Genomic DNA, 56259 nt, shown 5'->3' with positions numbered 1-56259 from the left:
GCAGCATCGGCCGCAGCCAGGGCGAATTCGACCACGGCGCCGGCGAGCTTTCGGATGCCGCTTCAGCACTCGACTGGGTTCAGAGCCTGCATCCCGATTCGAAGACCTGCTGGGTGGCAGGCTATTCCTTCGGCGCCTGGATCGGCATGCAGCTCCTCATGCGCCGTCCGGAAATCGAAGGCTTCATGTCGATCGCGCCGCAGCCGAACACCTACGACTTCTCGTTCCTGGCGCCCTGCCCGTCCTCCGGCCTGATCATCAACGGCGAAGCCGACAAGGTCGCACCCGAGAAGGATGTTAACGGTCTGGTCGAGAAGCTGAAGACGCAGAAAGGTATTCTGATCACCCACCGCACGGTGCCGAATGCCAATCACTTCTTCAACGGCCAGGTCGACACGCTGATGGCCGAATGCGAGGATTACCTCGACCGGCGCCTCAACGGCGAACTGGTGCCGGAGCCAGCTGCGAAGCGCATTCGCTGACAATCAAATATCAGTGGCGCCGAGCTCGAATGTCGGCGCCACGAAACCGTCGATCAGCCGGGGCGCTATCTGTCGCATTCCGATCTTCTTCAGCACGTGCTGCGAGGCGAAGTTTTCCGGATGCGTGAAAGCGATGAAGCGCCCGGCGAACCCCTCGGCGAAGAACCACTTGGCAAGCGCGCTCGCTACCTCCGTCGCATAGCCCTTTCCCCATTCCTCCTCGCGAAGCGCATAGCCAAGTTCGAATTCGTTCTCGTCGCGATCATGCATTGAAATTCCGGCGCGGCCGATGAAGCGTCTGTCACCTCTGCTCAGCAGCTTGTATTTCGTCGTACCGTCCCGCGCTTGTTCCTTGATCCAGTTCGCAAGCCGTTCCTCACACTTTTCCATATCCCAGGGTGCGCCGCCTGACATATAGCGCGTCGTGCCTACCGTTGAATGCAGCGCCATGATAAGCCCTGCATCCGCTGCGTCCCACATTACCAGCCGCAGCCGCGGTGTTTCCAGAATGATCTCTTCCGTCATCGTGACCTCGCAAGAATGCCGCCGCTGACGGGCTGTCGAACGCCGGTCGTGCCGGGAAAGGTGAGCGGCAGTGCCTCCAGCGACCGCACCGCGAGATAGGCCCAAGCTTCGGCCTCCATGGCATCGCCGTTGAAGCCAGCGTCCTCGGCGGAGATCACCGTGGATTTCTGCTGCGCAGCGAGATCGGCAAGGTCCCGCATGATTGTGTGGTTCAGCCGCCCGCCGCCGCAGATGACATAAAGGGCCGGTGTCACCGGTAGGTGACCGGTCGATTTGATGATCGAGGCCGCAGCGACATAAGCAAGCGTGCGGGCACCGTCGGCAAGTTCGGCGTCCTTGCCGTTCGGCGGCAGAAAGTCGTTGCGGTCGAGCGACCGACGTTTCCCGGCCGTAAAGAACGGACTGTTCAGGTATCGGTCGGCTAGTTTGGCGACGATCTTGCCTTCCGACGCGATCATGCCGCCCTGATCGAACGGTATTCCGGCGTGGGTCTCGACCCATTGATCGATCAAGCTGTTTCCCGGCCCGCTGTCGTAGGCGGCGATTGCGCTTTCGGCGCCGATATAGGTCAGGTTCGAAATGCCGCCAATATTGACGAAGCAGACCGGCAGTTTGGTGCCTCGAACAGTCCCCGCCAGCGCTGCGTGATAGGCCGGCACGAGCGGCGCGCCCTGACCGCCGTGCAACATGTCGTTGGCGCGCATGTCGTAGACGACCGCAATGCCGGTTTCCCTCGCAAGCAGTGGCCCGTCGCCGAGCTGGACGGTCAACGCTTCGTCCGGCCGGTGCAGCACGGTCTGGCCGTGGAACCCTACGACGTCGATCGAGCTGCGATCCAGACCGTGACGATTGAGAAATTCCGCAACGGCAGATGCATGACGTATCGTCAGTTCGCGCTCGATCGCCGCAAGCTCGCCGGGGCGCTCTTCGCGCCTGCGGATGGATTTTGCCTGTTCGAGCGCAAGCTTCAGCCTGTCGCGAAAGGCCGGATCGTAAGGCATACCCAGGAACAGCCCGCGTTCCACGTGGGCTTCACCGTCCGTGCGAACCAGGGCGACATCGATCCCGTCCATCGACGTACCGCTCATCAGGCCGATCGCGGTTCTTATTTTTCCCATCCATCCTCCAAAACATTCCGAACGGAATAGTGCACTTTCGGCAAAACAGTGCTAAACGCGCCGCGGCACTTCAACAAGTATCAATCCGACACCCCGAAGAGACGAAGTCATGTCCGAGTTCAAATCCGATTTCCTGCGCACATTAAAAGAGCGCGGCTTCATTCATCAGATCTCCGATGAATCGGGCCTCGACGAATTGTTCGCCAAGGAAACCGTGACGGCCTATGTGGGCTACGACGCTACGGCGACCAGCCTTCACATCGGCAACTTGATCTCCGCGACCATGCTCTACTGGCTGCAGGAAACCGGCCATCGGCCGATTGCACTGATGGGTGGCGGCACCTCGATGGTCGGCGACCCCTCGTTCCGCGACGAGCAACGCAAGCTCCTTACGCCCGAGGCGATCGCGACCAACATCGAAGGCATTAAGAAAATCTTCTCGCGTATCCTGCGTTTCGGCGAAGGCAAGACTGATGCGACGATGGTCAACAATGCCGATTGGCTGATGAAGCTGAACTATGTCGAGTTCCTGCGCGATGTCGGCCGCCACTTTTCGGTCAATCGCATGCTCTCCTTCGACAGCGTAAAGCTGCGTCTCGACCGCGAGCAGTCGCTCTCTTTCCTCGAATTCAACTACATGATCATGCAGGGCTACGACTTCGTCGAGCTCAGCCGCCGCTATGGCTGCCGCCTGCAGATGGGCGGATCGGATCAGTGGGGCAATATCATCAACGGCGTGGACCTCGGTCACCGCATGGGGACGCCGCAGCTATACGCTTTGACAACACCGCTGCTGACGACGAGTTCCGGCGCAAAAATGGGCAAGTCTGCCTCCGGTGCCGTCTGGCTCAACGAGGATGTCTTCAGCCCCTACGACTTTTGGCAGTACTGGCGCAACACGGAAGATGCCGACGTCGGCCGCTTCCTGAAGATCTTCACACGTCTGCCGCTTTCCGAAATCGCCAAACTGGAGACCCTCGGCGGATCGGAAATCAATGAAGCGAAGAAGATACTTGCGACCGAGGCGACCGCGATCGTCCACGGACGCGAGAATGCAGAGAGCGCAGCCCAAACCGCACGTACGACCTTCGAGGAAGGTCGCGTTGCCGAGAACCTTCCTTCCGTAGATGTTCCCGCCTCCGAACTCGACGCCGGCATCGGCTTGCTTTCGCTGATGGTCCGCGCCGGCCTTGCCGCCTCCAACGGCGAAGCCCGCCGTCATGTGCAAGGCGGTGCGGTGCGCATCAACGACCAGGCGGTCAGCGACGAGCGCCGGCTGATCGGCAGCGGCGAGATCACCGCCGATGGCGTCATCAAGCTCTCGCTCGGTAAGAAGAAGCACATCCTGGTCCGCCGCGCCGCCTGACCGGCACGCTATCGAACCTAAAGGAAGCCGGCCCCCGCGCCGGCTTTTTTATTGGAACTCGAAGATGTTACGGAAAACGCCTGGCGCGATAATCGACAGCGGATTGATCTGCATGGCCGGATGGTCGAATTTGCCCGTCAGCTTGAATGTGATGCCGATCAGGCCGCGGTCCGAACCGTTCCCGAGAATGATGCCGATGACCGGCAGTTCCGCAAACAGCCGATTCAAGCCATAGGCCGGCATGAAGGTGCCGGTCATATCCATGTTGCCGCGCTGATCGCGGATCACGCCCTGGAACGTGGCCCCGATCTGATCGCCGCGCACCACGCCGTTTTCGACACCGATCACGCCGCCGCGCGAGACGATGCGCGCGAAGCCGCGCTGGAAGCGCTGCGCCGACGTGTCGATGTTGCGTTTGACGGCGGAATTGAGACTGCGCTGATCCTCGCCGACCGGCGTTGAAACGATCGAGTGCAGGCGTTGTTCGTTGATGATGGCGAAGCGGCGTATGTCGACGGAGCCATCCCAATCACCGCCGTTCCCAAGCCTGACCGACATGTTGAGCAAGCCGCCCTGCATGTGTTGGTAGAAATCTGCAAAGCGCGAGACGGCACCGGCGTCGCCGCTGGTGATGTTCAGGACACGGCCTTCTCTAGTCTGGCTGACAACCGCCTCACCGCTGCCGGTGACGCCGGAGAAATTCAGTGCCTGCAGCCGGTCACCGCGCGAGATGTAAGTGGCCTCCAGATTGCGGATCTTTTCATCGTTGAAGCCGACGACGCTGCTGAGCTTCGCACGAACGGAGACGTTGGAGCTGCCGCCGTCTTCGTCGCTATTGCCCTGCCCGTTCTTCAATCTCGCAAGAATCGGGCGCACATCAGCCGTGTCCCCCGATAGCGAAACGTCGAAATTGCCCCTGTTACGCCTGATCGATAACGCGAAGTCGTCAAGCGACGAAAGTCGCACGCGGTCGAAATCGGCGGATGCCAGATCGCCCTTGTTGAGGACAAGCGAGCCGCTGGCACCGAAGCCGTCGCCCTCCAGGCGGAAACTCCTGATTTGCGTGTTCTCGGGCGGCCCCGATACTTCGAATTCCGCCGTTGCGCCGATCCCGCTTCCCTTCGCCCAGCCGATCCAGGGCAGCTGCAGCGACGCCTTGTCGAGATCGATCCGAACGTTCTGGCGTTCCTCATCGATTTTCGTCAGCTGCATTGTCAGGCTGCCGTCGATGATCCCGGATAGGCCAGGAAGCACCTTTGCGCGCTGAGCGTTGTTCAGCGTCGCCGTGATGATGCGCTGCGGCTTGATACCGGACGATTTGTCCGTCGGTTCGACGAGTTCGATTTCGGCGACTACGCCGTCGATCTGGCCTTCAGCATCGAGCGTCACCTGCCGTGGATCGGCGTCGAGCGTGCCGTTCAGATTATTGATCATCCGGCCCGACACCGGCTTGCCGATATCGACACCACTGAGCTGCATCGCCGCCTTCCATTCCGGCGGCGGAGGATTCTGCGATCTCAGAAGGCCGAGCCGCGCCTCGACGTCGGCGGTGATCTTGCCCTTGAGGTCCCCGGCCATGAGGCCGGCGCGCTGCAGGACCTGGACCGGTTTATAAGTCAGGAGTTCGCCCACCGCATCGGCATCGCCGGAGATCGCGAGCTTCATCTCCGCCATCAGCGGTTTTTCGTAAGTTGAGGGCAGCACGAAGGTGCCCTCTCCGAGGCTGACAGAACGGCCTGACGCGAAATAGGAGGTGCCGCTCTTGATCGAAATGACCGCCCGCTGGCCGGTCAGGTCGAAATGGGCGGATGTATCGCGAATCGGCGGAATATCACCCGCCACGTTCATGCGTGCATTAGCGATATCGAAATTGATACGGATCTGCTCGTCGCCGAGCCTCAGCCCCTTGCCGACGGCCTCATCCAGTTTGCCGGACGGGATGAATACGGAAATCGACGCATTGGCGACCGTACCGCCGAAGAGATTTCCAAGTACCCAATCGCGCGCCCTGGGCGCCATCCAGAACGGCCAGAGCTGCTTGATCGCAGCCGTCTGAAGCTGCTGCGATTGTCCGGCGAAACTGATTTCCGGTGATTTGTCGCCAAAATTGACATGAAGCGATCCGAACAGCTGCCCCAGAGGACTGGAAACCGTCATGCCCGTGAACTGCAGCTCCCGCGGGGCGACGAGATAGCGGCCCATCGCCTGGAGATCGAAAGCCAGCGGCTGTTCGCCCGACCCCACTGGAGCAGCCGTGCCGCCGCTGATCAGGAGATCGATGCCAAAGCCCTTACCAGCCGCCGGATCGAGCTTGTCGAGGTCGATGATGGCGCCGTTGAACGGAACGGAGGTGTTGCCGAATTGCGCTTGCGATCTTGCGATCTCAAGCGTCTGTTTCGTGAAGTCGTAGCCGAGATTGATGCGGCCGCCGTTCAGCTGCTGCTCGTCTCCATCGAGATAGATCAACCCCGGCGCAATATCTGCCCTGGCAGCGAGGGACGGCGCGACATCGCCAGCGCCGCGTACGGCGGAAACGCCAACGTCCGCAAAACTGTTCACGCCCTGCCGGATTTCCCCAAGCACGTTTCGCTTCAGAGTAAATGGCGTCAGATCGGCATGGGTGAGCTTCGCCGTAAATCGTGAGGCTTTCCCGGCGCTCTTTTCAGCAAGCACGTCCAGCATCGCCACTTCGCCATTGATCGCCACCTCGCCCGTCAAATGCATCGAAGACGGCCCCGAATGCGCGAAGACCAGATTGTCGACCACCATCGAAAGCGGACCGTTGACGGTGTCTGCGAGCTTGATGTCGATGCCGGAGAGACGGACAGTATCCGTTCCCCCACGTTCGACAAAGTCGTCCAGGATATCGAGATGGGAAAACGCCGCTTCCATCGCCTGCGGAATTGCGTCGATGCGAAGCTTGCTTAAGTCCACCGAGCCACCGGATGACAGAAGCGCCGTGTCGAGCGCAATATCCTCGGCTTCGATCGCCGTCACGGCCACACGTCCACGAAAGAGCGCAAACGGATCGAGCGCCATGCGCATCGCGCCGGTCGTCGACAGATGCTGCCCGCTTTGCTGATCGATGATATTGACGTTACGGGCTTCAAGCGCGAGCTGCGCACCGGATGTGAAACGGATGACGGTCGACCCTACCTCTGCCCGATAGCGGGGACCTATCGCCGAATTCAACGCGGTCTGCGCCTGGCGCGACAGCGTCGTGTCGAACATGCCGCTTTCGATAGTGAAAATGATCGCCGCCAGAACAAAGAGGATAGCGGCAACGCAACCAGCCGTCACATTTGCCGCACGCCGGACGCGTGAGCGCGGCGGCGGCGGGCAATGCACGATGATCGGGTCTTCGGCCTGTGCGGAGGGAAGCTCATGCAGTGCGACGATATCTTTCTTGCAAAACGTAATTTTTTCGCCGCGAATCGCCGCCATGCGCTTTGGATAACCCCTGAGTTAGAATCTGACCGCCCCGGTCTGGCTGGACGAATTGAGCTTCAATATATATCCGCCGATCACAGTGTCATCCATAAACTCGGCGAAAGAAAGGTTACCACACATGGCGGTTCTCGGCATCGGCGCCACGGCCCCGGATTTCAATCTTCCCCGCGACGGCGGCGGACGGGTATCGCTTTCCGATTTCCGCGGAAAGTCGCTGGTTCTGTTCTTCTATCCGAAGGACGATACGACCGGCTGCACGGCGGAATCGCTGGCCTTCACCGCTCTGGCCGACGACTTCGACGCCGCCGGGGCGGCGGTCATCGGCATGTCACCCGATTCGGTCAAATGCCACGAACGCTTCATCAAGAAGCACAGCCTTTCGGTCGCGCTCGCGTCGGACGAAGAGAAGACGACCCTGCAGGCCTACGGCGTCTGGAAGGAAAAGAGCATGTACGGCCGCAATTTCATGGGCGTCGAGCGCACGACCTTCCTGATCCGCACTGATGGCACGGTCGCGATGATCTGGCAGAAGGTCAAGGTGCCCGGCCATGCTGAAGACGTTCTGAAGGCCGTCAGGAACCTCAGCGCATGAACGCGCTTTCGATGACATCGCTGCGTGGCGGCGCGATCGACGCCATCTGCTCCGCCGATCTCGATCGCAAGACAGCCCTCGCACAGGAAGCGGCGACCCGCTGGTTCGCACGAAGGGTTTCCCTGCGTTCGCCGCGTGATGCGCCGCTGCCGGAGAGGCCCGGCCGGCCGGAAAAGCCGGCATTGGTGCCCCCGACACAGGTCGAGAGACGCTCGCTGCACACCGTCAACGGCCGTATCGCGCTGCTTCACGCGATCGCGCATATCGAGCTCAATGCCGTCGATTTAGCGCTCGATATCGTTGCGCGTTTTGCAACCGAAGCGGTTCCGAATTCGTTCTTCGACGGATGGATGCAGGTTGCCTTCGAGGAAGCGAAGCACTTTCGCCTCGTCCGCGAGCGCCTGCGGGATCTCGGCGCCGACTATGGCGACATGCCCGCCCATGACGGCCTATGGCAGGCCGCGCACGCGACAAGGAACGACCTCACGGCACGGCTTGCCGTCGTCCCACTGATTCTCGAAGCCCGCGGCCTGGACGTCACGCCGTCCTTGCAGGCGAAGATGCGCGAAACCGGCGATCTCGCAAGTGCAGCGGTGCTCGATGTCATCTACAACGATGAAAAGGGCCATGTGGCAGTTGGCGCCAAGTGGTTCCGCTTCCTCTGCGCCCGCGGACGCCGCGACCCAGCGCAGACCTTTAAGGACCTGGTGCGCGCAAACTTCCGGGGGCCGCTGAAGCCGCCGTTCAACGATCTGGCGCGCGCGGAAGCCGGGCTCACGCCTTCTTTCTATCGTTCGTTGACTTCAACTAGCAATTTGTAACCTATACATGCATTAACGAGCCAGCTTGGGTATTTGTTAACCATAACGATGTGTAATCACTCCTGATCGAAGCACGGGCGCATCAATTGGGAGATTCTCCGTGACGCACGCACAGCATAATCGCGTATTCGGCAAGCGTTCGCAGGAACATATCCTCATTCTCGCCAGCGGCGACAAAGTCCGGCACGTAACCATAAAGCCGTGGATGGCAGCGCTTGCCTTCTGCTTTACCGGCGTCTTGGTGATCGGCTATCTGCTTGCAACCTCCTACCTCGTCCTTCGCGACGACCTGATCGGCGCCACCATGGCGCGCCAGGCCCGCATGCAGCATGATTATGAAGATCGCATCGCGGCTCTGCGTGCGCAGGTCGACCGGGTCACCTCGCGTCAGCTGCTCGACCAGCAGCTGGTGGAGGACAAGGTTGACAAGCTCATGGAGCAGCAGATGGCGCTGACCTCGCGCCATGGCAAGCTCGGCTCCCTCCTCGACCGTGCCGAAAATTCCGGGCTGACGGGGAAGGATGAGACCGTGGTGCCGGTCCAATCCTTCGAACCCGCGACGAGGGATAAACGTGCATCCCTTTCAGGGGGTGCCGAGGCCATAGGCAAGCTGCTGGCAGGCACCGGCGAACCGGCCGGCGCGGCGCCCGGCAATTCCGCACTCGCCTATGTACCAGCACCCGAAACCATCGGCGATCGTGCCGACCGACTGTTCTCGAAGGTCACGCTTTCGCTGAAAGGCGTGGAAGAAGATCAGCGCGCCCGTCTCGAACAATTGACGGCGGATGCAGGCAATGCCGCCAACAGTATCGAGAAAGTCCTGACCCGCTTCAGGATTGCTGTGCCGGAACAGGCTGCCGTCAAGTCCGCGGATGACAGCGCCGTAGGCGGCCCGTATGTCGAGCCGGAAAACGGCGACGATTTCAACAATTCCCTCGCGCAGCTCGATGCCGCCTTGACGCGCCTTGAAGCCGTTCGCAGCACGGCCGAAACCCTCCCGTTCCGCAATCCGGCGATCGGCAAGGAAATCACCAGCCCCTTCGGCAATCGGCGCGATCCCTTCCTCGGCCGCCTCGCCTTCCATTCCGGCGTTGATTTCCGCTTTGCCCCGGGTGAGAGAGTGCGTCCTACAGCCCCGGGCACGGTCGTCAATGCGGGCTGGACAGGCGGCTACGGCAACATGGTCGAGATTGATCACGGCAACGGCGTTTCCACCCGTTACGGCCATATGTCGCAGATCCTGGTGAGGGCCGGCGATACGGTCGGCCGGTCGGATGTGATCGGCCTTGCCGGTAGCACCGGCCGCTCGACGGGTACGCATCTGCATTACGAGGTACGCCAGAACGGCCGCGCGGTCGATCCTGTGTATTTCATGAATGCCGGTCTTAAACTTGCCACTTACATCAAATAATCAACTGCAGTAACGACAGTTTTACCTATACGAGCGCCGCAGGGCCCGTATTCCTTGACTTGCAAGCCGTTTGGGATTATGTCGCGCTGCATTGCGGCATGCAATCCTGCCGACTCAACAGAGTATGGCCGAACCTGAACGGAAATAGTTTCCCCCTTGACGACATTTGCTGATCTTGGCCTGAGCCAAAAAGTGCTTTCCGCCGTTACCGACGCCGGCTACACGATCCCCACTCCTATCCAGGCAGGAGCAATTCCGTTCGCCCTGCAGCGCCGTGACATTTGCGGGATCGCGCAGACCGGTACGGGCAAGACGGCATCCTTCGTGCTGCCGATGTTGTCACTCTTGGAAAAGGGCCGTGCCCGTGCCCGCATGCCGCGGACGCTCATCCTCGAGCCGACGCGCGAACTCGCCGCGCAGGTCGCTGAAAACTTCGAGAAGTACGGAAAGAACCATCGCCTGAACGTGGCGCTGCTGATCGGCGGGGTATCCTTCGAAGACCAGGACCGCAAGCTCGAGCGTGGCGCAGACGTCCTCATCTGCACACCCGGCCGCCTGCTCGACCATTTCGAGCGCGGCAAGCTCCTGATGAGTGCCGTCGAAATCTTCGTCATCGACGAGGCAGATCGCATGCTCGACATGGGCTTCATCCCCGATATCGAGCGTATCGCCAAACTCATCCCCTTCACGCGCCAGACGCTGTTCTTCTCGGCGACCATGCCGCCGGAAATCCAGAAGCTCGCCGACCGGTTCCTGCAGAATCCGGAACGCATCGAAGTCGCAAAGCCGGCCTCCGCCGCCGCGAACATCACGCAGCGCTTCGTCGCCTCCCACGGCAAGGATTACGAGAAGCGCGCCGCCCTGCGAGAGCTCGTCCGTGCGCAGGAAGAGTTGAAGAACGCGATCATTTTCTGCAACCGCAAGAAGGACGTGGCCGACCTCTTTCGTTCCCTGGAACGCCATGGCTTCTCCGTCGGTGCGCTCCACGGGGACATGGACCAGCGTTCGCGCACGAATATGCTTCAGAGCTTCCGTGACGGGCAGCTGCAACTGCTCGTCGCCTCCGACGTCGCCGCCCGCGGTCTCGACATTCCTGACGTCAGCCACGTCTTCAACTTCGATGTTCCGATCCATGCCGAGGATTACGTGCACCGCATCGGCCGCACTGGCCGCGCGGGCCGTTCCGGCGCTGCCTTCACCATCGTCACCAGCCGTGACCAGAAACATGCCGACGCGATCGAAAAGCTGATCGGCGAGAAGGTCGAATGGCTGAGTGGCGATCTTTCCGCTCTTCCGCCTCCGGAACCGGGCCGCGAAGACGATCGCCCGCGCCGCGCGGGTAGCCGGGATCGCGACAAGGGCGGCCGTGGCCGCCCTAAGGAACGCCGGGTTCATAAAAATGATGTCGGCGCCGAGGATAATGCCGTCGAAGCCATCGAAGCAGCAGCACCAGCAAAGGCCGAAAGCGTGAAGCACGAGCGCAAAACAGAAAACAAGCCGCAGAACAGCGCGCGCAACTCTAGGCCCTACCCGGCAAACGACGACAGTCGTGACCGCCGCCGCTATCGCGACCACGACGACGGCCCGACGCCCGTCGGTTTCGGCGACGACATTCCCGCTTTCATGCTGATCGCGGCAAACGCCAAGATCTGATCGTCCGATGGGCAAGCCTGGCATCGATTTTCCGGGTCTCGGCGTCGGCATGGTGATTTTGCGCGACCGCAAGATCTTGCTTTACAGGCGCATTGGTGCGCCCGAAGCCGGTCACTGGAGCATCGTCGGCGGCAAAGTCGACCATATGGAGCCAACAGCCGAAGCCGCGCGCCGCGAAGCCGAGGAAGAAACCGGATTGACGATTGCTCGAACCGAACTTCTCGGTCACGCGGAAGTGATTTCAGGCCCTGACGCGCAGCATTGGGTCTCGTTTCTCTATATCGCTCGACAGGTCGAAGGCGATCCTCAGCTGACGGAGCCGGAAAAACTCTCGGATTTCGGTTGGTTCACGCGATCCGAACTGCCGACTCCGCTCTCCGACTTCGCCAAGGCCGCAATCGGTTATCTGGACAGCGAAGACTTCCGCTGATTATTCGGCTCTGAGCGACGCCTCGTAGGCAAGCCGGACCCATTTCGCCATTTCATCCGGATCGTCATAGGCGGCTTCCGGGATCGACCAGTAGGGCATTTTAACCGGATTGCCTTTCTTGCCCTCATAGACCCATTGGCTGGAGCCCGCTGCGGCAAATTCCGGCGAGCTCTCGCCGTCCGCCTTGAGCAGCACCTCGCCGCCGACTTCGACGGCGACGATGCGGCCGAGGTGATAGATGCCCTTGCCGCCGAACATGCGCTTGATCGTCACGGGACCGAGCCCCTGAAACATTTCCTCTATACCAGCCGCGTCCATTTCTATCCTTTCAGTATGCCGCCTGCCGCGGCAATCGCCTCCGGTGTATCCACGTCGAGATGCGCGCTCTCGCCGATGTCGACATCGACGACCGGTAGCCCTGCCGTCTCGATGATGTGGCGCGCACCGACATCGCCTTCGAGCGCAAGCACTGGATGATACAGTGATCGTGGCAGAATGACGGGATTTCCGCGCTTGCCTCCGGAGACCGCCCGAACGATCGCCCGGCCTTCGGCCTGCTCGAATGCGCTGATCAAATGATCGAGGTCCGCCGTCGAGACCCCCGGCATATCCGCAAGCATGACGAGGACGCCGTCTGCGCCGCCCGCATGGGCATTCGCGAAGCCGGCCGCGAGAGAGCTTGCCATGCCGGAAGCATAATCAGCGTTGAAGACCAGCTGCACGCTCAAGCCATCAAGTGCGACTTCAATCTCGGCACGGCGATGACCCGTCACGACCGTGACTGACGAAGCCCTGCTGGCAACAGCAATCGATGCCGAGCGGCGCACCAGCGGCATGCCGTCGAATTCGGCCAGCAGCTTGTGCCGGCCGCCCTCGCCCATGCGGCGCGCCCGGCCGGCGGCAAGCAGGACGATCGCAACGGAAGCATCCGCACGTTTCCTGGCAGGCACGTCGCGCGGCTGTGGCCGCGATTGTATCTCCATCAGCAGGCCTCCGACGCCCATTCCGGTGACGTCGCGCGCGCGCGGTTCCTCGCCGGCCAGGATGCGGTCGAGAACCCAGTCGAAGCCGTTTTCCTTCGGGCTGCGGGCACAGCCCGGAGCGCCGACGACATAAGTTTCGCCGATGCGGCCAAGGACCATCAGATTTCCCGGATCGACCGGCATGCCGACACTTAGGATGCGCCCGCCCGCGTCGCGTATCGCTTCCGGAATGACATCCGCCGCGTCGATGACCGCCGAGGCGCCGAAAACGACGACGAGCTTCGGCGCGTCCTCCGGAATCGCCATGACATCCTTGATCGAGGCCGCAAGCGCCTTAGCCTCATGGGGCACGCGCCGCTCCCGCGACAGCCGGTTGCCGGAAGCGGCCAGTCGCCGCTCCAGGATGCGCGCCGTCTTGTCCATCACCGACACCTTCAACGAGGGCAGCTCCGTGGCAATCAGCGAAACGGCGTGATCGGCAAACGGTTTCACCTGAAATGGTGCGGTCGCGCGGAGCTCGGCGCAGGCAGTATCGATCTTCGCACCTGGAACCGCCAGCGGAATAACCTTGAAGGTCGCCACCATGTCGCCCGCGCTGACATGCGTATGGTCTGCAAGACAGGCGAGCGTGATCGCAGGATCGATGCGGTTCAGCCGATCGACAGCTTCCCGGTTAGCCACAAAAAGCCCGTCCGTCGAGGCATAGATGTTCACGCGGCCAGTCGCTGCCTCCGAAAAGCGGAGATGATCCGGAGCGATCGCCTCACCCAGCCGCGCGGCGGCTTCGTCCTCGCCGAGGTCGCCGTCCTCGAGGCGCGCCGCAACAATCTTCTCCACTCCCGATTTCTTCAGCCACACAACGTCCGCAGCATCAACCACATGTCCTTTCGGCAGCGTCCCGTCCGCCATCTTAATCGAATGGGCGAGCACGAGCCCTTCCGCACCGTTGACACCGAATTCGCCAAAGATCATGCCTTGTCGCCTTTCGGAGACGTGATGTCGCGCGAGCGCAGTGCCTGGATGATCTGCCCAAGAACCGCGACGGCGATCTCCGCCGGGCTGGAGGCGCCGATATCAAGCCCGATCGGGCCCTTGATCCGGGCCAGCTCGCCGTCGGAAAAACCTTCCTTCTTCAGCCGATCGAGACGCGAGCCGTGGGTCTTGCGGCTGCCGAGCGCGCCGATATAGAAGCAGCCGGTCCGAAGCGCCTCGGCAATCGGGAAGTCGTCGATCTTCGGATCGTGCGTGACCGCGACGACGGCCGTGTAGGCATCGAGTGGACGGTCCTTCAGGACATCGATCGGCCAATCAGCCGTCAGGTCTGTCCCGGCGAAACGCTCCGGCGTTGCAAAGGCAGTCCGCGGATCGATGATGCGGACGTCGAAGCCGGCAAGCGCCGCCATCTGCGCCAGGACCTGGCTGATATGCACTGCCCCGATGATGACGATATGCGCCGGCGGCAGATGCACGTTGAGAAAGTATCTGCCGCCATCGATCTCGCAAGTGGCGGACTTGCCAGAGCGGAATGCCGCCGCCACCGCATCACCGAGCGCGCCATCGACAGGCCCGCCTTCGAGGATCACACGATCCGTTCCACGCTCCAGGTCCGTAACCAGCATCACGGCCTTGCGCGCCCGGCGGGCGGCGTTCAGGCGCTCCAGATTGGCAATGTCCATCAGCCGAGCCTTTCGACAAAGACGCGGATGCGGCCGCCGCAGGATAGCCCGACGCGCCAGGCAGTCTCGTCGGCAACCCCGAATTCCAGCATCTTCGCCTTGCCGTCGCCGATCACGTCCATCGCCTCGGCGATGACCGCACCTTCGACGCAGCCGCCGGAGACCGAGCCCTCGAAATTGCCGTCGCCATCGATCACCAGATGGCTGCCAGCGGGGCGCGGAGCCGAACCCCAGGTTTCGATGACGGTCGCGATCGCCACGTCGCGGCCGCTCTTCTTCCATTCCTCCGCCGCCATCAGCGGATCGAGGCGGAAAGACGTCTCGCTCATGCCATGCCTTTCATTTTCTCGAGATAACGCCGCCGATCGTGTGTCGGCGATCTGCCTGCGCCGAGCGCCACAGCAAGGTCGCTCAAGGAGGATAGATTGTGAACCGGACGGAATTCGTCAACATGCGGCAGCATGGCGCGAACGCCGCGAGCCCGCGGCTCGAAGCCATCGAAGCGCAGAAGCGGGTTCAGCCAGATCAGCCGCCGGCAGGATCGGTGTAGCCGGTCCATCTCTTCGGCCAGCAACTCGATGCCTTCCCGCTCCAACCCGTCGGTGATCAGCAGCACCAGGGCTCCCTGGCCGAGGACGCGGCGCGCCCACAACCGGTTGAATTCCTTCAGCGTTTCGCCGATGCGTGTGCCGCCGGACCAGTCCTTCACGGCGCTAGCACATTCGTCCAAGGCTTGGTCCGCATCCTTGTGGCGCATCTGCCGCGTGACGTTGGTGAGCCGCGTTCCAAAAAGGAATGTGTGAACGCGGCGCCTGCTTTCCGTCAGCACATGCAGGAAATGCAGGAAGATGCGGGTGTACTGGCTCATCGAGCCCGAAATATCCGCAAGCACCACCAAGGGTGGCTGGATTTCCTTCTGTTCGCGATAGCGCGGCAGGATCAGCGAGCCGCCGGTGCGCAGCGCCGAGCGCATCGTCGCCCGCGGATCGACCTGCCGGTGAACATGCGATTGCCTGAAGCGCCGCGTCGGCACGCTGTCGAGCGGCAGTTGCAGCCGGGCGAGTTCTTTTCTCGCCAACGCAATTTCCGCCGTCGACATCTGCGCGAAATCCATCCGGCGAAAGACTTCGTTGCCGGATGTGGTGAACCGCGCATCGATTTCGATATCCGGCTCATCGCGAGCTGGTCTATTGTCGCGCCGGTCGCCGAGAAGCGCATCGCTGGCACGCGTCTCACCCACCTTCGCCTTTTCTTTTTCGCGATTGTCGGGGGCACGCGGCGACATCATCGCAATCATCTTCTCCACCAGATCGCGGGAGCGCCAGAAAAGTCTGAAGGTTTCGTCGAAAACAGGCTTGTCCTCGTGACGTTTGACGAAGACTGCAAAGAGCGCCGCGTGGAACTCCTCGCGCGAACCCATGCCGATTGCCTCGACCGCTTCGATGGCATCGACAATGGAACCCGGACCGATCTTGAGACCGGCCTTGCGAAGCGTCCGGGCAAAGAAAACGATATTGTCGGCAAAGCGCCCCTCGCCCTGCGGCAACGGCGGAACCGCGATACTGTCGTGCGGGGCTTGCGTTTCCATCTCTAGCCTGCGGCTCTCAACTCGTCTTTGACCTCGTTCAGCACCTGCACGCCCTCGCCGCCTTGGATGCGCGCAATGTCGTCCTGATATTTCAAAAGTGTGCCGATCGTGTCGGAAATGGTTTCCGGATCAAGCGCCAGACGGTCAAGTTCGGTGAGCGCCGTCGCCCAGTCGATCGTCTCGGCCACCCCGGGATTCTTGAAGAGATCGAGCGTGCGCAGCTTCTGCACATAGGCGACGATCTGCTGCGACAGCGCCTCGTTGCAGCCCGGCACCTTCCGGTGGATGATTTCGAGTTCCTGCTCGGCTTCCGGATAATCAACCCAGTGATAGAGGCAGCGGCGCTTCAACGCATCGTGTACCTCGCGCGTCCGGTTGGTCGTGATGATGACGATCGGCGGCTCGGCGGCCTTGATGGTCCCGAGTTCGGGGATGGTCACCTGGAAATCCGAGAGTACTTCCAGCAGGAAAGCTTCGAAAGCTTCGTCGGTGCGATCGAGCTCGTCGATCAGGAAGACCGGCGCGCGACCGTCTGCGGACGAAAGTGCCTGCAACACCGGGCGGCGGATAAGGTAGCGCTCGGAAAAGATATCGGATTCGATGCGGCTGCGATCCGTCAACCCGGAAGCTTCCGCAAGCCGGATCTCCAGCATCTGCGCCGGATAGTTCCACTCGTAGACGGCGGATGCGATATCGAGGCCTTCGTAGCATTGCAGCCGGATCAGCGGCCGGTCGAGCGCTTTCGAAAGCACCTTTGCGATCTCCGTCTTCCCGACGCCGGCCTCTCCTTCGAGAAACAGCGGCCGTTTCATCTTCAGGGCGAGAAAGAGCACCGTCGCCAGCGACCGGCCCGCGAGATAATCCTCGCCTGCCAGCATGGCGATCGTCTCGTCGATAGACGCGGGCTGCTGCGGATGATCGGGCATATCTCCTCCCTTTTAGGGAGTTATAGCGCGTGGTAGTCCCGGTTCATATAGAGCAGAGCCGGCTTTGTTTCGTTGAAACGCACGGCCACGACCTCGCCGAAGATGATGTGGTGAGTCGACATCTCCTTGATCTCCATGACCTTGCAATCGAAGGAGGCGAGGGAATCCCAGAGCACGGGCGCGCCGGTGACCAACTTCTCGAACCTGCCGCTCGCAAATCGTTCGTCGTTGCTCATCGGCGCGCGTCCCGAAAAGGCGTCGGCGAGCGCCTGGTGATGCGCGCCAAGCGTATTCAGCGCAAAAATCCCGCTCTGAAAAAAAATGTCGTTCTTCGGGTTGCTGTTGTTCAGGCAGACGAGCACGCAGGCAGGATCGTCGGATACCGAGCAGGCAGCGGTGATCGTCACGCCGCGGCGTGTCTCGCCAAGCACCGTTGTCACAAGCTGCACATGACCGCCGAAACGGCTCATGGCATCGCGATAAAGCTGCGGATCGATCGGCTGCCTGTTCAACAAATGCGGTCTCCTGCGGCCGCGCCGCCTATTCTCGTGCCGCTAATATGGATGCCATCGGTTACCTTTTCTACAATGAAGCCGACGAAATGCGGCGCATTCGGCCTGTTTTTCTTTGACGATTGCCGCCGGGCAGCTAAAAGGGCATGGAGGGCGACAGGGAAACGGCGATTTTCATGAATATTCTGCGTGGCATAGCGGCTTTTTCGATGCTGTTTCTGGCAGCCGCCGCAAGCCATGCCACGGGTGTTACGATCGGCGTTGTCGCTCCCCAGGGAGGCAGCCTGCAGCAGCTCGGCGCGCAGGTTTTCGCCGGGGCGAGCTATCAGATCACCAAGGATGGCAACACTGTCGTCGCGATCAATGAGCCCTGCGAGGAAAACAGTAGTGCCGCGATTGCCGATGCGCTGGTGAACGCCAAGGTGCAGGTCGCGATCGGTTTTCTCTGCAGCGAGACGCTGGAAAGCGTACTGCCCAAGCTCAAGGATGCGAACATCCCGGCGATCACCGTCTCGGTGCGCGCCCGCATTCTGATGGAGGATGCATTGAAAAACGGCTGGCCGCTGTTTCGCCTGGCGCCAGCCGATGGCGCCGAAGCCGCACGCATCATCGAAGCGATCCTCAACGACTGGGAGGCAGCCCCGATAGCCCTCATAGAGGACGGCACCATCCATGGCCGCGAACTGACCGAGGCCGTCCGGAATGCGCTTGAGGAAAAAGGGCTGAAGCCCGTCTTTACGGATACCTATCGGCCGGGTCAAGACCAGCAGATCGCCCTCGTCCGCCGCCTGAGGAAGGCCGGTGCCACCAAGGTTTTCATCGGCGGCGACCGCGCCGACGTCGCTGTCATCGCTCGAGACGCCGCAGCGGAGAAGATTCCGCTCGATATTCTGGGCGGAGATGCCATGCGGGCGGCAAATCAGCCGCTGCCGCTTCCAGACGGCGTGCGTGCGGTCACCATGCCGGAATTCGACACGTTGCGGCCCGCACAAGCCGCAGCGGCAGCATTGCGGGCGCAAGGCATCGAGCCTGAAGGCTATGTCCTGCCGGCAGTCGCAGCAGCAGCCATCGCGCAGCAGGCGGCAACGACTGCCACGGCGGAAGGAGAGACGGTGGCGGAAAAACTCGTCGGGACGACGTTCTATACGCCGATCGGCGATCTGACGTTCACCGCCGGCCACGAGCTTTCGGAGAACCCTTACAGGCTGCTGGAATGGCGCCGCGGCACGTTCGCCGCGCCCGGAGATTAGAATGCCATTTACGCAGAGTTTACGGGTGCGCGCCATGCTGTTGCCCGTTCGCCCGTGTCCTGCTAAACCGCCGCGAATTCCCGAGGAGTGAGAAGTACCATGACCCTGCCAATCCGGATCGCCCCCTCCATCTTGGCTGCGGATTTTGCCAAGCTCGGACAGGAAGTGCGCGACGTCACGGCAGCAGGCGCCGACTGGATCCACCTCGACGTCATGGACGGCCATTTCGTGCCGAACATCTCCTTCGGCGCCGACGTCATCAAATCGTTGCGCTCCTATACGGACGCAACCTTCGACTGCCACCTGATGATCTCGCCGGCTGATCCCTATCTAGAGGCCTTCGCCAAGGCCGGCTGCGACCGCATCACGGTCCATGCCGAGGCAGGTCCGCATCTTCACCGCTCGCTGCAGACGATCCGCAATCTCGGCAAGAGGGCCGGCGTGACGATCAATCCGGCAACGCCGCTGTCGGCGATCGAAAATGTTCTCGACGACGTCGACCTCATCCTCATCATGTCGGTGAACCCCGGCTTCGGCGGCCAGAAATTCATTCCCGCGATGGCCGGGAAGATTGCCGCCGCGAAATCCCTGATCGGTGACAGGCCGATCGAGCTTGAGGTCGACGGCGGCGTCACGGTCGAGACCGCGCCGATCGTCGGCAAGGCGGGCGGCAATGTGCTCGTTGCTGGCTCGGCGATCTTCAAGGGTGGCTCGGTCGACGCCTACCGCAAGGCCATCAGCGACCTGCGAAGCGCTGCCGAGGCCGGGCGCGCATGAGATTAGATCCCTGACAATGGAACGGATACGCGCTGCCAGACCACCCTATTTCGAGCTGTTTGGCGGCGCGGCGCTTTGGGGCCTCATGATGATGGCCTCGGCGATGACGACGCTTTACATGCGCAACCGCTTCGAGACGGGCCACGCGATCGAACTGGCGCGTCTCTATTTTGCGGGTGGACTTCTCTCCTGGCCCTTCATGTTGCCGATTGCCCGCTTCTTTGCTTATCGGCGGCGGATCGAAACGCGCTTTGCCGCCTTCTTCGTCTGCCTGACGGCAGGCACGATGCTGATGACGGCATTCCTCTTTTCCATGGACTACCGCATTTTCTATTCGCGCTGGCACGCGCCGTTCGGCAGCCTCATCTGGACCTATCAGCTCATCTTTACCGGCGCGAACGCCGTCTATCAGTTCCTCGTGCTCGGTCTGCGGCTCTTCTTGCCGTTTGGCCTGGTCTGCCTGCTTGTAACCAGCTACGCGCTTGCGAAACGCATGCGTTGAGATTACCGCGCGTCTTTGCTACAGGGGCGCCAGAAAGTCTTCCTCGCAACGAAAGCAGTGAGCCATGATCCCGCGTTACTCCCGCCCAGAGATGGTCGCCATCTGGTCGCCCGAAACCAAGTTCCGCATTTGGTTCGAGATCGAAGCGCATGCCTGCGACGCGCTGGCCGAACTCGGCGTCATTCCGAAGGACGCAGCAAAGACGATCTGGGAAAAGGGAGGGGCTGCCAAGTTCGACGTCGCCAGGATCGACGAGATCGAAGCGGTCACCAAACATGACGTCATCGCCTTCCTGACGCACCTTGCCGAATTCGTTGGGCCTGACAGCCGCTTCGTCCATCAGGGGATGACCTCGTCCGACGTGCTCGACACCACGCTCAACATCCAGCTGGTGCGCGCCGCCGACATTTTGCTTGCCGGCATGGACCGCGTGCTCGCCGCGCTCAAGACGCGTGCCTTCGAGCACAAGGACACGGTCCGCATCGGCCGCAGCCACGGTATCCACGCCGAGCCGACCACTATGGGGCTAACCCTTGCCCGCTTCTATGCCGAGATGAACCGCAACCGCGCCCGCCTCGTTGCGGCGCGCGCCGAGATTGCCACCGGTGCCATCTCCGGAGCAGTCGGCACCTTCGCCAATATCGACCCGCGCGTCGAGGAGCATGTCTGCGCCAAGCTCGGTCTCACGCCCGAGCCGGTTTCGACCCAGGTCATTCCCCGCGACCGCCATGCGATGTTCTTCGCCACGCTCGGCGTCATCGCCTCGTCGATCGAGAACGTTGCGATCGAAATCCGCCACATGCAGCGCACCGAGGTTCTGGAAGCCGAGGAATTCTTCTCGCCGGGCCAGAAGGGCTCGTCCGCTATGCCGCACAAGCGCAATCCGGTTCTCACCGAAAACCTGACCGGCCTTGCCCGCCTGGTGCGCATGTCAGTCGTTCCGGCACTGGAGAACGTCGCACTCTGGCACGAGCGCGATATCAGCCACTCGAGCGTCGAGCGCGCCATCGGCCCGGATACAACGATTACGCTGGATTTTGCCCTGAACCGCCTGGCCGGCGTCGTCGAAAAGCTCGTGATTTACCCCGAAAACATGGAGAAGAACCTCAACAAGTTCCGCGGCCTCGTCCATTCGCAGCGGGTTCTTCTGGCCCTTACCCAGGCGGGCGTTTCCCGCGAGGACGCCTATCGCCTCGTGCAGCGCAACGCCATGAAGGTCTGGGAACAGGGCATGGACTTTCTCGAAGAACTACTCGCCGACCAGGAAGTCCGTGCAGCACTGTCCGAAGAAGATCTCCGCGAGAAGTTCGACCTTGGCTACCATACCAAACATGTGGACACTATCTTCAAGCGCGTTTTCGGCTAACCACGGAGCGCTTTATTGCCGGTTTCCGGTATGTGAAACGATCGCGCTAACGATCTGCGGCCAATCTTCTCTGTGAAGCTCATGACCGCCGCCCTCGACGCGTTGCAGCGTCGAGCCGGAAACCGCTCGGACGAGAGCTTCGCCATGAGCGATTGGAAATATCGGGTCGGAAGTTCCATGAATGACGAGGAGCGGCACCGACAGGTCGCCCGCGTTCTTGGGGCTACCGTCGTCACCACCTTCGAGCAGGAAATGATTAGTCGCGCTTGCAAAGGAGCGCGCCCGATCTAGGTCCTGTTCTACTAACCGTCGTGCAGCGCCGGCATCATGCGGATGCAAAGTGCTGGCTACCATGCGCGCATCCCTTGTCATGAAGTCGAGGACGCTTGCGCGGTTGCTCCAGTCGACCGCCTCTGCCGTTGCCGCGTGCTCGCCATAGGCTTCCGTGAACGGCGGCAGACCGTCAATCCCCAGCGGACTGGAGCTGATTAACGTCAGCGTCTTGACGCGATCCGGATGGCCAAGCGTTACCCACTGAGCGATCATGCCGCCGAGCGACATCCCGACGAGATGGGCCGTTTCGATCCCATATCCGTCAAGGATCGCGATTGCATCTTCCGCCATATCAGCGAAGGCATAGCCTGGTTCACCGGTTGGATAGGCCGTGGAGAGCCCGGTGTCCCGATTGTCGTAACGGATCACGTACCGGCCGGAAGCCGCAATACGCTCGCAGAATTCGTCCGGCCACCATAGCATCGAAGCCATCGCGCCCATGATGAGCAGCACTGCGGGATTCGAATGATCGCCGAATGTTTCTGTCGCCAGTTTCACGTCTCCGCTGTTGATCGTCAATTTGACCATGCTTGTTCCTTCTCGATTGGGAAGCCTTCCGCCCCGCGCACTGCGTCTTCTGCTCGCTTCACGATGAGCTCACGAGCGTGGTGAGTGACGGCTGCTCTGCCGATAAGGATGTGTGATTGCAATTAGCAACTGGTTGCAGAATAAAATCAAAATTGCGTGCATGCAACCGATTTTTATACGGATGCAACAGGATGAAGCAGGCGCGCCAACGACGTGAGAGGAACGGGAGATGTTTGTGATTTCCGAAGAAATCGCCCACACGGGAATATCTCATGGGCTGCTATGAGGGATATTCCCGCCAACCGCCACTTTCGATATTTCGGGGAACGCTGACGTCAGGGGGGCCGTTTTCATTTCTGCTTTCGTGCTTTCGACGGCGCAACGCGTTTACTGCCCGGCGATCTCGTGCCTTTTCTTCCACCAGCCTCCGATACCGAGCCGGCTTCCGTCGAGCCTTTCTCTTTGGCGGCCTTTGCCACCAACCGGTCCATGTGTTCCAGAGCCTCGTCGTCGAGATTTTCGATGCCGATGAAGCGGTTCTCGGCACGGCTGGTCAGGATGAGTTCATCGAGCTTGGCCTGGATGGCGCGGGTATCGCGCGTCTGCGCGTTCTGCAGTACGAACACCATGAGGAAGGTCACGATCGTCGTGCCGGTATTGATGACCAGCTGCCATGTTTCCGAATAGTCGAAGAAAGGCCCTGAGACGGCCCAAACGATGACGGTCGCAAGCGCGAGGACGAAAATAGCCGGCTTGCCCGCCCATTCCGACACCGTGCTGGCGAAACGGGCAAAGACCTGCTGCGGCGTTGCCATGGCAACCTCCTTCAAAAGCATCGTCAGATTAACTTTGAAAGAGGTTGCAGGTTCCGCCCGCTTAACGCACAGACTGCAGCTCGCCTTATGCGGGCGCGATCAGTTTTCTATAGAGATGCCATGTCGCGTGGCCGAGTATAGGCATCACTAGGGCCAGGCCGACGAACAGCGGGATCGTGCCCACGATCAGCGCCGCGGCAATGATCAAGCCCCACAGCATGACCGGCAGCGGATTGACGACAGTGGCGCGGATCGATGCCGCCATCGCAGCCACGAGCCCGACGTCGCGATCGAGAAGTAGAGGGAAAGTGACGACGGTCGTCGCCAGAACCACGATCGCGAAGACAAGTCCCAGCAGATTGCCCCAGACGATCAACTGTATGCCTTCGGACGTGCCAAATATCTGCGATATGAACACCTCCATCGACCGTGGGAAAACGTCGCCGAACAGGCTCGTGTAGAGTGCCTGAGCGGCAACGAGCCAGACGATGAAGAAGCCAAACAGCAGCAATCCGCCGACGATGATGGACGGCAAGGCGGGCGACTGCCTGACTTCGAGCGCATGCGCCCACGACGTATCGAGACCGGCCTCACGGCGCCGGCTGATTTCGTAGAGCCCGATGGCGGCGATCGGCCCGATCAGCGCGAAGCCGGACATCAGCGGAAAGATCATCGGCAACAGGTTGGCGCCCGATGACGCAAGGAAGAGGAAAATGCCGGCGATCGGATACATGAGGCATAAGAACACGTAGTGAGAAGGCTTTTCGCGAAAATCGTCCAGCCCCCGCCGGAGCGCGTCGAAGACGTCTGCGGTACTGATCTTGTTGACGGCAAGGCGCGCATAGCGCTCACCGGATCCTGTCATGACATGAAATGCCGGCATGGCTTTCTCCTCCGTAAGCCGATCAACCGGCGGCGGAAAAGTGTCGGCAATGACGCAGCCGACACGAGAATCCGCAACCGGCAATGGCGCGATCATAACGAATTTCGCCGCCGTTGTCGCGCTTTCCCTTGACAGAGCGGCCAAGCTTTCTCACATCGGCGGCATCATGAAAGCTTCTGACCTCGATATTCTCATCATCCCCGGCTACACGAATTCCGGTCCCGACCACTGGCAGAGCCGCTGGGAAGCAAAGCTCAGCACGGCGCGGCGCGTCGAACAGGCCGAATGGTCGAAGCCGGTCCTCGACGATTGGGTCGCCCGCATCGCCGAGGAAGTGAACGCCTCCTCCCGCCCCGTTGTCCTTGTCGCCCACTCGCTTGGCATACCGTCGGCCATCCACGCGATCCCGCGTTTCAGGAAGAAGGTGGCCGGCGCCTTCTTCGTGGCGCCGCCCGAGGTCGCCAACCCGAAGATCCGCCCGAAGCATCTGATGACTTTCGGCCCCTACCCGCGCGAGCCACTGCCCTTCCCTGCGATCACGGTGGCAAGCCGCAACGATCCTTTCGGCAGCTATGAGCATGCCGACGACATCGCCGCAAGCTGGGGCTCGCTTCTGATCGACGCCGGCGAATCTGGCCATATCAACGCGGAGTCAGGTCACGGCCCCTGGCCCGAAGGCACGATGGTCTTCGCGCAATTCCTGAGCCGCCTGAAGCCTTAGGCTCTGGAAAACCGAAAGTTTTCCACGTCCTTCAGGCATTGCTTAACAATTATTTTATTCAATAACTTCAAACTGCCTACACGCGAATTGAGCGAGTGCGCAGTGAAGAATCGAAAACAGGTCAGCGCCATCGATACGGACGACAAGCTTGTGATGAAGCCGGCACCGGATGCCTCCGATCTGGCTGAACGCGAGAGCCGTTGGAACTATGCGCTCGTTGGTTCCGGGCTCGGCGTCTGGGATCACAACAACCGGGCCGGGACCAAATACTACTCCGACACTTGGAAGGAAATCCGCGGCCTGGCTCCGGACGAGGAAGCCGACGGGGACTATGAGGAATGGATCAAACTTCTTCATCCCGATGACCGGGATTTCGTCATTGAGGCCATCGGAAAGCAGATCGCCGGCGACCCGGATTACCATGTTTTCGAATACCGGGAGCGCCACAGGGACGGCCATTGGGTCTGGATCGAATGCCGCGGCGCGTGTGTGGAGTGGGACGAAGACGGCGCCCCTGCGCGCATCGTCGGCACGGATACGGACATCACGGCCCGCAAGCGATCCGAGGAAATGCTCGAGCACCTATCGCGCAGGCTGGATCTCGCTCTCGAAATCTCGCGCATCGGCGTTTTTGAAGCCGATCTCGATGCCGGAACCGTCGAGTGGGACGACCGCTTGCTGGCGATGTACGGGCTTGAGGGCACGCCGCGCATAAAGCTCAGTGAAGCATGGGAGCAGGCGCTGCATCCGGATGACCGCGAAGGCACGCTGAAGAACTTGGAAATAAGTCTCGAAAAAGACCGCGGCCTGCTGCAAGAGTTCCGCATCATCCGCGGCGACGGCGCCGAACGCGTCATTCGCGCCCGCTCGGCTTTCTTCTTGGATGCCGACGGCAAGCGCAAGCTCATTGGCGCAAATTGGGATGTGACCGAAGAGGTCAGTCTTCGCAACGATCTGCAGAAGGCGAAGGATCTCGCGGAAGCCCGCAATCAGGAGCTCGAAGCCGCCAGGGAAAGCATCGAGCATCTGGCGCTTCACGACTATCTCACTGAGCTGCCAAACCGCCGCTATCTCGACCGCATGCTTGACGAGCGCTCCCGCGAATGCCGCGAGAATGGCCTGACGCTCGCAGTCCTGCATATCGACCTCGATCGCTTCAAGCAAATCAACGATACGCTCGGCCACCGCGCCGGCGATGCCATGCTGAAACATGTGGCCAGGGTGCTGAAAGAGAGTGTGCGCTCGAGCGATTTCGTTGCGCGCATCGGCGGCGACGAGTTCGTTGTAGTCTGCACGATCGACAGCGCTCCGAAAAAGCTTTCCAACATGGCGGCCCGCATCATCCGCGAGCTGAGCAAGCCGGTCCGCTACGAAGGCCACGACTGCCGCTTCGGAGCCAGCATCGGCATCGCCGCCGACAGCGGCAGGGATCTCGATGCAAAGCAGTTGCTGCTCAATGCCGATATCGCGCTTTACCGCGCCAAGGGCGCAGGCCGCAACCGCCATGAATTCTTCTCGAGGGACGCCCGCCGCACCATCATTGCGGCAAAGCGCCTGTCGGATGAAATGCTGCTTGGACTGGAGCGCAACGAATTCATTCCCTTCTATCAATTGCAGTTCCATGCCCGGACCCTGGAGGTTGCCGGCGTGGAGACGCTGGCGCGCTGGCGGCATCCGGAGCACGCACTGCTGACACCCGGCCACTTCCTGACGATTGCCGAAGATCTCGACGTCGTCTCGGCGATCGACAGCCTGATCCTCGAAAAGGCGCTGGCCGATCGCGCCGCCTGGGCGAGAGACGGTTTTGTCGCACCGAAGCTTTCGGTGAATGTTTCCTCCAGGCGCTTGGCCGATCCGGGCCTTGGCAAGAAGCTGCGGGCGCAAAGAATCGAGCCGGGCATCCTCTCCTTCGAACTCCTGGAATCCATATCGCTTGACGATTGCGACGATGCCGTCCTGGCCAATCTCAGGCAGTTTCGCAAGCTCGGGATCGATATCGAGATCGATGACTTTGGTACAGGCCACGCCTCGATCGTCAGCTTACTCAAGCTCAGCCCGCGCACGCTGAAGATCGACCGGGAGCTGATCCGCATGCTGCCGCAGTCGGCCGAGCAGAGAAAGCTCGTCCGCTCCATCATCGACATCGGCCGTTCGCTGAACATCCTCGTCACGGCCGAGGGCGTCGAAAGCATGGATCATGTCCGCGTCCTCGGCGATCTCGGCTGCGACATGCTGCAAGGTTATGCGCTGGCGCGGCCGATGCCGGCTATGCAGATTCCGGCTTTTGTACGCAATGCGGGCTGGCGGCGGCACGACGGCGGCGCCCGCGCCCTTCAGGGCGCTCTTCGCCACCAAATCAAAAGCAACCGCAGCAAATAAAGCTTGCATAAGCGGCCGCGCTGGCGGCAGCGATTCCACGGTGTCACAAAAACCTGTAAGCTTGTATCCAGAAAATCTTCGATTCTCTTGGGCCAAGTTCCTACATATTGGAATTGGGAGAAGGAGTGACAGGCGCATTGTGAAACTCTTTCTTTTCCTTTATGGGGACGCCACGAGGTCCATCCACTCGCGCTATCCCAAGAGCGCCAACGACAGAGAACAATTAAAATGAACCGTCGCCGCCGTATCTACGAGGGCAAGGCCAAGATTCTATATGAGGGACCGGAACCGGGCACGTTGATCCAGTTCTTCAAGGATGACGCCACGGCCTTCAACAAGAAGAAACACGAAGTCATCGATGGCAAGGGCGTTCTGAACAACCGCATTTCGGAATTCATCTTCAACCATCTGAACAAGATCGGCATCCCGACCCACTTCATCCGCCGCCTCAATATGCGCGAGCAGCTGATCCGGGAAGTAGAGATGATCCCGCTCGAGATCGTCGTGCGCAATGTCGCTGCCGGCTCGCTCGCCAAGCGCCTCGGTATCGAGGAAGGCGTGGTCCTGCCGCGCTCGATCATCGAATTCTACTACAAGTCCGATGCCCTCGACGATCCGATGGTCTCGGAAGAGCACATCACCGCCTTCGGCTGGGCAAATCCTGCGGAACTCGACGACATCATGGCCCTCGCCATCCGTGTCAACGATTTTATGACGGGTCTCTTCCTCGGCGTCGGCATCCAGCTCGTCGATTTCAAGATCGAATGCGGCCGCCTGTTCGAAGGCGACATGATGCGCATCATCCTTGCCGACGAGATTTCGCCGGACTCCTGCCGCCTCTGGGATATCGAAACCCATGAGAAGATGGATAAGGACCGCTTCCGCCGTGATATGGGCGGGCTTCTTGAAGCCTATTCCGAAGTCGCGCGCCGCCTCGGCATCATCAACGAAAACGAGCCTGTGCGCGGCACCGGCCCCGTTTTGGTCAAGTAAGACGTTCTGGTCAAAGACAGGGAAGAAGAAGTGATCAAGGCTCGTGTCACCGTCACGCTGAAAAACGGCGTTCTCGATCCGCAGGGCAAGGCAATTGAGGGCGCGCTCGGCGGTCTCGGCTTCACAGGCATCGGCCACGTCCGCCAAGGCAAGGTCTTCGACCTCGAGCTCGAAAGCGCCGACAAGACGAAGGCTGAAGCCGACCTCAAGGCCATGTGCGAAAAACTCCTCGCAAACACGGTGATCGAGAATTATACTATTTCTCTCGACTGATGGTTGCAGAGAGTCGTGATGGTCGAGGTGAATCAAGAGCTCATGTATGAGCTGTTGAAAAAGATGCACCAGCGTATCGACTATGGTGTCCTTGCACGGCATGAAGACCGGCTGGAGCGCATTGAAAATCGTCTCGAACTTCGAGAATTGGCAGAAGCACAAGCAAGGTTTGAACCGCACCCATGAAATCAGCCGTCGTTCAACTTCCAGGCCTCAACCGCGATCGCGACATGATCGCAGCGCTGACGAAAATCTCCGGCCGCGCGCCCGTGACGATCTGGCAGACGGAAACCGATATTCCAGACGTCGATCTGATCGTCATCCCGGGCGGCTTTTCCTATGGCGACTATCTGCGCTGCGGCGCGATCGCGGCGCGTATGCCGGTAATGCAGGCGATCATCGCCAAGGCCCAAAAGGGCGTCAGGGTTCTGGGTGTCTGCAACGGCTTCCAGATTCTCGTCGAGGCCGGCCTGCTGCCTGGTGCGCTGATGCGCAACGCCTCACTGAGATTCGTCTGCCGTGAGATCAAGCTTGAGGTCGCCAACGCCGACACCGATTTCACCCGCGCCTATGCCAAGGGCCAGGTCATACGCTGCCCGGTCGCCCACCATGACGGCAACTATTTCGCGGACGCCAAAACGCTGGCTGAGATCGAAGGCAATGGCCAGGTGGTTTTCCGTTATGCGGAAGGCACCAACCCAAATGGCTCGATCAACGACATTGCCGCGGTGATGAACGCCAAGGGTAATGTGCTCGGCATGATGCCGCATCCGGAAAACCTGATCGAGGCGGCCCACGGCGGCTCCGACGGCCGCGGGCTGTTTGCCTCTGCGCTCGACGTAATCGCTGCTTAACCTTCCCCGCGTAAGACGCACTCAACAGGTCCACCGGAGCAAGATTGATGCGCCTTTCCATGAACATTGCCGTGGTTGCGGCTGTCGGTGCGCTTTGCGTTCCAATCGCCTCGTGCCAGTCCAGGGCGCCGTCTCCCGGCCCGGATCGTAGCGCACTCTCCACCATGGAGCGCGTTGCCGTCGGCGCCAATTCGTGCTGGTTCAAGTCCGGCGATGCTGCGTTTTCAGCCTACCGCCTGGCGCCGGAACTCAACTCCTTTTCGGGCCGCCCGCGAATCCTGGTTGTCCACAAGAACAACCCGGAAGGCAGGCCGCTGCTCGTCGTCCAGGCCGAGGGCAATCCCGCTCGCCTGCAAGCTTTCGGGCCGATGATGTCCGAGCCTGTTTCCACCCGCATTGCCGCGGACGTGACCCGTTGGTCTGGCGGCGGCGGCAAAACGTGCCGCTGATCAATCCCAATAGCGTGACTTGCTGATTTCCTTCGCTGCATCGACGGGCGAAAGTCCGATATCGCGCAGCTGCCAATCCGCCATCTCCCGCAAGGCACGCCGGCTTTCGCGCTTCACGCTCCAGCAAGACAGCTTGTCCCGAATCCTGGCAAACAGCCCCTGCGCCGGCACGGGTTGCATTTCGTACCGTTCACCGATGGAAACAATTGACACAATATGCTGATCGATCTTCTGAGTGATAGACATCGTCATGAAGGTCCGCTTCGTTACTGACAATTGTTCATACCCTTGACAGACAAAGGGTGACAATCTATCGAATTGTTACCATGACAAATTGGCTTCCCGATCTTTCGCGCGGCTCCGGCCCGGTCTATATGCGCCTGGCGGACAGCATCGAATCCGCAATTGCCAGCGGCACCCTCCCCGCAGGCAGCAAACTGCCGCCGCAACGGAACCTTGCTTATGATATCGGCGTGACGATCGGCACGATCGGCCGGGCCTATGCCTTGGTCCATGAGCGCGGATTGGTGGCGGGCGAAGTCGGCCGCGGAACCTATGTGCTTGATCGCGCGGAGACGCCGCCAGGCGAACAGGCCGATCCACTGACGATTTCGCTTGGCGGTACACGCGTTCTAGACGCACCGTCAAACAAGATCCGCTTCGACACCACCGCGGCCCCCGATCTCGGCCAGGGCCGCATTATCGGTCAGATCCTCGCCGAAATCGGCGAGCAGAACATTTCGGAAATATCCTCCTACTCCCGCAATTTTCCGCGAAACTGGTTCCAGGCGGGGCAGAAGTGGCTGGCGCGAAACGGCTGGACGCCCGAGACGGAGAATATCGTTCCGACGCTCGGCGCCCACGCGGCAGCTGTGTCGATCATCTCGGCTGTGTCCTCGCCTGGTGACAAGATCGTCTTCGAGAACCTCAGCTACACGCAGGTGAGCCGCAGCGCCCGCCTGTTGGGCCGGCGCACGATCACTGTCGATTCCGACGAGAATGGCGTCCTTCCCGATGATTTCGAACGGCTATGCCAGCAACAGCACCCCAAGCTCGCCTTTCTGATGCCTACCGCGCACAACCCGACGCTCGCAACCATGCCCCATGAGCGCCGCGTCGCGATTGCTGCAACGGCCCGCAGGCATGGTGTCTGGCTGATCGAGGACGACCTTTATGGCGGCATGACGGGCGACGGGATACCGTTGCTGGCGTCGCTTGCGCCCGACCGCACCTTTCTCGTCAACGGGCTTTCGAAATCGGTCGCTGCCGGTGTCCGCGGCGGATGGGTCGCCTGCCCGCCGCATTTTGCCCAACGGATCAAGGTCACGCACAAGATGATCACGGGCGGATTGCCGTTCATTCTCGCGGAGACCTGCGCGCGCCTCGTCGAAAGCGGCAGCGCGCACGCCATGCGCAAGGCAAGCATCAGCGAACTCGCCACACGCGAGCGGCTCGTCCGCGAATTGCTGGACGGGTTCGATTTCGAATCGCATCCGCACGTCCCCTTCCTGTGGCTGAAGCTGCCCGATCCATGGATGTCTGGCACCTTCAAGAACGCCGCGTTTCGGGATGGCGTGCTGGTGGACGATGAGGATGAATTCAAGGCCGCCCGCGCCGACAAGGTCTATCACCGCGTGCGCGTCGGCTTCTCGTCGCCGAAGAGCAAGGACGCTCTGAAGAACGGCCTGATCATCTTGAGAAGCCTGCTTGAAGGCGGCGGCTCGGCCTATGTCGGCGAGATATGAGCCTGCGGAAATGAGCGTCACGGAAGCCGAAGCATAAGACAGCGTGCCGGCTTGGCAGCGACTCATGCTACCAATTCTCCTGTTCTGCTGTTGGCGCGGAATAAGGAGGATACCGGATGACAACCGCTGGGCGTGGGTTGATGCCACGTTCCTTGAGTATTCTGTTGGCCTCAATGATAGCCGACGTCTCGGACGTCTCAGCATCCGCGCATGCGCAGGATTGGATTTTTGACGAGCTGCGTTTTGGCGCCTCGGCCTCGGTCCAGAGTGGCGGGGAAAGGGAGGACGGCGTTTTCCCCGAAGTCACGATATTCTTCGATCCCTTCGGCTCCGATTCCGCCGCAAACTGGACACAGAAGCTGATACGCCCCCGCATCCATCTCGGCACCTCGATTGGGACCGGCAGCGAAGCGACACAGGTCTTCAGCGGCTTTTCCTGGACCGCCGATTTCAATGACAAGCTCTTTGCCGAAGCGGGCTTCGGCGGCCTAATCCACACCGGCAATCTCGATGAGGAGGACGATAGGCCGGCGCTCGGCTGCCATTTGCTGTTTCACGAATATATCGGCGTAGGCTACCGCTTCGACACCCACTGGAACGTGATGGCACAGGTTGCCCACTCCTCCCATGCCAATCTTTGCGACGGTCCGAACGACGGCATGACGCGCGCAGGCGTCCAGATCGGGTATAAATTCTAGTCGAACGCCTGCATCAAAGGCGCTTTGTCCGCTCTTTGTTGACGGCGGGCATTTTCCTGTCGCGCGCCGCGCTTACATAGGCTAAAGACACCGAAAAACGCGCAACGGCAGGGACTTTCGAGAGCTCATGACCATTTCTAATACCCGCCCAATCACCCCCGAACTCATCGCCAGCCACGGCCTGAAGCCGGACGAATATCAGCGGATACTGGACTTGATCGGACGCGAGCCGACCTTCACCGAGCTCGGCATCTTCTCCGCCATGTGGAACGAGCACTGCTCGTACAAATCCTCGAAGAAGTGGCTACGCACGCTTCCGACCAAGGGGCCGCGTGTCATCCAGGGACCGGGCGAGAACGCCGGCGTTGTCGATATCGACGACGGCGATTGCGTCGTCTTCAAGATGGAGAGCCACAACCACCCCTCCTATATCGAGCCGTATCAGGGTGCTGCGACCGGCGTCGGTGGAATCCTGCGCGACGTCTTCACCATGGGTGCACGGCCGATCGCCGCGATGAATGCACTGCGCTTTGGCGAGACGGATCATCCGAAGACCCGCCACCTCGTCTCCGGCGTGGTTGCCGGCGTCGGCGGCTACGGCAATTCCTTCGGCGTTCCGACCGTCGGCGGCGAAGTCGAATTCGATGCCCGCTACAACGGCAACATCCTCGTCAACGCCTTTGCCGCAGGGCTTGCGAAATCGAACGCCATCTTCCTGTCGGAAGCCAAGGGTGTCGGCCTTCCGGTCGTCTATCTCGGCGCCAAGACCGGCCGCGACGGCGTCGGCGGCGCGACCATGGCATCGGCGGAGTTCGACGAGTCGATCGAGGAAAAGCGCCCGACCGTTCAGGTCGGAGACCCCTTCACCGAGAAGTGCCTACTGGAAGCCTGCCTTGAGCTGATGCAGACCGGCGCCGTCATCGCCATCCAGGATATGGGCGCGGCCGGCCTCACCTGCTCGGCTGTCGAGATGGGCGCCAAGGGCGATCTCGGCATCCTGCTCGATCTGGACAAAGTTCCGGTCCGCGAAGAGCAGATGACCGCCTACGAGATGATGCTCTCGGAAAGCCAGGAGCGCATGCTCATGGTGCTCGAGCCGGACAAGGAAACGGTTGCCAAGGCGATCTTCGTCAAATGGGGTCTCGATTTCGCGATCGTCGGCAAGACGACCGACGACCTGCGTTTCCGCGTCGTGCACCAGGGCGAGGAAGTCGCCAACCTGCCGATCAAGGATCTCGGTGACCAGGCGCCGGAATATGACCGTCCCTGGCGGGAATCCGGCAAGCGCGCGCCGCTCCCGGCGGAGCTTGTTGCGGAGCCGGAAGACTATGGCAAGGCGCTGCTCACGCTCGTCGGTTCGCCGAACCAGTCCAGCCGTCGCTGGGTCTACGAGCAGTATGACACGCTGATCCAGGGCAATTCGCTGCAGCTTCCGGGCGGCGACGCAGGCGTCGTCCGCGTCGAGGGCCATCCGACCAAGGCGCTCGCCTTCTCGTCCGACGTCACGCCGCGTTATGTCGAAGCCGATCCGTTCGAAGGCGGCAAGCAGGCGGTTGCCGAGTGCTGGCGCAACATCACCGCGACGGGCGCGGAGCCGCTGGCTGCGACCGATAACCTCAATTTCGGCAATCCCGAGAAGCCGGAAATCATGGGCCAGTTCGTCGAAGCCGTGAAAGGCATCGGCGAAGCCTGCCGGGCGCTCGATTTCCCGATCGTTTCCGGCAACGTATCGCTCTACAACGAGACCAATGGCATCGCGATCCTGCCGACCCCGACGATTGCAGGCGTCGGCCTGCTGCCCGATTGGCAGGCGATGGCCCGCATCGGCGGCGCATCCGAAGGCGACCAGCTGATCTTGGTCGGCGTCGACGGCAGTCACCTCGGCTCCTCGATCTACCTGCGCGATATCCTCGGCAGCAGCGATGGCCCGGCACCGGAAGTCGATCTCTTCGCCGAGCGCCGCAACGGCGAATTCGTCCGGTCCGCAATCCGCAACGGCCAGGTCACCGCCTGCCACGACATCTCGTCCGGCGGCCTGGCGCTGGCGCTCGCGGAAATGGCGATGGCATCGGATAAGGGCCTGATCGTGACGCTTGCCAAAGGCAAGGGTGCGCCGCACGCGCTCCTCTTCGGGGAAGATCAGGCACGCTACGTCATCGCGGTCAAACCGGATGTTGCTGATTTCGTCTGCGCCAATGCGGAAGGTGCCGGCGTGCCCTTCCGCCGCCTCGGCACGGTTGCCGGCAGCGATCTCGTGATCGACGATCTGTTGTCGCTGCCCATTCAGCAATTGCGCAACGCCCATGAATCGTGGTTCCCTGAATTCATGAACAGCGCAGAGGCACTTGCCGCTGCGGAATGATGTGCAAGGAGTAACGATCATGGCCATGAAACCCGGCGATATCGAAGACCTGATCAAGGCCGGGATACCCGGTGCCAAGGTGACGATCCGCGACCTTGCCGGCGACGGTGATCATTACGCCGCCGAAGTTGTGGCCGAAGCCTTCCGAGGCAAGAGCCGCGTGCAGCAGCACCAGATGGTGTATGAGGCCCTTAAAGGAAACATGGGCGGCATTCTGCATGCCCTGGCCCTGCAGACATCGGCCCCCGAGTGATCTTCGAGATTACAATGCCCGGTCACAAGCCGGGCATTTCTTTCAATCCACCGTCAGGGAAAAGACCGGCGGGCACGGGACCCGCCGTCAGCAGCGTAAAATCAAAGGGCCCCCGCAAATCCGGGCCCAGCACGTATTGCCGGTGCACGCGCAGAAAATCCAGTTTGATCTTTTTGTAGTGTTCCGGCGTCAGCATCTGCTTGACGCGGATGAACTGCATCTTCGCCTGCGGCGCATTCCGATGCCCCGAGGCCGCCACGACGGGCACCTTGTAGAAATGGATCGCGTCTGTCAGGCAGTGCACGTCGAGCCAGAAGACGGATCGGCAACGCGCGATCAGCGCGACACGCGCCCGCAGTGCTTTTGCGGATGACAGCAGCGCGCATTGCAGCACCGCCGAACCGAGCGAAGCAAAGGTGACCTTCTTGCCGTCGAAGAGCGCCGGCTCCTTTTCAAGCAGCGAGCCGACGACATGCGCGGCAACGCTCGATCCCATGCTGTGCGAGGAGATTATATATTCGTCGGCATCCTCCTGCAGCGCCTCGCGCACGGCTGATGCACAGCGCTCCAGCCACGCGGTAAACTTGGGGCGATCCATACGCCCGAGTGCAACCGCCATTTCCCAGTCCGCGAAGAGATGCAGGGTGTAGAAGCGTTCGGCGAATGGCAAGAAGATATAAGTGAAAAAGACAGCAGCTGCCGGAAGGCTCCAGACGAGATGCCAAACCTCAAGGCTGAAGCCCATCGGCGCTGCCGCGATCGTGGCCGCTAGCATAAGGCCGAGGAGCATCAGCAGGAAGGGAAAGATGAAGAAAAGGCCAAAGCGCCAGGCATGGCGGAAATAGCCGTTCAGTCCCCCGTCCACGATGATGCTGCCACAGGCGGCAAAGCCGTCGAGAATGCGCGTCGTCACCGGTTTGGCACTAAGATGCCGCACCAGCACATCGTGATCGAAAACATGAACCCTGCTTGCCGTCTGCCAGAGATCGGAGGCTGCGCGTACATCGAATTTCGCAAACCCGTCGCAATCGTCTATCTCGCCTATCTGCGCCTCGAAGCCCCAAACCTTTCCGCTCTGTCTGGCGGTTCGCTCGTAGCGCGCCCGGTGCGCCTTCCCGTCCAGCGGCTCGAAACCCGGGAAGTGAAGCACCACCCTCTTGCTGATCAAATTCATTAATATATCTTTCCAGCGAGTCCGCGCCGCCAACTCGCAGATCGCGCATGCATGGGAAATGTGGCGGAAAAAGCTCTCGTGCCGTTGAAGAGCGCTTGCTAACCGAAAGCATCCGGAATTCAATAGCCTCGGAGCGTTTTTAGTGCGGGAGGGGCCGATGGCCGATATCGTGAAGGAACTCGTCAGCGGCGTGGTCGAAAGTGTGCTTAAGGAAATCCTCAAGAAGACGGCGGGCCGCACCACGACCAAGCGAAAGAAGCGCCAGACGCGCTCGGCCACGACCGGCCGCTTCACCCGCAAGGCTTCGACCGCAAGCAAACCCGCCAGGAAGCAGGTCAGCAAACGCCGCACCGTCGCGACCCGCAGCAGGCAGCGCGGCCGCTAGTTTTTTCAACATTGCGCATCGGGTAGCATGCTTATCTTTTTTTGGTTTTGGCGGCTGGAATTTGGGCCGTCACATGCTATTTAAGGCTAACGATTGAAACGGCGGGCCTTTAACCTGCCTGTTGAAAGGATTGGGTCTCATGAGCGGTATCAACGAATTCATCGACAACGAAGTCAAGACGAACGACGTCGTCCTTTTCATGAAGGGCACGCCGCAGTTTCCGCAGTGCGGTTTCTCCGGCCAAGTCGTCCAGATCCTCGATTACCTCGGCGTCGACTACAAGGGCATTGACGTGCTCGCCGATTCGGAAATCCGCCAGGGCATCAAGGATTATTCGAATTGGCCGACGATCCCGCAGCTTTACGTGAAGGGCGAGTTCATCGGCGGCTGTGACATCGTGCGGGAAATGTTCCAGGCCGGCGAGTTGAAGCAACACTTCCAGGAAAGCGGCGTCACGGTTCGCGCCGCCTGACAGGTCACCGGGCGTTCGCCCGGTTTCCAAATCTGTTCAAATTCGAGTTCGAGGCGCTGTGCTGAACAGCGCCTTGACCTGTTTATGGGATTTTCATCGTGACAGATTCATCTCAAGCCGTGTCCGCGGGCCAAATGCCCATGGGCAAGCGTGAATTCATCGCGCTCGCCGCATTTTTGATGGCAACCAATTCGCTGGCGATCGATATCATGCTGCCGGCTCTGCAACAGATCGGCGCAAATCTCGGCGTCGAAAGCGAAAACCACCGGCAATTCGTCGTCTCGACCTATCTTCTTGGCTTCGGCGCCGCTCAGCTCTTCTACGGGCCGATTTCCGATCGCTTCGGCCGCCGCTTGCCGCTTCTCGTTGGTCTAGGGATTTATATCGCGTCCGCGATCGGAATCGTTTTCATACCCTCGTTTGCCGGCTTGCTCGTGCTGCGTTTCATTCAGGGCATCGGCTCGGCCGCAACGCGCGTCATCACCATTTCGATCGTCCGCGACATCTACGGTGGCCGGCAGATGGCCGAAGTTATGTCTCTGATCATGATGGTGTTCATGATTGTACCGGTCATTGCGCCAGGCAGCGGCCAGATCATCATGCTCTTTGCCAGCTGGCATATGATCTTCGTCTTCATAGCCGCAATGGGGGCGGCAATCGCTGCATGGACCTTCTATCGCATGCCAGAAACGCTCGATCCGCGCAACGTTCGGCCATTCACGGCGCGCTCGATCCTCGGCGGCTTCAAGCTCGTTCTGACGAACCGCATTGCGCTGTGTTACACGCTTGCCACCACCTTCATCTTCGGCTCCCTGTTCGGCTTCATCAACTCCGCCCAGCAGATCTATGTCGGCATCTACGATCTCGGCGTCTATTTTCCCTTCGCCTTCGCCGCCGTCGCGATCTTTATGTCCATTGCCTCGTTCCTCAACTCGCGCTTCGTCGGCAAGTTCGGCATGCGGCGGCTGTCGCATGGATCGCTGCTCGGCTTCCTCGCCGTCAACACGCTTTGGATGATCGTGCAGGTCGTTGGCCCGCAACCGATGCCCTTCTTCCTTTTCATCGGCTTCTTCGGCATTGCGATGTTCCAGTTCGGCTGGATCGGCTCGAACTTCAACTCGCTCGCCATGGAGCCGCTCGGCCACGTGGCGGGCACCGCCTCCTCCGTGCTCGGCTTCATGAGCACGATCGGCGGCGCGCTCATCGGCGCGGCCATCGGCCAGGCCTTTGACGGCACCGCGCTGCCCATGGTCTCCGGCTACTTCGCCGTGTCGATCATCGGACTGGTCTTCGTCCTGATCGCCGAGAAGGGCCGCCTGTTTCAACCCCACAATCCGCGTGCCTGAGCGGGCCGTCTTTTTTTATTTTACATTGATCGGATTTGAAGAATGACCGCGCATAAACCGCACGCCGAAAACCAGGGCTCCAGCCGCATCGGCATGGGCTTCACCGAATTCGTCATCACCATCGCCATCATGACCGCCAGTATCGCCATGGCGATCGACAGCATGTTACCCGCCCTGCCCGCCATTGGCCGCTCGCTGAGCGTGACGACGACCAATGATGCGCAGCTTGTCATCGGCGTGTTTTTCTTCGGTTTCGGTGTCTCACAGATCGTCTTCGGCAGTCTTTCTGACACCTTCGGCCGCCGCCGCATCCTGCTTGGTGGTCTTGCCGTGTATGTGCTGGCGATGTTCGGCGCAGCACTGACCGGCAGCTTCGAGATGCTGCTCGTAATGCGCTTCGTCCAGGGCATCGGCGGGGCGGCCGTCCGCATCACCACGATGGCGATCGTCCGCGACTGTTTCGGCGGCCGCGAAATGGCCCGCGTCATGTCCTATGTGATGATCGTTTTCATGATCGTACCGATCGTCGCGCCTTCCGTCGGCCAGCTGATCATCAGCTACGCCGACTGGCACTGGATTTTCATCCTGCTCGGTGTCGTCGGCTCGATCCTCTTCCTCTGGGCGCTGACGCGACTGAAGGAGTCGCTGCCGGCTGCCGAGCGTATCCCGCTCTCCGTCGGTTCGATCGTCGATGGCTTCAGGACCGTTCTCACGAACCGCATCACCTGCGGTTACATGATCGGGCTCACGATGTTCACGGGCGTGATCAGCGCCTACGTCATCTCTGTCCAGCAGGTCTTCGGCGAGGTCTACGGCCTCGGCGATTGGCTGCCAATCGCTTTTGCGGCAACGGCAGGCGGCATCGCGGTGGCGAACTTCGCCAACGGCTTCTTCGTCCGCACCTTCGGCATGCGCCGCATCTCGCACACGGCCATGATCCTCTTCACAGTGATTTCGGCATTCGGCTACGTCATGGCGCTCGGTGGAAGTGTCAATTTCGCGCTGGACTATGCGCTGTTTTCGATTCTGCTGATGATGTTTGCGGTGATCGCCACGAACTTCACGGCAATCAGCCTGGAGCCGATGGGCAATCTCGCAGGCACGGCGACCGCCATCACCGGCTTCGTGTCGACGTCCGTCGGCGCACTGCTCGGCGGCGCCGTCGGCCAGCTCTTCAACGGCACTGTCCAGCCGCTCTTTGCCGGCTTTGCGGTCTTCGGCGCCGTCAGCATCGTTGCGACGCTTTGGGCCGAAAACGGCAAGCTCTTCACCCACCCGGGCGACGGTCCTCAACTCGACCCGGGTGCTGCGCATTTCTGATGGAGCAAGCGCCTTCGTTCCGGCGGGAGCGCTGCGGACCTGGCCTGCGTCGCGGTTGCAGGCTGCGCGATGAGGCGAGCCGCTACCACAGCTTGTTGCGCATTCGGATCGTCTGCAACCTTATGTAAAGTCCTGCACATTTGATGATTGCAGATTAGTGCAAAAGGCTGAATTGCAATCAGCCTGAAAACATCGCCTCATAGGATGGGGGATTTTAACACCACCAATCAAACTTCAAGCCCGGTCGGGGCATGCGGCTCTGTTGCGACGGTCCAAGGATATGCGGATCATAGTCATAAATGGCCTATCGGTTGTGCGCGGCGGCGCAACAAAGGTAGCTATTCAGTGCCTGCAGACACGCCGCAGCGCTGGCATCGATTGCACATGCATCGAAACCTACCTAAAGCCGGGTCCTTTCCGGCATTTCACCACATTGCGCACACCCACGGAACCGTTGACGCGGCGGTCAACCGAGTTCTGGCGCAGAGAGCGCATCGTCTTCCTCGGACGGACGACCTGGGAGAAAAGTCTAGGCACGCTCGGTCGCGGGATTCCCGTAATCGTCAGCAGCAACGCCCTCATTGCCGAAGAGATTGAAGGCAATGGCGCGGGCCTCGTCTTCAAGAGCGGCGACGCGGGCTCGCTCGCCGAGGCGCTGGTGAAAATCAAGAGCAATAGCCTTGTGAAATGGCTGGCCGAAGGCGCACGGGCTTTCGGAAAAAAAGTCGCACCAAACCGACAGGATTGGGAGCGTCGATTTACTGGCATCTACACCGGCGAAGCCGCCCGCCCTTGTGACGGTTTAGGAGGATCATGGTGCGTGCACTTGTGACAGGCGGATGCGGTTTTGTCGGCCGACATCTTTGTGATCGGCTTCTCGCGGAAGGACTGGACATTGTATGCGTTGACTCGCTGAAACCGAGGACAGGCGCAAAGCACCCGGCTCTTTGGAGGCGCCCAAGCAAGCATTTCATCTTCCTTGAGGAGGATTGCAGATCATTCTTCGAGACCTCCTCCCAACGTTTCGACTACGTCTTTCATCTTGCCGCCCTCGTCGGCGGACGAATGACGCTTGAGAACGAAACGCTTCTCGTCGCCGAGGACCTGTCGGTCGATGCCGCGCTGTGGCGATGGGCGGGCTGTAACAAGCCCGGGAACGTTGTTTATTTCAGCTCCAGCGCAGCCTATCCGGTGGCGTTTCAGACCGAGGAAATGCAGACAGCGCTTTCGGAGGAGATGATTTCGTTCGAACGGCCGCTTGGCGTTCCGGATCTGAGCTATGGTTGGACTAAGCTGACTGGCGAGTATCTCATGAAGCTCTATGTCGAGCGATACGGCGGCCGGGCCATCGCGTATCGGCCATTCAGCGGCTACGGCGAAGATCAGGATATCGCCTACCCGTTCCCAGCAATCTGCCAGAGATTGGTCAAGGAATGGGGAGCAGCCGAGGTGTCCGTTTGGGGCTCCGGTCGTCAGCGCCGCGACTTCATTCACATCGCCGACTGTATCGATTTCATCTGGCAAACCGTGCACCGGCTGCCGACGGGAACAAGCATGAACCTTTCGACCGGCGGAACGACGTCCTTCATCGAGCTCGCAGTCCTGATCAGCCAAGAATTGGGCTGGTCGCCGGAAGTCGCCGGAACGACCAACCGTCCCGAAGGTGTGTTTTTCCGGTGTGGCGACACTGCTCTTCAACAGCGCTTCGGGCTCGCTCCACGAATCAGTCTTCAAGAAGGTGTCAGGCGCTCACTGGACTATCTCCGCGTTGAGGCAGCCGCTTACGTCTGAGAATGAACGCTGAGCCCTGCTGGTATGCGTCAGACGACGTATTCCAGGTGCGCCTCGCTGGCCGCGACCAGGAACTTCTTGCGTACTTCTTCTGGAGGTATAGCGCCGTTGAAGGCGTCAAGGCAGGTCACCTCAGCACGATAGAGCGCCGGACCATCATGGATCGGCCATTCCATGACCATCAGCTTATAGGCATCGTGAACCGTCCTGACGACGCGATAGCGTCCGCCAAGTTTGATCCTGATGGGCGGGAATTTCCGGATATCCTTTTTCTCCATGACGCTATACCTCACGCAAAAACATTCCACTCAACGAATCACCGGGCGACTCGTTCCGGCGGAGTCGCTCCGGAACCCCGAGCAATTTGACCGCACAACGGCGCATCGCTCACGGCAATACGGGTATTCGCCATGATGTTTTGTTCATCTGGCGTTCATATTTCTTGTGGCCATCGCCCTTTCGGGCTAATCTGTCTTGGCAACGATGGAGCAAGAGATGATCAGGACCACCGTCGCGGCTTCTGTATTTGCCGCTTATGCCTTTACGATGTTCGCAATCGCATCCCTCCCGCAAAACTCGCCCAGCATTCCGGTCGACCGGATCACGACAAGTTCAACGAACTAAGCCAAGGCTAACACGAAAACCCCGCTCTGAAGCGGGGCGGTATCGTGATCAAAACGCCTTGGGAGGAAATATGCATTTCTCCCTATATGTCGGACATGGATCGAGGCTTGCGACCTCAATCCTCAGAGCGTGAAAACTTCCCGCCGTAGCAGTTCCCATGACGCCTTGTCCGGAGCAACCAGCAAGCCGCCGCCGACGTGGTGCGGCAGATAGGGCGAGCCATCGAAACGCGCCGCATGGGCGCCCGCCTCCTGGCAGATCAGCGTTCCCGCCAGATGGTCCCAGGGCATCAGCTTGTTGTACATCAGATAGTGCACGTGGCCCGACGCGAATGTCCGGTATTCATGCGCAGCGCAACGGTAATTTACGAGGAAGCGGACCTTCGCAAGATTTGCGAGAATTTCCGGCCGCTTTTCCTTGGGCAGATATCCGGTGGACGCCATGCCGACCATCTGTTCTAAAGCCACCGGCGTGGCCACCGACAGCCGTTCCGCCTCGCCCTCCGGCCGCCGCAGCCAGGCGCCGCCGCCCTTCTCCGCCATCACCCAGTCGTCGCCCATCGGGTCGTATATGATGCCGGCGACAGTTTCGCCCTTCGACACGACCGAAGCCATGACGCCGAAGGCGGGAATGCCGGAAGCGAAATTGAAGGTGCCGTCGACCGGATCGACGACGATCGCGAGATCCGCTCCCTGCAACTTGCCGAGCAGCGCGGGGTCGGCCGCAACCGACTCCTCGCCGATGAAGACCGCGTCAGGCCAGCGCTTGGCCACCTCTGCCTTCATCATCCGCTCAGCCTGCTCGTCGGCTTCTGTCACCAGATCGGTCGCCTCGGTCTTGATCCGTACGTCGCCGCTGCCGAGACGCCGGAAACGTGGCAGTATCTCGGCCTTCGCCGCCCGCCTGAGGAGATCGGAGAGCGCTGTCACATCAACTGTCGAAGTCATGGCATGTCCTTGCTTTAGAGCGTTTCGCCCAGTTACACGCTTGCCGGTGACGGTCCCGCGACCATCAGGCTGGAAAAATCGAAGAGCTTCGGATCGAGCAGGTGCGAGGGGTTCACATGCGCGAGCGCCCGCAGCATCGTGTCCTTGCGGCCCGGCATGCGCCGCTCGATATCTGCAAGCATATCCTTCATCGCATTGCGCTGCAGGCCGTCCTGTGAGCCGCAGAGGTCGCAAGGGATGATCGGAAACTGCATGGCAGCCGCAAACTTCGCCATGTCGTCCTCGGCGCAATAGGCAAGCGGCCTGAGCACCATCAGGTTACCCTCGTCATTGAGCAGCTTCGCCGGCATGGAGGCAAGGCGCCCTCCATGGAAGAAGTTCATGAAGAAAGTCTCGAGAATGTCCTCGCGGTGATGGCCGAGCACCAAGGCGTCGCAGCCCTCCTCCCGCGCGATGCGATAGAGATTGCCGCGGCGAAGACGGGAACAAAGCGAGCAATAGGTGGCCCCCTCCGCCACCTTCTCCTTCACGATCGAATAGGTATCCCGATATTCGATGCGATGCTTCACACCGATCTCGGTCAGGTAATCCGGCAGGATATGTTTCGGAAAGTTCGGCTGGCCCTGATCGAGATTGCAGGCGATCAGCTCGACCGGCAGCAATCCACGCCATTGCAGGTCGAGCAGCAGCGCCAGCAGCCCGTAGGAATCCTTGCCACCCGAAACGCCGATCAGCCACCGCTTCTGGCCCTTCAGCATATCGAAATCGTCGAAGGCCTGGCGCACCTGCCGCAGCAAGCGCTTGCGCAGTTTGTTGAACGACACGGAGCGCGGCGCATCTGCAAACAGCGCATGGCCGATCACGCCGTCTTCCGCAGCTACCTTGAAGGCCTCATCAATGTTGGCTGCGATATTCATCGTCCCATCCAATCCAACGGACTCTGCCTTAGCAGAAAGCCGGGTTTCAACGAAGCGTCAATCGCCGAAAACCGACCAGCCGGTGCGCGCTGCGAGCATCTCCAGCGCCACGGCCCCGAGCTGCGAATTGCCAACCTTGTTCAAGCCCGGCGACCAGGCGGCGATCGAGGCGATCCCCGGAGCAACGGCGAAGATGCCGCCGCCGACGCCGCTCTTGCCGGGCAGGCCGACATGATAGGCAAAGTCGCCCGATCCGTCATAATGGCCGCAGGTGAGCATCAGCGCGTTGATGCGCCGCGCCCGCTTCGGCGAAACGACCGAATGGCCTGTCATGGGATTGCTGCCGCGTGCCGCAAGGAAAAGCCCTGCCCGCGCCAGCTGCTCGCAGCTCATCGACAGCGCACACTGGTGGAAATAGACGCCGAGCACGTGTTCGACGGGATGGTCGATGTTTTTGTAAGCGCGCATGAAACTGGCGAGTGCGAAATTCCGGTATCCTGTCTGCGTCTCGGAGCGCGCCACCTTGTCGTCGATGGTTATGGATTCATCGTCTGCCAGATAGCGAACAAAGCGCAGCAGTTCTCCGATCGCCTCGCGCGGCGCATGACCGGCCATCACGACGTCGGTAACAGCAATCGCGCCGGCATTGATGAAGGGATTGCGCGGGATTCCGTGCTCATGTTCGAGCTGGACGATGGAATTGAAGGCGGAACCAGACGGTTCGCGCCCGACCCGCTTCCAAAGGCCCTCGCCGACCTTGCCGAGCGCCAAGGTCAGCATGAAGACCTTGGAAATACTCTGGATGGAGAAAGGCACAGCGGCATCGCCGGCGGTGTAGACCCTGCCGTCGACGGTGACGACCGCCATACCGAACTGGTTCGGATCGATCTTGGCAAGCTCAGGGATATAGTCCGCGATCCTGCCCTCGCCGATACGGGGCGTCAGCTCCTTGTAGATGCTGTCGAGGACGGCCTGCAAATCCACCATGGCTTCTCTCCAGAGAACAAAAAAGCCGCCCAGGAGGCGGCTTTTCCGTATGCGAAAACGCCTCTCGCCAATTAGCGAGAATAGAATTCGACCACCAGATGCGGCTCCATGACGACCGCATACGGAACGTCGGAGAGCGAAGGAACGCGTGCGAAGGTCGCAACCATCTTGTTGTGATCAGCTTCGATGTATTCCGGAACGTCGCGTTCGGCGAGGCTGATGGATTCCAGAACCGTAACGAGCTGCTTCGACTTCTGGCGAACTTCGATGACGTCGCCGGCCTTGCAACGGTAGGACCCGATGTTGACGCGGACGCCGTTCACGGTCACGTGGCCGTGGTTCACGAACTGGCGGGCAGCGAAAACGGTCGGAACGAACTTGGCGCGATAGACGATCGCGTCGAGACGGGACTCCAGAAGACCGATCAGGTTTTCCGAGGTGTCACCCTTGCGGCGGTTGGCTTCGTCGAAGATCGCACGGAACTGCTTTTCGCGCAGGTCGCCGTAATAGCCCTTCAGCTTCTGCTTGGCGCGCAACTGCACACCGAAGTCGGAAAGCTTGCCCTTGCGGCGCTGACCATGCTGGCCCGGGCCGTATTCGCGGCGGTTCACCGGGGACTTCGGACGGCCCCAGATGTTTTCGCCCATACGGCGGTCAATCTTGTACTTGGACGATTCGCGCTTGCTCATCGTATTTCCTTTCAGAACGTTAGGGCGGTTTGTTGCCAAACCGCGCGAAGGAAACACGCCCTCCTTTGGCTTTCTTCCGAAAGCCCGACAGGACCATCCTATTACGCGAACAGGACAAATCCACGGGACATGTCAAATGAAACACCGGACATTGCTGCCCGGCGTTCGGGCGGTCTTTAGGGGTTCGTCATGAAAATGTCAACAGCGGAGCGCGTTGAGAAATATCGCGTTTATCGCCATATCGAAAGCAAATGGCCGGAGACTTGTGAAACGACCCTCGCGATCGATGGTGATGTGCTTGACACAGCCAAGGCCATGCCCGCGCAGCAAGATAAAAGCCTTGGCGAGATTATCTGACTTGGCTCGCAAATCGCTGATCCAGGCCCGATCACCCGTAATGCGTAACGGCATTCCGCTTATAAAGAAGATCCAACGGGGCGGGCGATTACACCTGAATTTGTCAACGAATATCCGTGACGTTCCTTCTCGACGTAAACGTTCTCATTGCCTGTTCTCGCGACTCTCGACCGTCGGATACGTGCGTCGCTTGCGGTTGATGGCAAAGCAAGGCTCTACCTTGTCGAGACATAAGCTTATTCCGCCGCTTGTGGCGCATCGCCTTGATCGGGCGCATTCGCATCGCCTGGCGCCGTCTGGCAGTTCATGTCCGGGAAAGCCACGACGCGCTTGCCCGTGAAGTCCGTGTGCACCACGACGGTGCCCTGCTCCTCGAAATATCCGAGGAGACGCCTGGCCCGGCGCGCCGAATGCGTACCGTAGGCGCGGGCTATCCGGGCGTCGGACGGGCAAGGCTCGCCGCAGACCGCCGCCTTCGCCAGCATCAGGAATACGCCCTGCAGATCGTCGGTCACACCGGCTGACAACGAAAGTGCCGCCGCCCAGACTTCGGTCCCGGCTGTTGCGGCATCGACGCCAGACCGCGAGATCGCCACGCGCCGGCGGAACTCCGGCAGCGACATCGGCGGCCCGGGCACGCGGCGCATGCGCAGACGCACCAGGAATTCCTGGTAGAGCACCGAATCCGTCCGGAAACCTGAACCCGGATCGTCGAGGATTTCCGAAAGCACGGCCGCAAGCCGTTCCTCGCGCTCCTCAGCGGAAAGCTCCCGCTGGCTTGCACGCGCCTCTGCGGGCGCAGCGGTCGCCGCAGGCGCCGAGCGTGAAAGCTCTGCCAGAATGTCCGTCGTCGGCCGTGGCGCCGGCGGCGCGCGGCGCGCGATTGGGCGCTGGAATTCCTCCGGATCGGGCGTGAAGATCAGGTCCTCGACATCCTGCGGCGCGTCCGGCAGCGGCATCAGCTTGGGGCTCGACGAGCGCGCCGACGTCTCCACGGCACCGATCTGGATCGGCAGCGGGCGGCGCGACAAGGCCGGTCCAAGCGCCACGAAGTTGCCGCGCCTCAGGTCGCGGAACATTTCTGCCTGGCGCCGGTCCATGCCGAGCAAGTCGGCGGCACGCGCCATGTCGATATCGAGGAAAGTGCGGCCCATCAGAAAGTTCGAGGCTTCCGCCGCAACGTTCTTTGCAAGCTTCGCCAGCCGCTGCGTGGCGATCACCCCCGCCAGCCCGCGTTTGCGGCCGCGGCACATCAGGTTCGTCATAGCGCCCAGCGACATCTTTCGGGCATCTTCGGAAACATCGCCGCCGACCGACGGGGCAAACATCTGCGCCTCGTCGACAACGACGAGCACGGGATACCAGTATTCGCGATCGGCATCGAACATGCCGTTGAGGAAGGCGGCCGCCGCGCGCATCTGCTGCTCGATGTCGAGGCCCTCCAGCGTCAATACGCAAGAGACACGGTGCTGACGGATACGGTTGGCAATGCCTGCAAGCTCCGCCTCCGTCCGTTCACCATCGACGACGACATGGCCAAAGCGGTCGCTGAGCGTGACGAAGTCGCCTTCCGGATCGATGATGACCTGCTGGACCCACTGCGCGGACTGTTCAAGCAGCCGTCGCAGGAGATGCGACTTGCCGGAGCCGGAATTGCCCTGCACAAGAAGGCGGGTCGCCAGCAGCTCCTCGATATCGAGCGTCGCCGGGGTGTTCCCTGACGCCATTCCCATATCGATACCAACCTGCAATGCAATGACCTATTCAGATGAGACTCAATGATGCGAAGCGCCATTGTCCTGAAACGGCGCGCTTCCGTCTATCAAAGATTTCCGGGCATTTCGCCCACGCGTTTGCAAAACCCACAGCGAATGCGGACAGTTGCGGCCTAGCGCTTATCACCGCGCCGGCTTCCTGCGTTGCGCATGCGCCCACGCCATGCACAACGCATTCTCGAGATCCTCCTCGCCCAGCTGCGACAGATCCGCGGTCGTCCAGCCCTGCCTGCCCCAGGCATTCGGCACCGGCGAAAAGGCATCCGCCAGCATCATGCATTTGAACTGCTGTTCGTCAGGCGTGAAATTGAAGTTTGCCGTCCGGCCATCGGCGGCGAGCGTGACGTAGATCCGCGCGACCCTGAATGCCATGCGGTCGAAATGCGGGGCCTCGATCGTACCCTCCAGCGATAACGCGATGCGTCGCAAGTCTTCGCCTGTCGCCATTGCACCCACCTCCGACGGTTCGCGCCATCCTATCACGATTGAAGCTGGACGCGTCACCGGACCGTCAGCCCGAAGCCCTGCATCAGTCGCGTTGTGGCGAAATCCGGATTGCCGGAGGTAAACACAGCGAAATCAAAGTTGTCGGGGTGAACGCCATCGGCCACCTGCGGCACGAGGCTGCGCGCGCGCCGTGCGATGGCCTCGGCGGGGTCCAGCCAATCCACTGGCCAGGGTGCCAGCCGCCGGAAGAGGTTCGCCATGAAGGGATAATGGGTGCAGGCGAGCACGACGATGTCAGTTTTGCGGCCGTCCTTTTCGACGAAGCACTGCTCGATTTCCGTCATGACAGCCTCGTCCGAGACGGTATCGCCGCGGATGTAGGCTTCCGCCATGCGCGCCAGATTCTCCGAGCCGACGAGGCGGACGTGGCATTGCTGCGCAAAGGATTGGATCAGATCCCGCGTATAGGCGCGTTTGACCGTGCCGGGCGTGGCAAGCACCGAGACGAGACCGGAACGCGTGCGCTCTGCGGCGGGCTTGATCGCCGGCACCGTGCCGACGAAAGTCATCTGCGGGAAGGCGGCGCGCAGATCGGCACCAACCAGCGTAAAGGCCGTATTGCAGGCGATGACACAGACTTCGGGATCGTAGTCCCCGAGCAGCCTGTCGAAGATCGTGATGATACGCTCCTTCAGCGCCTGCTCTTCCCAGCCCCCATAGGGAAATCCCGCATCGTCGGCGATGTAGATGAAGCCGCGCTCCGGCATCAGCACGCGGGCTTCGCGGAGCACAGTCAGCCCCCCGATACCGGAATCGAAGATCAAGACCGGTTTCAGCTCATTCGCTGCTGATGTCATCTTTCGGCTATTCCTTGGTGTCTGCAGGCGGACGGCTTCCGCGCGGATACTTGCGCGAGAAGCGGTCAAGGGAAGATATCACGCCGCGCAGCACGCTGATTTCCTGTTCCGTGAAGGCGCGGCGGGAAAGGACCGCGCGCAGATTGTCCACCATTTTCGGCTTTTTCCCGGCAGGATGGAAATAATTGCGTGCTTCCAGCGCCTCTTCCAGCTGGTCGAAAAGTCCGAAGAGCTGCTCCTTCGTCGATTGCGTCTGCGACGTCGCCTGGAACGGCACGGCACCAGCATCCTCCATGCCGGATTTCATCCACTCGTAAGACATCAGAAGCACGGCCTGCGCGATGTTCAGCGAGGCGAAGGCGGGATTGACCGGGAAGCTCACGATCTCATCGGCAAGAGCCACTTCCTCGTTGGTCAGCCCCCAGCGTTCACGGCCGAAGAGGATGCCGGTGCCCTCGCCCGCGCGGAATTTCGCCCGCAACGTTTCGGCAGCAACCACCGGAGAACGCACCGGCTTGAAGCCATCCCGTTCCCGGGCCGTCGTCGCATAGACGAAGTTCAGATCAGCGACAGCCTGCTCCAGCGTGTGGTAAACGTTTGTGCCTTCGATAACGTGATCGGCTTTGGAGGCGGCGGCTTGTGCCTTTTCGTTCGGCCAGCCGTCGCGCGGATTGACGAGGCGCAGCTCCGCAAGGCCGAAATTCGCCATTGCGCGCGCCACCATGCCGATGTTCTCGCCCATCTGCGGCTCGACCAGAATGATGACCGGTCCTTCGGCCAAAAGTTTGCGCTCGCTATTCGTGCCCGCCATAAATGCCGTCCTTGCTGTCATGCGGGGAATAGCTTTGCAAAGCCGAAACGGCAAGGCCCATGCCGCAGGATTGACCTGTCCCGTATACCGTCGATCAAATCAAACCTGCTTTCACTCGCCCAGTTCTGGACGGTTGCATCCATGACTTCCTGCACCGGTGCCTCGATCTCCGCGCCATCGGGGACGGCGGGCAAACCGGCAAATGCGACAAGCAGGAGGGCGATCGTCTTCATGATGAAATATCCGGTTCGAAAGGCAATTGCGGGGAACACTAGCCGAACCTCCGGACTTGGCAAAGGCACGCCAAAATGCGCTTTGAACGGCGCTTGCGGCTTTGCGTTCCCGGCTCACAATGCTATAGCGCTCGGGATTTTTCATCACCCACCCTGGGACGGTCGTCCCTTCCAAGCTTGAACGAGGCAGATACATGAAGAAGATCAAGGTCGCCAATCCCGTCGCCGATCTCGACGGCGATGAAATGACTCGCATCATTTGGCAGCTCATCAAGGACAAGCTGATCCATCCGTATCTCGACCTCGACATCGACTATTACGACCTCTCGGTCGAAAACCGCGACGCCACGAACGACCAGGTCACGGTCGATGCCGCAAACGCCATCAAGAAATACGGCGTCGGCATCAAGTGCGCGACGATCACGCCGGATGAAGCCCGCGTGAAGGAATTCAACCTCAAGGAAATGTGGAAGAGCCCGAACGGCACGATTCGCAACATTTTGGGCGGCGTCATTTTCCGCGAACCGATCATCTGCAAGAACGTTCCGCGCCTCGTTCCAGGCTGGACGCAGCCGATCGTCGTCGGCCGTCACGCTTTCGGCGACCAGTACCGCGCCACCGACTTCAAGTTCCCGGGCAAGGGCAAACTCACCATCAAGTTCGTCGGCGAAGACGGTCAGGTCATCGAAAGGGAAGTGTTCAACGCACCGGGCGCCGGCGTGGCCATGGCCATGTACAATCTCGACGAATCGATCCGCGAATTCGCCCGCGCCTCGATGATGTACGGCCTGATGCGCAAGTGGCCGGTCTACCTGTCCACCAAGAACACCATTCTCAAGGCCTATGACGGCCGCTTCAAGGATATCTTCGAGGAAGTCTACGAGACCGAATTCAAGGACCAGTTCAAGGAAGCCGGCATCACCTACGAGCACCGTCTGATCGACGACATGGTCGCCTCGGCGCTCAAGTGGTCCGGCGGCTACGTCTGGGCCTGCAAGAACTACGACGGCGACGTGCAGTCCGACACGGTTGCCCAGGGCTTCGGTTCGCTTGGCCTGATGACCTCGGTCCTCTTGACGCCGGACGGCAAGACGGTGGAAGCCGAGGCCGCCCACGGCACGGTCACCCGCCACTACCGCCAGCACCAGAAGGGCCAGGAAACCTCGACGAACTCGATCGCCTCGATCTTCGCCTGGACCCGCGGCCTGGCGCACCGCGCCAAGCTCGACGACAACACCGAGCTCGCCCGCTTCGCCTCCACGCTGGAAAAGGTCTGCGTCGACACCGTCGAAGCCGGTTTTATGACCAAGGACCTGGCGCTGCTGATCGGCCCGGATCAGCCATGGCTCTCCACGACCGCCTTCCTCGACAAGATCGACTCCAACCTGCAGAAGGCCATGGGCGCCTGAGGCACCTGGAGACATCGAACAACGAATACGGCGGGGTCTTCCCGCCGTATTCGTTTCAGGCACGAAGAGGAGCATGGACATGACGACGACCATCCGCCCGCTGCAGGCGTCTGACCGCGCCGCCTGGGAGCCTCTCTGGGTCGCCTACCAGCGCTTCTACGAAGTCGTTATTCCGCCGGAAACGACGGACCTGACTTGGAGCCGCTTCCACGACCCGGCCGAAGAGATGTACGCGCTCGGCGCCTTCGACGCGGGCGGCCGCCTTGTCGGCATCGTTCACGCCATCTTCCACCGTTCCTGCTGGCTGCCACGATGGACCTGCTATCTGCAGGACCTTTACGTCGAAGCCGACCGGCGGGGCACAGGCACCGGCGCAGCTCTTATCGAAGCCGTGGCAGATCTTGCACGGGAGAACGGCGCCGGCAGGCTCTACTGGATGACCCACGAGACCAACGCGACGGCACGGCGGCTCTACGACCAGATCGCCGAGAGCTCCGGTTTCATCCAGTACCGCAAGGCGCTTTGAGCGGCAGGCTTGATTTTGCTGCGGGGCGCGCTAGACCGGAAAGGGAGGAGGAGGAAAGCATGGCTGACGAGCTGGTATTCTATACGAACCCAATGTCGCGCGGCCGTATCGCCCGCTGGATGCTGGAGGAGACCGGAGTTCCCTACCACACGGAAATCATGACGTTCGGCGGCACGATGAAGGCGCCGGACTACCTGGCCGTGAACCCGATGGGCAAGGTGCCGACGATCCGGCATGGCGAAACGATCGTGACGGAATGCGCCGCGATCTGCGCCTATCTCGCCGATACCTTTCCGGAAAAGGAGCTCGCTCCGAAGCCTCATGAGCGCGGCAGCTATTACCGCTGGATGTTCTTCGCCGCAGGCCCCTTGGAAGCTGCTGCCACGAACCGTGCGCTCGGCTTTGTGACGCCCGCCGAAAAGAGCCGGATGGCCGGTTACGGCAGCTTTGGCGACGTCATGGACACGCTCGAAAAAGCCGTCAGCACTTCACCCTATATTGCCGGCGATCGCTTCACGGCCGCCGATGTCTACGTCGGCTCGCATATCGGCTGGGGCTTGGGCTTCGGCACGTTCGAAAAGCGCCAGGCCTTCGCGGACTATGTCGCCCGCGTGACCAACCGCGAAGGCTACAGGCGAGCCACCGCACTGGATGACGAACTCATGCAGCAGATGCAATAGGAACCGCTTTACCTCCCGACGGTCGCTCACCCTTCCGCAGTTGCACGGTGGGACTTGCACCACAAGAATGCACCCATGCTGGGCGCACAACAAAAAGGTGGAGGATAAGCCCCGCCTTTCAAACCTCACCGGCAGATGAAATCAGCTTGCAAGTGCTGCCGCAACCGCTTCGATCGCCTCGTCGGCCTTGGAGCCGTCCGGGCCGCCCGCCTGTGCCATGTCCGGCCGCCCGCCGCCGCCCTTGCCGCCGAGGGCAGCAGATGCAACACGCACCAGATCGACGGCGCTGAACCGCGCCGTCAGGTCCGGCGTTACGGCAACGACCGCGCTCGCCTTTCCGTCATCCGATACGCCGATCAGCGTCACGACGCCCGAGCCGATGCTGGACTTGCCGTCATCGGCAAGGCCCTTGAGGTCCTTCGGATCGACGCCCGTCATCGCCTTGCCGAGGAATTTCACGCCGGCAACCTCGCGCGCCGCGTCCGTCGAGCCGCCTTGCCCGCCGCCCATGGCAAGCTTGCGCTTGGCGTCCGCCAGTTCGCGCTCGAGCTTGCGGCGCTCGTCCATCAACGCTTCGACGCGCGAAAGCACTTCGGCAGGCTGAACCTTCAGCGACGACGCGAGCGACTTCACGCGCTCGTCCTGCTCAGCCAGATATTCGCGCGCAGTTTCACCGGTGACCGCCTCGAGGCGGCGCACGCCCGCGCCGACAGCGCTTTCGCCGAGGATGCGCACGAGGCCGATCTGGCCGGTCGCCGCCACGTGCGTGCCGCCGCAAAGCTCGATCGAATAAGGCTTGCCGGCCTTCGTGCCGCGCACGCCCTGCCCCATCGAGACGACGCGCACTTCATCGCCGTATTTCTCACCGAAGAGCGCCATCGCACCTTCGGCGATAGCGTCGTCGACGCTCATCAGCCGCGTAGTGACCGGTGCGTTCTGCAGCACGATCTCGTTTGCCATGTCCTCGACGACCTTGAGTTCTTCGGCGGACACCGGCTTCGGATGCGAAACGTCGAAACGCAGGCGTTCCGGCGCGACCAGGGAACCCTTCTGCGCCACATGCGTGCCGAGCACTTCGCGGAGCGCCTCGTGCAGCAGGTGCGTTGCCGAGTGGTTAGCGCGCAGGCGCGAGCGGCGGGCGTGATCGACGGACAGCGCGACGGCATCGTCAGCCTTCAGCGAACCTTCGATGACCGTCCCGGTATGGACGAACAGGCCCTCGCCTTTCTTTTGCGTATCAGTGATCTCCACCTTCGCATGGTCCGAACTGATGATGCCGGTGTCACCCATCTGGCCACCGGACTCGCCGTAGAACGGCGTCTGGTTGACGACGATCTGGACCTTGTCGCCGGCCGAGGCGGATATGACGGCAGCGCCATCCTTGACGACCGCCTGGACGACGCCTTCGGCGGTCTCGGTGTCGTAGCCCAGGAATTCGGTCGCGCCATGCTTTTCCTTGAGCTCGAACCAAATAGTTTCGGTCGCCTTGTCACCGGAGCCTGCCCAATGCGAGCGGGCCTCGGCCTTCTGGCGCTCCATCGCATCCGTGAAGCCGGCAAGATCGACGCCGATTTCGCGGGCGCGCAGCGCATCCTGCGTCAGGTCGAGCGGAAAGCCGTAAGTGTCATAGAGCTTGAAGGCCGTCTCGCCGTCCAGCATGTCGCCCTTGCCGAGCGCCGTCGTCGCGTCGGAAAGCAGAGACAGGCCGCGCTCCAGCGTCTTGCGAAAACGGGTTTCCTCAAGCTTCAGCGTTTCGGAGATCAACGCCTCGGCGCGGGCGAGTTCCGGATAGGCGCGGCCCATCTGCTGGACGAGCGCCGGTAGCAGCTTCCAGATCAGCGGCTCCCTGGCGCCGAGAAGCTCCGCATGCCGCATGGCGCGGCGCATGATACGGCGCAGCACATAGCCGCGGCCTTCGTTCGAGGGCAGCACGCCATCGGCAATCAGGAATGCGGAAGAGCGCAAATGGTCGGCGATGACGCGATGGCTCGCACGGCGCTCGCCCTCGGCGTTGACGCCGGTTGCCTCTTCCGAGGCTTCGATCAGCGCGCGGAACAGATCAATGTCGTAATTGTCATGCTTGCCCTGCAGCACGGCCGCCACCCGTTCCAGCCCCATGCCGGTATCGATCGAGGGCCGAGGCAGATCGACGCGCTCTTCCTTCGTCAGCTGCTCATACTGCATGAAGACGAGGTTCCATATCTCGATGAAGCGGTCGCCGTCTTCTTCCGGAGAGCCGGGAGGACCGCCCCAGATGTGATCGCCGTGATCGTAGAAGATTTCCGAGCACGGGCCGCACGGGCCGGTATCGCCCATCGCCCAGAAATTGTCGCTCGTCGGAATGCGGATGATCTTTTCGTCAGAAAGCCCGGCGATCTTCTTCCAGAGGCCGAAGGCCTCATCGTCCGTGTGATAGACAGTGACCAAGAGACGCTTGGCATCGAGGCCGAACTCCTTGGTGAGCAAGTTCCAGGCAAGCTCGATCGCCCGCTCCTTGAAATAGTTGCCGAAGGAGAAGTTGCCGAGCATCTCGAAGAAGGTATGGTGGCGCGCGGTATAGCCGACATTGTCGAGGTCGTTGTGCTTGCCGCCGGCGCGGACGCATTTCTGCGCCGTCGATGCCGTCTTGTAGGGGCGCTGCTCCAGGCCGGTGAAGACGTTCTTGAACTGCACCATGCCGGCATTGGTGAACATCAGCGTCGGATCGTTGCGCGGCACAAGCGGGCTCGACGGCACGATCTCGTGGCCGTTCGTCTTGAAATAGTCGAGGAAGGTCGACCGGATATCATTCACGCCGCTCATGCTATGCCCTTCAGTGCTGCCCAAGGCAGGTCAAAACTCAAATCCAGTGGCTTTTATCGTTCACCCTTGCCACTGTCCAGCAGACAAACAAAACCGGCCGCATTCTGATCAAGGAATGCGGCCGGTTTCGATACAGCAAAGCTGAAGCTGCGGATTACATATCCGTGTCGGTGTCGCCATCATTGGCGTCCGGCCCGCTATTCTGCAGGAAGCGGTCCGCAATTAGCCCGGCATTCTGGCGAAGCGCTGTCTCGATCTCGCGGGCCATGTCCGGATTGTCGCGGATGAAGAGCTTGGCGTTCTCGCGGCCCTGGCCGAGACGTTGGCTGTTATAGGAGAACCAGGCACCGGATTTCTCGACGATGCCGGCCTTGACGCCGAGATCGATCAGTTCGCCGGTCTTGGAAACGCCTTCGCCATACATGATGTCGAATTCCACCTGCTTGAAAGGAGGCGCCATCTTGTTCTTGACGACCTTGACGCGGGTCTGATTGCCGACCACCTCTTCGCGATCCTTGACCGCGCCGATACGGCGGATGTCGAGACGGACGGAGGCATAGAACTTCAGCGCATTGCCGCCTGTCGTTGTTTCCGGCGAGCCGAACATGACGCCGATCTTCATGCGGATCTGGTTGATGAAGATCACCATGGTGTTCGATTTGGAGATCGAAGCCGTAAGCTTGCGCAGCGCCTGGCTCATCAGGCGTGCTTGCAGGCCCGGCAGGCTGTCGCCCATCTCGCCTTCGATTTCAGCACGCGGCGTGAGAGCCGCAACGGAATCGACGACGAGAACGTCGACGGCGCCGGAGCGCACCAGCGTATCGGTGATTTCAAGCGCCTGCTCACCGGTATCCGGCTGCGAGATCAAAAGGTTCTGGAGATCGACGCCAAGCTTGCGAGCATAGACCGGATCGAGCGCATGTTCGGCATCGACGAATGCGCAGATGCCACCCTTCTTCTGCGCTTCGGCGATCGTCTGCAATGCAAGCGTCGTCT

General features: G+C 61.0%; 59 protein-coding genes (2 of these 59 running past the window's edge). 32 read left to right on the top strand and 27 right to left on the bottom strand.

Features of this window, described 5'->3' with window-relative positions; all coding sequences use genetic code 11:
• Nucleotides 1–482: the 3' portion of an alpha/beta hydrolase gene (locus N2599_RS07925; protein WP_027512438.1), read on the top strand. 196 nt of this gene lie to the left of the window's left edge; 482 of the gene's 678 nt are visible here — the last part of the coding sequence; its start codon lies beyond the left edge, outside the window; it ends in the stop codon at nt 480–482.
• A gap of 3 nt (nt 483–485) precedes the next feature.
• Here N2599_RS07925 and N2599_RS07920 read toward each other — a convergent pair whose 3' ends face one another.
• A complete protein-coding gene (locus tag N2599_RS07920) occupies nt 486–1007 on the bottom strand; it encodes a GNAT family N-acetyltransferase (protein ID WP_027512437.1) in 522 nt (173 codons plus the stop codon).
• Entirely contained in the window at nt 1004–2125 is a 1122-nt protein-coding gene (locus N2599_RS07915) for an anhydro-N-acetylmuramic acid kinase (protein WP_027512436.1), read from the bottom strand. The genes N2599_RS07920 and N2599_RS07915 overlap by 4 nt, the downstream gene beginning before the upstream one ends.
• Before the next feature lie 109 nt (nt 2126–2234).
• On the opposite strand from N2599_RS07915, the gene tyrS reads away from it, so the two are divergent.
• Nucleotides 2235–3491, top strand: coding sequence for a tyrosine--tRNA ligase (tyrS, locus tag N2599_RS07910; protein ID WP_027512435.1), 1257 nt, complete (start codon nt 2235–2237; stop codon nt 3489–3491).
• A 48-nt stretch (nt 3492–3539) separates the two neighbouring features.
• Here tyrS and N2599_RS07905 read toward each other — a convergent pair whose 3' ends face one another.
• Nucleotides 3540–6935: a YhdP family protein gene (locus N2599_RS07905; RefSeq protein ID WP_027512434.1), complete on the bottom strand. Its 3396-nt coding sequence runs from the start codon at nt 6933–6935 to the stop codon at nt 3540–3542.
• 124 nt (nt 6936–7059) lie between these two features.
• Here N2599_RS07905 and N2599_RS07900 point away from each other — a divergent pair, with 124 nt between their 5' ends.
• From N2599_RS07900 to N2599_RS07880, 5 genes are all read left to right on the top strand, one after another.
• Entirely contained in the window at nt 7060–7533 is a 474-nt protein-coding gene (locus N2599_RS07900) for a peroxiredoxin (RefSeq protein WP_027512433.1), read from the top strand.
• Complete coding sequence (locus tag N2599_RS07895; protein WP_027512432.1) at nt 7530–8354, top strand: ferritin-like domain-containing protein; 825 nt, start codon at nt 7530–7532, stop codon at nt 8352–8354. The genes N2599_RS07900 and N2599_RS07895 overlap by 4 nt, the downstream gene beginning before the upstream one ends.
• Before the next feature lie 100 nt (nt 8355–8454).
• Nucleotides 8455–9765 (top strand): M23 family metallopeptidase, encoded by a 1311-nt coding sequence (locus tag N2599_RS07890; protein ID WP_027512431.1) that lies wholly within the window; start codon nt 8455–8457, stop codon nt 9763–9765.
• A gap of 156 nt (nt 9766–9921) precedes the next feature.
• Nucleotides 9922–11418, top strand: a complete 1497-nt coding sequence (locus N2599_RS07885) for a DEAD/DEAH box helicase (RefSeq protein ID WP_027512430.1) — start codon at nt 9922–9924, stop codon at nt 11416–11418.
• A 7-nt stretch (nt 11419–11425) separates the two neighbouring features.
• Nucleotides 11426–11848 carry an NUDIX domain-containing protein gene (locus N2599_RS07880; RefSeq protein ID WP_027512429.1) on the top strand — a complete coding sequence of 141 codons (423 nt, stop codon included), beginning with the start codon at nt 11426–11428 and terminating at the stop codon, nt 11846–11848.
• Here the strand turns inward: N2599_RS07880 and N2599_RS07875 are convergent, their stop codons facing one another.
• The 7 genes from N2599_RS07875 to N2599_RS07845 are packed head-to-tail and all read right to left on the bottom strand — an operon-like array spanning nt 11849 to nt 17536.
• Nucleotides 11849–12166: a TfoX/Sxy family protein gene (locus tag N2599_RS07875; RefSeq protein ID WP_027512428.1), complete on the bottom strand. Its 318-nt coding sequence runs from the start codon at nt 12164–12166 to the stop codon at nt 11849–11851.
• A 2-nt stretch (nt 12167–12168) separates the two neighbouring features.
• On the bottom strand, nt 12169–13803 hold the full coding sequence (locus N2599_RS07870; protein ID WP_027512427.1) for an NTP transferase domain-containing protein: 1635 nt from the start codon (nt 13801–13803) through the stop codon (nt 12169–12171).
• Entirely contained in the window at nt 13800–14507 is a 708-nt protein-coding gene (locus N2599_RS07865; protein WP_027512426.1) for an XdhC family protein, read from the bottom strand. The genes N2599_RS07870 and N2599_RS07865 overlap by 4 nt, the downstream gene beginning before the upstream one ends.
• Nucleotides 14507–14836, bottom strand: coding sequence for an XdhC family protein (locus N2599_RS07860; RefSeq protein ID WP_027512425.1), 330 nt, complete (start codon nt 14834–14836; stop codon nt 14507–14509). Before N2599_RS07860 ends, N2599_RS07865 begins: the two co-directional genes overlap by 1 nt.
• On the bottom strand, nt 14833–16095 hold the full coding sequence (locus N2599_RS07855) for a vWA domain-containing protein (protein ID WP_027512424.1): 1263 nt from the start codon (nt 16093–16095) through the stop codon (nt 14833–14835). The genes N2599_RS07860 and N2599_RS07855 overlap by 4 nt, the downstream gene beginning before the upstream one ends.
• A gap of 2 nt (nt 16096–16097) precedes the next feature.
• Entirely contained in the window at nt 16098–17021 is a 924-nt protein-coding gene (locus N2599_RS07850; RefSeq protein WP_027512423.1) for an AAA family ATPase, read from the bottom strand.
• A 20-nt stretch (nt 17022–17041) separates the two neighbouring features.
• Nucleotides 17042–17536: a flavin reductase gene (locus N2599_RS07845; protein ID WP_027512422.1), complete on the bottom strand. Its 495-nt coding sequence runs from the start codon at nt 17534–17536 to the stop codon at nt 17042–17044.
• A gap of 173 nt (nt 17537–17709) precedes the next feature.
• On the opposite strand from N2599_RS07845, the gene N2599_RS07840 reads away from it, so the two are divergent.
• The 4 genes from N2599_RS07840 (at nt 17710) to purB (ending at nt 21428) form a co-directional block, all read left to right on the top strand.
• Complete coding sequence (locus N2599_RS07840) at nt 17710–18783, top strand: ABC transporter substrate-binding protein (RefSeq protein ID WP_027512421.1); 1074 nt, start codon at nt 17710–17712, stop codon at nt 18781–18783.
• 99 nt (nt 18784–18882) lie between these two features.
• The gene (gene rpe, locus N2599_RS07835; protein ID WP_027512420.1) at nt 18883–19560 is read left to right on the top strand and encodes a ribulose-phosphate 3-epimerase; all 678 of its coding nucleotides are present in this window, start codon (nt 18883–18885) and stop codon (nt 19558–19560) included.
• 16 nt (nt 19561–19576) lie between these two features.
• Nucleotides 19577–20062 carry a hypothetical protein gene (locus tag N2599_RS07830; protein WP_027512419.1) on the top strand — a complete coding sequence of 162 codons (486 nt, stop codon included), beginning with the start codon at nt 19577–19579 and terminating at the stop codon, nt 20060–20062.
• 64 nt (nt 20063–20126) lie between these two features.
• Nucleotides 20127–21428 (top strand): adenylosuccinate lyase, encoded by a 1302-nt coding sequence (purB, locus tag N2599_RS07825; protein ID WP_027512418.1) that lies wholly within the window; start codon nt 20127–20129, stop codon nt 21426–21428.
• A 12-nt stretch (nt 21429–21440) separates the two neighbouring features.
• Here purB and N2599_RS07820 read toward each other — a convergent pair whose 3' ends face one another.
• The 3 genes from N2599_RS07820 to N2599_RS07810 all read right to left on the bottom strand — a co-directional run bounded on the left by N2599_RS07820 (nt 21441) and on the right by N2599_RS07810 (nt 23987).
• Nucleotides 21441–22289 (bottom strand): alpha/beta fold hydrolase, encoded by an 849-nt coding sequence (locus tag N2599_RS07820; RefSeq protein ID WP_027512417.1) that lies wholly within the window; start codon nt 22287–22289, stop codon nt 21441–21443.
• A 350-nt stretch (nt 22290–22639) separates the two neighbouring features.
• On the bottom strand, nt 22640–23104 hold the full coding sequence (locus N2599_RS07815) for a low affinity iron permease family protein (protein ID WP_027512416.1): 465 nt from the start codon (nt 23102–23104) through the stop codon (nt 22640–22642).
• Between the two features lie 85 nt (nt 23105–23189).
• Nucleotides 23190–23987, bottom strand: a complete 798-nt coding sequence (locus N2599_RS07810; protein ID WP_027512415.1) for a DUF2189 domain-containing protein — start codon at nt 23985–23987, stop codon at nt 23190–23192.
• A gap of 166 nt (nt 23988–24153) precedes the next feature.
• Between N2599_RS07810 and N2599_RS07805 the strand changes: the two genes are divergently transcribed.
• The 7 genes from N2599_RS07805 to N2599_RS07775 all read left to right on the top strand — a co-directional run bounded on the left by N2599_RS07805 (nt 24154) and on the right by N2599_RS07775 (nt 29656).
• Entirely contained in the window at nt 24154–24708 is a 555-nt protein-coding gene (locus N2599_RS07805; RefSeq protein WP_027512414.1) for an RBBP9/YdeN family alpha/beta hydrolase, read from the top strand.
• A 153-nt stretch (nt 24709–24861) separates the two neighbouring features.
• Entirely contained in the window at nt 24862–27087 is a 2226-nt protein-coding gene (locus tag N2599_RS07800) for a bifunctional diguanylate cyclase/phosphodiesterase (protein WP_084606591.1), read from the top strand.
• Nucleotides 27088–27315: 228 nt separating this feature from the next.
• Nucleotides 27316–28080 (top strand): phosphoribosylaminoimidazolesuccinocarboxamide synthase, encoded by a 765-nt coding sequence (purC, locus tag N2599_RS07795; protein WP_027512412.1) that lies wholly within the window; start codon nt 27316–27318, stop codon nt 28078–28080.
• 30 nt (nt 28081–28110) lie between these two features.
• Nucleotides 28111–28353, top strand: coding sequence for a phosphoribosylformylglycinamidine synthase subunit PurS (purS, locus tag N2599_RS07790; RefSeq protein ID WP_027512411.1), 243 nt, complete (start codon nt 28111–28113; stop codon nt 28351–28353).
• An 18-nt stretch (nt 28354–28371) separates the two neighbouring features.
• Nucleotides 28372–28539 (top strand): hypothetical protein, encoded by a 168-nt coding sequence (locus N2599_RS07785; protein WP_167333931.1) that lies wholly within the window; start codon nt 28372–28374, stop codon nt 28537–28539.
• The gene (purQ, locus tag N2599_RS07780) at nt 28536–29207 is read left to right on the top strand and encodes a phosphoribosylformylglycinamidine synthase subunit PurQ (RefSeq protein ID WP_027512410.1); all 672 of its coding nucleotides are present in this window, start codon (nt 28536–28538) and stop codon (nt 29205–29207) included. The genes N2599_RS07785 and purQ overlap by 4 nt, the downstream gene beginning before the upstream one ends.
• Before the next feature lie 47 nt (nt 29208–29254).
• Entirely contained in the window at nt 29255–29656 is a 402-nt protein-coding gene (locus N2599_RS07775; protein ID WP_027512409.1) for a hypothetical protein, read from the top strand.
• Here the strand turns inward: N2599_RS07775 and N2599_RS07770 are convergent, their stop codons facing one another.
• Nucleotides 29657–29965, bottom strand: coding sequence for a DUF1127 domain-containing protein (locus N2599_RS07770; protein ID WP_244915120.1), 309 nt, complete (start codon nt 29963–29965; stop codon nt 29657–29659).
• 17 nt (nt 29966–29982) lie between these two features.
• On the opposite strand from N2599_RS07770, the gene N2599_RS07765 reads away from it, so the two are divergent.
• The 4 genes from N2599_RS07765 (at nt 29983) to N2599_RS07750 (ending at nt 34714) form a co-directional block, all read left to right on the top strand.
• The gene (locus N2599_RS07765; RefSeq protein WP_027512407.1) at nt 29983–31401 is read left to right on the top strand and encodes an aminotransferase-like domain-containing protein; all 1419 of its coding nucleotides are present in this window, start codon (nt 29983–29985) and stop codon (nt 31399–31401) included.
• A gap of 173 nt (nt 31402–31574) precedes the next feature.
• Complete coding sequence (locus N2599_RS07760) at nt 31575–32099, top strand: acyloxyacyl hydrolase (RefSeq protein WP_244915121.1); 525 nt, start codon at nt 31575–31577, stop codon at nt 32097–32099.
• Between the two features lie 127 nt (nt 32100–32226).
• Nucleotides 32227–34461: a phosphoribosylformylglycinamidine synthase subunit PurL gene (gene purL, locus N2599_RS07755; protein WP_027512405.1), complete on the top strand. Its 2235-nt coding sequence runs from the start codon at nt 32227–32229 to the stop codon at nt 34459–34461.
• A gap of 19 nt (nt 34462–34480) precedes the next feature.
• The gene (locus tag N2599_RS07750) at nt 34481–34714 is read left to right on the top strand and encodes a BolA/IbaG family iron-sulfur metabolism protein (RefSeq protein WP_027512404.1); all 234 of its coding nucleotides are present in this window, start codon (nt 34481–34483) and stop codon (nt 34712–34714) included.
• A 22-nt stretch (nt 34715–34736) separates the two neighbouring features.
• On the opposite strand, the gene N2599_RS07745 is transcribed toward N2599_RS07750, so the two are convergent.
• Nucleotides 34737–35888 (bottom strand): hypothetical protein, encoded by a 1152-nt coding sequence (locus tag N2599_RS07745; RefSeq protein ID WP_027512403.1) that lies wholly within the window; start codon nt 35886–35888, stop codon nt 34737–34739.
• Between the two features lie 157 nt (nt 35889–36045).
• Here N2599_RS07745 and N2599_RS07740 point away from each other — a divergent pair, with 157 nt between their 5' ends.
• From N2599_RS07740 to N2599_RS07715, 6 genes are all read left to right on the top strand, one after another.
• The gene (locus tag N2599_RS07740) at nt 36046–36273 is read left to right on the top strand and encodes a hypothetical protein (protein ID WP_027512402.1); all 228 of its coding nucleotides are present in this window, start codon (nt 36046–36048) and stop codon (nt 36271–36273) included.
• 139 nt (nt 36274–36412) lie between these two features.
• The gene (gene grxD / locus N2599_RS07735) at nt 36413–36745 is read left to right on the top strand and encodes a Grx4 family monothiol glutaredoxin (protein WP_027512401.1); all 333 of its coding nucleotides are present in this window, start codon (nt 36413–36415) and stop codon (nt 36743–36745) included.
• A 140-nt stretch (nt 36746–36885) separates the two neighbouring features.
• Entirely contained in the window at nt 36886–38091 is a 1206-nt protein-coding gene (locus tag N2599_RS07730; RefSeq protein ID WP_027512400.1) for a multidrug effflux MFS transporter, read from the top strand.
• A gap of 42 nt (nt 38092–38133) precedes the next feature.
• A complete protein-coding gene (locus N2599_RS07725) occupies nt 38134–39411 on the top strand; it encodes a multidrug effflux MFS transporter (RefSeq protein ID WP_027512399.1) in 1278 nt (425 codons plus the stop codon).
• A 313-nt stretch (nt 39412–39724) separates the two neighbouring features.
• A complete protein-coding gene (locus N2599_RS07720) occupies nt 39725–40243 on the top strand; it encodes a glycosyltransferase (protein ID WP_027512398.1) in 519 nt (172 codons plus the stop codon).
• A complete protein-coding gene (locus N2599_RS07715) occupies nt 40225–41202 on the top strand; it encodes an NAD-dependent epimerase/dehydratase family protein (RefSeq protein ID WP_027512397.1) in 978 nt (325 codons plus the stop codon). The genes N2599_RS07720 and N2599_RS07715 overlap by 19 nt, the downstream gene beginning before the upstream one ends.
• 29 nt (nt 41203–41231) lie before the next feature.
• Here N2599_RS07715 and N2599_RS07710 read toward each other — a convergent pair whose 3' ends face one another.
• The 5 genes from N2599_RS07710 to rpsD form a co-directional block, all read right to left on the bottom strand.
• Nucleotides 41232–41480: a DUF982 domain-containing protein gene (locus tag N2599_RS07710; protein ID WP_037143141.1), complete on the bottom strand. Its 249-nt coding sequence runs from the start codon at nt 41478–41480 to the stop codon at nt 41232–41234.
• 468 nt (nt 41481–41948) lie between these two features.
• On the bottom strand, nt 41949–42773 hold the full coding sequence (locus N2599_RS07705) for an inositol monophosphatase family protein (protein ID WP_027512395.1): 825 nt from the start codon (nt 42771–42773) through the stop codon (nt 41949–41951).
• Between the two features lie 32 nt (nt 42774–42805).
• Nucleotides 42806–43690 (bottom strand): tRNA 2-thiocytidine(32) synthetase TtcA, encoded by an 885-nt coding sequence (gene ttcA, locus N2599_RS07700; RefSeq protein WP_027512394.1) that lies wholly within the window; start codon nt 43688–43690, stop codon nt 42806–42808.
• A 57-nt stretch (nt 43691–43747) separates the two neighbouring features.
• Nucleotides 43748–44677, bottom strand: coding sequence for a glutaminase (locus tag N2599_RS07695; protein WP_027512393.1), 930 nt, complete (start codon nt 44675–44677; stop codon nt 43748–43750).
• 71 nt (nt 44678–44748) lie between these two features.
• The gene (gene rpsD, locus N2599_RS07690) at nt 44749–45366 is read right to left on the bottom strand and encodes a 30S ribosomal protein S4 (RefSeq protein WP_027512392.1); all 618 of its coding nucleotides are present in this window, start codon (nt 45364–45366) and stop codon (nt 44749–44751) included.
• A gap of 189 nt (nt 45367–45555) precedes the next feature.
• On the opposite strand from rpsD, the gene N2599_RS07685 reads away from it, so the two are divergent.
• Nucleotides 45556–45723 carry a hypothetical protein gene (locus N2599_RS07685; protein ID WP_156915328.1) on the top strand — a complete coding sequence of 56 codons (168 nt, stop codon included), beginning with the start codon at nt 45556–45558 and terminating at the stop codon, nt 45721–45723.
• 236 nt (nt 45724–45959) lie between these two features.
• On the opposite strand, the gene N2599_RS07680 is transcribed toward N2599_RS07685, so the two are convergent.
• The 5 genes from N2599_RS07680 to N2599_RS07660 all read right to left on the bottom strand — a co-directional run bounded on the left by N2599_RS07680 (nt 45960) and on the right by N2599_RS07660 (nt 49846).
• Nucleotides 45960–47474 (bottom strand): ATP-binding protein, encoded by a 1515-nt coding sequence (locus tag N2599_RS07680; RefSeq protein ID WP_027512391.1) that lies wholly within the window; start codon nt 47472–47474, stop codon nt 45960–45962.
• A gap of 147 nt (nt 47475–47621) precedes the next feature.
• Entirely contained in the window at nt 47622–47945 is a 324-nt protein-coding gene (locus N2599_RS07675; protein ID WP_027512390.1) for an MmcQ/YjbR family DNA-binding protein, read from the bottom strand.
• A gap of 53 nt (nt 47946–47998) precedes the next feature.
• Complete coding sequence (gene murI, locus N2599_RS07670) at nt 47999–48802, bottom strand: glutamate racemase (RefSeq protein ID WP_027512389.1); 804 nt, start codon at nt 48800–48802, stop codon at nt 47999–48001.
• Nucleotides 48803–48809: 7 nt separating this feature from the next.
• Nucleotides 48810–49613 (bottom strand): RNA methyltransferase, encoded by an 804-nt coding sequence (locus N2599_RS07665; protein ID WP_027512388.1) that lies wholly within the window; start codon nt 49611–49613, stop codon nt 48810–48812.
• 17 nt (nt 49614–49630) lie between these two features.
• Nucleotides 49631–49846, bottom strand: coding sequence for a hypothetical protein (locus tag N2599_RS07660; RefSeq protein ID WP_156915327.1), 216 nt, complete (start codon nt 49844–49846; stop codon nt 49631–49633).
• 194 nt (nt 49847–50040) lie between these two features.
• Here N2599_RS07660 and N2599_RS07655 point away from each other — a divergent pair, with 194 nt between their 5' ends.
• From N2599_RS07655 to N2599_RS07645, 3 genes are all read left to right on the top strand, one after another.
• The gene (locus N2599_RS07655) at nt 50041–51255 is read left to right on the top strand and encodes an NADP-dependent isocitrate dehydrogenase (protein WP_027512386.1); all 1215 of its coding nucleotides are present in this window, start codon (nt 50041–50043) and stop codon (nt 51253–51255) included.
• A 79-nt stretch (nt 51256–51334) separates the two neighbouring features.
• Nucleotides 51335–51781, top strand: a complete 447-nt coding sequence (locus tag N2599_RS07650) for a GNAT family N-acetyltransferase (RefSeq protein ID WP_027512385.1) — start codon at nt 51335–51337, stop codon at nt 51779–51781.
• A 59-nt stretch (nt 51782–51840) separates the two neighbouring features.
• Nucleotides 51841–52461 carry a glutathione S-transferase family protein gene (locus N2599_RS07645; RefSeq protein ID WP_027512384.1) on the top strand — a complete coding sequence of 207 codons (621 nt, stop codon included), beginning with the start codon at nt 51841–51843 and terminating at the stop codon, nt 52459–52461.
• 141 nt (nt 52462–52602) lie between these two features.
• Here N2599_RS07645 and alaS read toward each other — a convergent pair whose 3' ends face one another.
• Both alaS and recA read right to left on the bottom strand, forming a co-directional pair.
• Nucleotides 52603–55263 (bottom strand): alanine--tRNA ligase, encoded by a 2661-nt coding sequence (alaS, locus tag N2599_RS07640; protein ID WP_027512383.1) that lies wholly within the window; start codon nt 55261–55263, stop codon nt 52603–52605.
• A 154-nt stretch (nt 55264–55417) separates the two neighbouring features.
• Nucleotides 55418–56259, bottom strand: the 3' portion of a protein-coding gene (gene recA / locus N2599_RS07635; RefSeq protein WP_027512382.1) for a recombinase RecA. 247 nt of this gene lie beyond the right edge of the window; 842 of the gene's 1089 nt are visible here — the last part of the coding sequence; its start codon lies beyond the right edge, outside the window — the gene reads right to left on this strand; it ends in the stop codon at nt 55418–55420.

Source organism: Rhizobium sullae, assembly GCF_025200715.1.
GTDB classification, from domain to species: Bacteria; Pseudomonadota; Alphaproteobacteria; order Rhizobiales; family Rhizobiaceae; genus Rhizobium; species Rhizobium sullae.
Note: the sequence above shows the minus strand (reverse complement) of the source record. Positions and strands in the feature narration are given on the sequence as shown.

Excerpts from the sequence above, each read along its gene's own strand:
- N2599_RS07920 (WP_027512437.1), bottom strand. The coding sequence starts at position 1,007 with ATGACGGAAGAGATCATTCTGGAAACACCGCGGCTGCGGCTGGTAATG.
- N2599_RS07915 (WP_027512436.1), bottom strand. The coding sequence starts at position 2,125 with ATGGGAAAAATAAGAACCGCGATCGGCCTGATGAGCGGTACGTCGATG.
- tyrS (WP_027512435.1), top strand. The coding sequence starts at position 2,235 with ATGTCCGAGTTCAAATCCGATTTCCTGCGCACATTAAAAGAGCGCGGC.
- N2599_RS07905 (WP_027512434.1), bottom strand. The coding sequence starts at position 6,935 with ATGGCGGCGATTCGCGGCGAAAAAATTACGTTTTGCAAGAAAGATATC.
- N2599_RS07900 (WP_027512433.1), top strand. The coding sequence starts at position 7,060 with ATGGCGGTTCTCGGCATCGGCGCCACGGCCCCGGATTTCAATCTTCCC.
- N2599_RS07895 (WP_027512432.1), top strand. The coding sequence starts at position 7,530 with ATGAACGCGCTTTCGATGACATCGCTGCGTGGCGGCGCGATCGACGCC.
- N2599_RS07880 (WP_027512429.1), top strand. The coding sequence starts at position 11,426 with ATGGGCAAGCCTGGCATCGATTTTCCGGGTCTCGGCGTCGGCATGGTG.
- N2599_RS07875 (WP_027512428.1), bottom strand. The coding sequence starts at position 12,166 with ATGGACGCGGCTGGTATAGAGGAAATGTTTCAGGGGCTCGGTCCCGTG.
- N2599_RS07870 (WP_027512427.1), bottom strand. The coding sequence starts at position 13,803 with ATGATCTTTGGCGAATTCGGTGTCAACGGTGCGGAAGGGCTCGTGCTC.
- N2599_RS07865 (WP_027512426.1), bottom strand. The coding sequence starts at position 14,507 with ATGGACATTGCCAATCTGGAGCGCCTGAACGCCGCCCGCCGGGCGCGC.
- N2599_RS07860 (WP_027512425.1), bottom strand. The coding sequence starts at position 14,836 with ATGAGCGAGACGTCTTTCCGCCTCGATCCGCTGATGGCGGCGGAGGAA.
- N2599_RS07855 (WP_027512424.1), bottom strand. The coding sequence starts at position 16,095 with ATGGAAACGCAAGCCCCGCACGACAGTATCGCGGTTCCGCCGTTGCCG.
- N2599_RS07850 (WP_027512423.1), bottom strand. The coding sequence starts at position 17,021 with ATGCCCGATCATCCGCAGCAGCCCGCGTCTATCGACGAGACGATCGCC.
- N2599_RS07840 (WP_027512421.1), top strand. The coding sequence starts at position 17,710 with ATGAATATTCTGCGTGGCATAGCGGCTTTTTCGATGCTGTTTCTGGCA.
- rpe (WP_027512420.1), top strand. The coding sequence starts at position 18,883 with ATGACCCTGCCAATCCGGATCGCCCCCTCCATCTTGGCTGCGGATTTT.
- N2599_RS07830 (WP_027512419.1), top strand. The coding sequence starts at position 19,577 with ATGGAACGGATACGCGCTGCCAGACCACCCTATTTCGAGCTGTTTGGC.
- purB (WP_027512418.1), top strand. The coding sequence starts at position 20,127 with ATGATCCCGCGTTACTCCCGCCCAGAGATGGTCGCCATCTGGTCGCCC.
- N2599_RS07820 (WP_027512417.1), bottom strand. The coding sequence starts at position 22,289 with ATGGTCAAATTGACGATCAACAGCGGAGACGTGAAACTGGCGACAGAA.
- N2599_RS07815 (WP_027512416.1), bottom strand. The coding sequence starts at position 23,104 with ATGGCAACGCCGCAGCAGGTCTTTGCCCGTTTCGCCAGCACGGTGTCG.
- N2599_RS07810 (WP_027512415.1), bottom strand. The coding sequence starts at position 23,987 with ATGCCGGCATTTCATGTCATGACAGGATCCGGTGAGCGCTATGCGCGC.
- N2599_RS07805 (WP_027512414.1), top strand. The coding sequence starts at position 24,154 with ATGAAAGCTTCTGACCTCGATATTCTCATCATCCCCGGCTACACGAAT.
- N2599_RS07800 (WP_084606591.1), top strand. The coding sequence starts at position 24,862 with ATGAAGCCGGCACCGGATGCCTCCGATCTGGCTGAACGCGAGAGCCGT.
- purC (WP_027512412.1), top strand. The coding sequence starts at position 27,316 with ATGAACCGTCGCCGCCGTATCTACGAGGGCAAGGCCAAGATTCTATAT.
- N2599_RS07785 (WP_167333931.1), top strand. The coding sequence starts at position 28,372 with ATGGTCGAGGTGAATCAAGAGCTCATGTATGAGCTGTTGAAAAAGATG.
- purQ (WP_027512410.1), top strand. The coding sequence starts at position 28,536 with ATGAAATCAGCCGTCGTTCAACTTCCAGGCCTCAACCGCGATCGCGAC.
- N2599_RS07775 (WP_027512409.1), top strand. The coding sequence starts at position 29,255 with ATGCGCCTTTCCATGAACATTGCCGTGGTTGCGGCTGTCGGTGCGCTT.
- N2599_RS07765 (WP_027512407.1), top strand. The coding sequence starts at position 29,983 with ATGACAAATTGGCTTCCCGATCTTTCGCGCGGCTCCGGCCCGGTCTAT.
- N2599_RS07760 (WP_244915121.1), top strand. The coding sequence starts at position 31,575 with ATGATAGCCGACGTCTCGGACGTCTCAGCATCCGCGCATGCGCAGGAT.
- purL (WP_027512405.1), top strand. The coding sequence starts at position 32,227 with ATGACCATTTCTAATACCCGCCCAATCACCCCCGAACTCATCGCCAGC.
- N2599_RS07750 (WP_027512404.1), top strand. The coding sequence starts at position 34,481 with ATGGCCATGAAACCCGGCGATATCGAAGACCTGATCAAGGCCGGGATA.
- N2599_RS07745 (WP_027512403.1), bottom strand. The coding sequence starts at position 35,888 with ATGAATTTGATCAGCAAGAGGGTGGTGCTTCACTTCCCGGGTTTCGAG.
- N2599_RS07740 (WP_027512402.1), top strand. The coding sequence starts at position 36,046 with ATGGCCGATATCGTGAAGGAACTCGTCAGCGGCGTGGTCGAAAGTGTG.
- grxD (WP_027512401.1), top strand. The coding sequence starts at position 36,413 with ATGAGCGGTATCAACGAATTCATCGACAACGAAGTCAAGACGAACGAC.
- N2599_RS07730 (WP_027512400.1), top strand. The coding sequence starts at position 36,886 with ATGGGCAAGCGTGAATTCATCGCGCTCGCCGCATTTTTGATGGCAACC.
- N2599_RS07725 (WP_027512399.1), top strand. The coding sequence starts at position 38,134 with ATGACCGCGCATAAACCGCACGCCGAAAACCAGGGCTCCAGCCGCATC.
- N2599_RS07715 (WP_027512397.1), top strand. The coding sequence starts at position 40,225 with ATGGTGCGTGCACTTGTGACAGGCGGATGCGGTTTTGTCGGCCGACAT.
- N2599_RS07710 (WP_037143141.1), bottom strand. The coding sequence starts at position 41,480 with ATGGAGAAAAAGGATATCCGGAAATTCCCGCCCATCAGGATCAAACTT.
- N2599_RS07705 (WP_027512395.1), bottom strand. The coding sequence starts at position 42,773 with ATGACTTCGACAGTTGATGTGACAGCGCTCTCCGATCTCCTCAGGCGG.
- ttcA (WP_027512394.1), bottom strand. The coding sequence starts at position 43,690 with ATGAATATCGCAGCCAACATTGATGAGGCCTTCAAGGTAGCTGCGGAA.
- N2599_RS07695 (WP_027512393.1), bottom strand. The coding sequence starts at position 44,677 with ATGGTGGATTTGCAGGCCGTCCTCGACAGCATCTACAAGGAGCTGACG.
- rpsD (WP_027512392.1), bottom strand. The coding sequence starts at position 45,366 with ATGAGCAAGCGCGAATCGTCCAAGTACAAGATTGACCGCCGTATGGGC.
- N2599_RS07685 (WP_156915328.1), top strand. The coding sequence starts at position 45,556 with ATGAAAATGTCAACAGCGGAGCGCGTTGAGAAATATCGCGTTTATCGC.
- N2599_RS07675 (WP_027512390.1), bottom strand. The coding sequence starts at position 47,945 with ATGGCGACAGGCGAAGACTTGCGACGCATCGCGTTATCGCTGGAGGGT.
- murI (WP_027512389.1), bottom strand. The coding sequence starts at position 48,802 with ATGACATCAGCAGCGAATGAGCTGAAACCGGTCTTGATCTTCGATTCC.
- N2599_RS07665 (WP_027512388.1), bottom strand. The coding sequence starts at position 49,613 with ATGGCGGGCACGAATAGCGAGCGCAAACTTTTGGCCGAAGGACCGGTC.
- N2599_RS07660 (WP_156915327.1), bottom strand. The coding sequence starts at position 49,846 with ATGAAGACGATCGCCCTCCTGCTTGTCGCATTTGCCGGTTTGCCCGCC.
- N2599_RS07655 (WP_027512386.1), top strand. The coding sequence starts at position 50,041 with ATGAAGAAGATCAAGGTCGCCAATCCCGTCGCCGATCTCGACGGCGAT.
- N2599_RS07650 (WP_027512385.1), top strand. The coding sequence starts at position 51,335 with ATGACGACGACCATCCGCCCGCTGCAGGCGTCTGACCGCGCCGCCTGG.
- N2599_RS07645 (WP_027512384.1), top strand. The coding sequence starts at position 51,841 with ATGGCTGACGAGCTGGTATTCTATACGAACCCAATGTCGCGCGGCCGT.
- alaS (WP_027512383.1), bottom strand. The coding sequence starts at position 55,263 with ATGAGCGGCGTGAATGATATCCGGTCGACCTTCCTCGACTATTTCAAG.